The following is a 51,452-nucleotide window of genomic DNA, read 5'->3' on the forward strand; positions in this document are numbered from 1 at the left end:
GGACAGCAGGTCGACCGAGGCGATCGTCTGCGCGGCCTGCACGGGTGTGCGCAGCGCGGGCAGCAGGGCCCCCGTGCCGAGCGTGACGCGCTCCGTCACGGCGGCGAGCGCGGCGAGCGTGCTGAGGGCTTCGAGCCGCGGGGTGAGCAGCGAGTCGGTGACCCAGAGGGAGTCGAAGCCGGTCCGCTCGGCCCGTACGCCGAAGGCGACGGCCTCCCGCGGGTCCGTCCCGGCGTTCCACTGCGCGGCGGTGCTGGGCACGAAGACCCCGAGGCGGACGCGGTCGGTCCCCGCCCAGGGGCCGGATCCGGGGTCCGGGACCGGGACCGGGACGGTGAGCGCGGTGTGCTGATCGGTGAGTACGTGTGTCATACCGCCGATCGTCGGGAGCCGCGGGCATGCCCTCAATTCCCGGCAGGGAATGGCCGGTGCGACCCGGCCCGGCTAGAAAGGACCCGTGGACGCCCCTCGCAACACCCTCCCCCCGACGGCCCGGCCCCCCGGTGAGCCGCCGCGCGCCGCCCGCGCCGGGCGGCACCCCTCGGCCCGGACCGCCGGAGGCCCGGCCGCCGCGGGCGCCACCCCCGGACGCCCCTCCGCCGGTCTGACCTTCTCCGAGGCGCTGCGCGCCAGCCGCACCCGGCGGCGGCTGAGCCAGCTGGAGCTGGCGCTGCGCGCCGGGACCACCCAGCGGCACATCAGCTTCATCGAGAACGGCCGCTCCACGCCCGGCCGCGCCCTCGTCGCGCGCATCGCCGACTCGCTCGCGCTGCCGCTGCGGGAGCGCAACGGGCTGCTGCTGGCGGCCGGTTACGCGCCCGTCCACCCGCAGCGCGACCTCGCCGACCCCGCGCTGGCCCCGGCGCTGGAGGCGCTCGACCACATCCTGACCGGCCATCTGCCCTACCCGGCGATCGTCGTCGACCGTTACGGGGACCTGGTCGGCGCGAATTCCGCCTTCGGTGTGATGACGGAGGGCTCGGACCCCGGACTGCTCGGCCCGCGGGCCAACATCCTGCGGCTGGCGCTGCACCCGGCGGGCATGGCCCCGCGCATCCGCAACTTCCCGCAGTGGGCCCGGCACGTCATCGAGGCGCTGCGCGAGGAGCAGCGGCGCAACCCCGACGACCGGCTCGCGGCGCTGTACGACGAGCTGGCGGGGTACGTGCCCGCGCCCGGCGAGGGCGCCGACGCCGCGCTGGGCTTCACCGTGCCCATGGAGCTGGACTCCGTCTCGCGCGGTCCGCTGCGCCTGATGACGACCGTCGCCGTCTTCGCCACCGCGGCCGACGTCACGATCGCGGAGCTGAAACTGGAGGCCTTCCTGCCGGCCGACCGCGCCACCGCCGACGCCTTGCGGCAGGATTCCTGACACAGCCGAGCACCAACCCGAGCAGCAATCTGAGCACGAGCCCGAACCCGAAGGCCGAGGAACCGCATGAGCCTGCGCCACCACGAGATCGCCGAGTCCCGGCACCGCATCCTGAACCCCTTCACCGAGGAGAAGCTGATGCTGCTCGGTGACATCTGCGGGCTCGGCAAGGGGCAGCGGCACCTCGATCTGGCCTGCGGCAAGGGCGAGATGCTGGTCCGGTGGGCGGAGCGGTACGGCACGACCGGCACCGGCGTCGACCTCAGCGAGGTCTTCCTGGCCGCGGCGCGCGAGCGGGCCGCGGAACTCGGGGTCGGCGACGCGGTGGAGTTCGTCCGCGGCGACGCGGGCGCGTACGAGGCGGAGCCCGGGGCGTACGACGTCGTGTCGTGCGTCGGCGCGACCTGGATCGGCGGCGGCCTGACCGGCACGATCGAGCTGCTGCGCCCGGCGCTGCGGCCCGGCGGGCTGATGCTGATCGGCGAGCCGTACTGGAACGAGCCCGCGCCCGAGGGCGCCCTGGAGGCGAACGGGGTGGCGGCCGACGACTTCACGTCACTGGTCGGCACGCTGGACCGGTTCGAGGCGGCGGGCACGGAACTGCTGGAGATGGTGCTCGCCGACGGCGACAGCTGGGACCGTTACGCCGCCGGGCAGTGGTTCGCGATCTCCGACTGGCTGCGCGACCACCCGGCCGACCACCGCGACGCCGCCGACATGCGCGCCTTCCTCGCCCACGCCCGCCGTACCCACCTGGAGTGGAACCGCCGCTATCTGGGCTGGGGCGTCTTCGTGCTGCGCGCGGCGGGCTGAGTCCGGCACCGCACGGCCCGCACGGCCCGCCGCGGCGAGTTGTGGGGATGTCGAAAAGCTGACGCATGTTCATCTTCCGGGCTGGGATAACCGGCGGTAACCTCCGCGCACCGGCTTCCGGAAGGAGCAGACATGCCGCTACGGACCCCACGACGGATCGGCAGAATCGGCGTGCTCAGAACGGCCGCCGCGAGCGCCCTCCTCGCGCTCGCGGCGACCCTTGTGGCCCCCACGTCACCGGCCGCGCACGCCGCCGACACCAACGACTACTGCGCGGGCCAGTGCGCCGACATCCTGCCGCCCGGCGAGAACGGCAACGCCACCCTTGCCGACATCCTCGCCAACAAGGCGCTCGGCACCCGCCCCGCGCACACCGCCGACCAGCTCGGCCCCTACGCCGCGCTCGCCGACGGCTACCCCACCCTCACCGACGCGACGATCACCAAGTTCTTCAACGACGCCTCCTTCGGCGTCCCCGCGGGCCAGGTGGCCTCGGTCAGCAGCCCGCGCTCCGACGTCACCATCACCCGCGACAAGGCCACCGGCGTCCCGCACATCAAGGGCACCACGCGGTCCGGCACCGAGTTCGGCGCCGGGTACGCGGCCGCGCAGGACCGGCTGTGGCTCATGGACCTCTTCCGGCACGTCGGACGCGGCGAGCTGTCGTCCTTCGCCGGCGGGGCCGCCGCCAACCGCGGCCTGGAGCAGGAGTTCTGGCGCCAGGCCCCGTACACCGAAGCCGACCTCCAGGCGCAGGTCGACTGGCTCGCCAACAACTCCGGCACGCGCGGCCAGCAGGCACTCGCCGACGCGCAGGCCTACGTGGACGGCATCAACGCCTACATCACCGCCTCGAAGAACGGCCGTTACTTCCCCGGCGAGTACGTGCTGACCGGCCACGTCGACGCCATCACCAACGCCGGCACCATCGAGCCCTTCCAGCTCACCGACCTGATCGCGCTCGCCTCCGTGGTCGGCGCGCTGTTCGGCACCGGGGGCGGCGGCGAGGTGCAGTCGGCGCTGTCGCTGCTGGCCGCGCAGCAGAAGTACGGCGTCGCGCAGGGCACGAACGTCTGGGAGTCCTTCCGCGAGCGGGACGACCCCGAGGCGACCTCCACCGTCCACGACGGCACCAGCTTCCCGTACGCGGGCAAGCCCGCCACCGCGCAGGGCGAGGCGCTGCCCGACCCCGGCTCCGTCACCGCCGAACCGCTCGTCTACGACGCGACCGGCGGCGCCACCCTGGCCACCACCAAGAGTCCGGGGGTGCTGCCCGGCAACCTGTTCTCCACCAAGAAGGGCATGTCCAACGCCCTCGTGGTGAGCGGCGCGCACACCGCCAGCGGCCACCCGGTCGCCGTCTTCGGCCCGCAGACCGGCTACTTCGCGCCACAGCTGCTGATGCTCCAGGAGCTCCAGGGCCCCGGCATCAGCGCCCGCGGCGCCTCCTTCGCGGGCCTGGGCATGTACGTCGAGCTGGGCCGCGGCCAGGACTACGCCTGGAGCGCGACCTCGGCGTCCCAGGACGTCACCGACACCTACGCCGTCGAGCTGTGCCAGGACGCCACGCACTACCTCTTCCACGGCCAGTGCACCGCCATGGAGAAGCTGGAGCGCACCAACTCCTGGAAGCCCACGCTCGCCGACTCCACGGCGGCGGGCTCCTACCGCATGCAGATCTGGCGCACCGCCTACGGCCCGGTCGAATACCGCGCCACGGTGGGCGGCAAGGCGGTCGCCTACACCCAGCTGCGCAGCTCCTACCGGCACGAGGCCGACTCGATCATCGGCTTCCAGGAGCTGAACGACCCCGGGTTCGTCCACGACCCGGCGTCCTTCCAGGCCGCCGCGCAGGACATCAACTACACCTTCAACTGGTTCTACGCCGACTCGCAGCACACCGCCTACTACAACAGCGGCACCAACCCGGTACGGGCGGCCGGTGTGGACGCGTCCTTCCCGGTGTGGGCGCAGGCCGCCTACGACTGGCGCGGCTGGGACCCGGCGGTCAACACCGCCTCCTACACCCCGCCCGCCCAGCACCCGCAGTCCGTCGACCAGGACTACTACATCTCCTGGAACAACAAGCAGGCCCCGGGATACACCTCCGCGGGCTTCGGCAACGGCTCGGTGCACCGCGCCGACCTGCTGGCGGACCGCGTCAAGGTGCTCGTCCAGCACGGCGGGGTGACCAGGTCCGCGCTGGCCAAGGCGATGGACGACGCGGCGCTCACCGACCTGCGCGGCGAGGACGTGCTGCCCGACCTGCTCCAGGTCGTCAACAGCGCGCCCGTCACCGACCCGCAGGAGGCCGCGGCCGTGCAGCAGCTGACGGCCTGGCAGGCGGCGGGCACCAAGCGGCACGAGACCTCGCCGGGCTCGCACACGTACGCGAACGCGGACGCGATACGGGTCATGGACGCGTGGTGGCCGCTGCTCGTGCAGGGCGAGTTCCAGCCCGGCCTCGGCGGCGACCTCTACACGGCGCTCACCGACGACCTCACCGTCGACGAGTCGCCCTCCGCCGGGCACGGGCCGACGGGCTCGCACGCCGGAAGCTCCTTCCAGTACGGCTGGTGGAGCTATGTCGACAAGGATCTGCGCAAGGTGCTGGGGCAGCCGGTCGCCGGACCGCTGGCACAGACCTACTGCGGCGGCGGGCAGCTCGCCGCCTGCCGCGACATGCTGCTGAACACGCTCAAGCAGGCCGCCGCGGTGCCGGCCACCACCGTCTACCCGGGCGACGACGGCGGTTGCTCGGCGGGCGACCAGTGGTGCGCGGACTCCATCGTCCAGCGGCCGCTCGGCGGTGTCACCGACGACCGCATCAGCTGGCAGAACCGCCCGACCTACCAGCAGGTCGTGGAATTCCCCGCACACCGCTGAACCGCGCCTGAACCGTGCCTGAACTGCGCCTGACCCGCGACCGAGTCGCGGTCGAAGCGCGGCTGAACCGGTGGGCCGGCCTTCCGGGGCCGGCCCACCCCGCGTGCCCCGGCTACGCGATGAGCGCGCCCGCCCGCAGTATCAGACGGGCCAGGTCAGGATGGCAGATGTCGCTGTGGGCGCCGGACGGCGGGCCGCCGTGGCAGACCGTCGCCGAGGCGTCGACGCCCACGCAGCCCGCGGGCGGGAAGCCCTTGCCGAGAGCGGCGGCCAGGGCCAGCGCGGGGGCGGCCGGCAGGCCGTGGAAGCCGTCGTGGCCCAGGGCGCCCCAGCGGTTGTCGCCCAGCAGGGAGCGGTCGTCGCCGGAGAGCCGGGAGACCAGCGGGTAGAGGACGCCCAGCGCGGTGTCATGGCGGGAGTACCCGGCCACGACCGGCCCGTGCACGCGGTGCTGCATCCCGTCGAGCGCGCCGCCGGGGGAGAAGGCGGAGTGCGAGAAGGCCCCCTGGAGCAGGGTGACCGACGCGACGTTGTGCGCCGCGGGCGGCAGACCGGCCAGGGCGAAGGAGACCAGCCGGGCGCCGAAGCTGTGCCCGACCAGATGCACCCTCGTCCACGGCGCACGCTCCGCCAACTGCCCCAGGAACGGGCCGAGACCCGCCTTGCCGACCTTGCCCGCGCGGCCCTTCATCGTGAAGTACGCCGCCTGGCGCAGCAGTTCGCGCGCCCCCGCCCAGATCCTGCCGCCCAGCCCGCCGAGCAGCGCCTCCGCGTCGCCCTCCGCGTCATCCGCCCCGCCCACCGTCGCGGCCACCGTCGCGGCCAGCGCGTCGGCCAGTTCGCGGCACACCGCCTCCGGCTTGGCGGTGAGGAACGCGGGCAGCACGGCCCCCGTCCCCTCCTCCGCGCCTGCGGCGCTGTCCTGCGCCAGGGCGGCGGACGCGGGCCCCGCGCCGGTCAGCTTCCGCACCAGACCGGCGAACTCCTCCAGCGCCTCCGGCCCGTCCGGCCGCTCCCGCAGCAGCTCCGCGATCCGGTCGGCCTCCGCGTCGTGGCCGGGCAGCACCCGCTTGAGGACGGCGATGTCCGCGAGGCCGGTGTCGCCGCCGGGCCCCGCCACCGCACCGGTGTGCGGGAAGTCGGCGATCGGCTCGTCCGAGAAGCGCATGGACGGCCAGTGCACCCCCACGTACCCCGGGCGTACGGCGGGGAAGGCGGCCAGCAGCCCGGGGAAGGGTGCGTAGAAGCGGTCGTAGAGGCGGCAGGCGCTGGACAGGTCGTTGTTCCAGCCGTGGGAGAAGAGCACCAGGTCGGTGTGCCCGGCGGCCTGCGTAAGGAGCGCGTCGCGCTGCTCCGGGTCGGGATCGCCGTCGGTGTCGAAGGTCAGATCCCAGTACGGCCGCACGCTTTTCACGGTCATGGCTCCCCCTCGCCTGTCCCAGATCAGGGAAAGATCCGAGATTGTCCGCTCTGTTCCCATCATCCCCACCTCCGGTCACCGCGTCCATCCCTCGGTCGGGTGAAACCCGGTCAATTTGCCGTTCCCGCGCAGGTCGTGGGCCCGCGGCGGCGCCGGGTGGGGTACGGCGGCCGGGGTCCGGGCGTCCGCTCCTGCTCTCCCGTCGCCCCCGTCGCCCTCCCGTCCGGCCCTTCCGTATTCGGTGACCGACCGCTTAGTATGCGAACGGGGGAGAGGCCGGACGTCGAGTCGAGGGAGACACGATGGTGGTGGAAGCACTGCGCGGAGCGCGGGTGGTCGTCACGGGCGCGGGCGGCGGCATCGGCGCCGCGCTGGCGCGCGCCTTCGCGGCCGAGGGCGCGCGCGTGGCCGTCAACGACCTCGACGCGGCCGCCGCCCGCAAGGTCGCCGACGAGATCGGCGCCGCCGTCGTCGCCGGGGACGCCTCCGGGATCGTGCCCGCCGCCCGCACCGCGCTCGGCGGCGGCATCGACGTCTTCTGCGCCAACGCCGGTGTCGCGACCGGCGGCGGCCCCGAGGCCGACGACGCCGCCTGGGAGCTGGCCTGGGACGTCAACGTCATGAGCCATGTCCGCGCCGCCCGCGCCCTGCTGCCCGAGTGGCTGGAGCGCGGCGGCGGGCGCTTCGTGTCGACCGTGTCGGCCGCCGGGCTGCTCACGATGGTCGGCGCGGCGCCGTACTCGGTGACCAAGCACGGCGCCCTGGCCTTCGCCGAGTGGCTCTCGCTCACCTACCGCCACCGCGGTGTCCGGGTGCACGCGGTCTGCCCGCAGGGCGTGCGCACCGCGATGCTGGACGCCGCGGGACCGGCCGGCGAGCTGGTGCTCGCACCCACCGCGATCGAGCCCGAGGACGTGGCCAGGGCGGTGCTGGCCGGGATCGCCGAGGAGCGGTTCCTGATCCTGCCGCACCCCGAGGTCGCCGGCTACTACGCGGCCCGCGCCGCCGAACCGGAACGCTGGCTCGGCGGGATGAACAAGCTCCAGCGCGCCTACGAGCAGGCGGCGGCGGGCCGCACCGGGAAGGGGCAGGACGCATGACCGGATACGCCGACCAGCCGTGGCTGCGGTTCTTCACCGAGGAGCAGCGCGAGGACCGCGACGTCCCGCCCTCCGTGCTGCACGGCTTCCTCGCCCGCGCCGCCGAGCACCCCGAGCGCCGCGCGCTCGCGTACTTCGACGGCGCCCTGACCTACGGGGAGCTGGACGACCTCTCCGACGGCCTGGCCCGCCACCTGGCCGACCGCGGCTTCGCCCCCGGCGACCGGCTCGCCGTCATGCTGCAGAACGTGCCGCAGTTCGTCGTGGCGCTGCTCGCGGTGTGGAAGGCGGGCGGCGCGGCGATCCCCGTCAACCCGATGTACAAGCGCGCGGAACTGGAGCACATCCTCACCGACGCGGGCGCCGCCGCCCTGGTCTGCTCCGAGCGCGCCTGGGCGGAATACGTGCGCGAGACGGTCGCGACGACGTCCGTGCGCATCGCGCTCACCGCGTGCGAGCGCGATCTGCAGACGCGGGACGACCCGCGTGTGATCACCGCGCCGCGGATGCCCGCCGACGACGCCCGGGACGTGCTCGCCGCCGCCCGCGCCGCCACCGGGCCGCGCCCGCACCTGCCCCTTCCGACCGCCGGTGACACCGCCCTGATCAGCTACACCTCGGGCACCAGCGGCCGCCCCAAGGGCGCGCTGAACACCCACGGCAACATCTCCTTCAACGCCCACCGCCAGGTGCGCGTCCAGGCGCTGCCCGCCGATTCCGCGGTCTTCGCCCTGGCCCCGCTCTTCCACATCACCGGCATGGTGTGCGAGCTGTCCGCGGCGCTGACCGGCGGCCACACCCTGGTGCTGGCCCACCGCTTCGAGCCCGGAGTCGTCCTCGACGCCTTCCGCGAGCACCGCCCCGCCTACACCGTCGGCCCCGCGACCGCCTACATGGCGCTGCTGGCCCGCCCCGACGCCACCCCCGAGGACTTCGCGTCCTTCCGGCTCATCTCCTCCGGCGGCGCCCCGCTGCCGCCCGCCGTCGTCGAGGCCTTCCGCGCGCGGGCCGGCGGCCTGTACCTGGCCAACGGCTACGGCCTGACCGAGTGCGCCGCGCCCTGCGCCAGCGTCCCGCCCGGTTACGAGGCGCCGGTGGACGCCGCGTCCGGCACCCTCGCGGTCGGCGTGCCCGGACCCGGCACCATGGTGCGGATCATCGACGACGAGGGCGCCGAGGTGCCCTTCGGCGAGACGGGCGAGATCGTGGTCAGCGGCCCCATGGTCGTCCCCGGCTACTGGAACCGGCCCGAGGCCTCGCGCGCCGCCCTCCCCGGCGGCGAACTGCGCACCGGAGACATCGGCTTCATGGACGCCGAGGGCTGGCTCTACGTCGTGGACCGCAAGAAGGACATGATCAACGCCTCCGGCTTCAAGGTGTGGCCGCGCGAGGTCGAGGACGTCCTCTACACGCACCCTGCGGTGCGCGAGGCCGCGGTCGTCGGCGTCCCCGACTCCTACCGCGGGGAGAGCGTGAAGGCGTACGTGAGCCTGCGCCCCGGCACCACGGCCGAGCCGTCCGACCTCGTGGCCTACTGCCGCGAGCGGCTGGCCGCGTACAAGTACCCGCGCGAGGTGGAAGTGCTGCCCGAACTGCCCAAGACCGCCACCGGCAAGATCCTGCGCCGCGAGCTGAAGGCCGCGGCCGGATGACGCGATGACGGCCGGATAAGGTCCATAGCGGCCGCAACGGCTGAACGGGGAGCACGAGGAAGGGGCAGGCGGATGGCACGCGGGACGACGGGGGAAGGCGGCGGCACGGGGCGCACCGAGGGCGGCGGCCAGGCCGCGGCGGTGCCCGAGCGGCTGCTCGCCGAGGCCACCCGGCTCTTCGCCGAACGCGGCTACGACCGCACCTCCGTGCAGGAGATCGTCGAGGCCGCGGGCGTCACCAAGGGCGCGCTCTACCACTACTTCGGCTCCAAGGACGACCTGCTGCACGAGATCTACGCCCGCGTGCTGCGGCTCCAGACCGAGCGGCTCGACGCCATCGCCTCCCGCGGCACCCCGGTGCCCGAGCGGCTTGCGGAGGCCGCGGCCGACGTCGTCGTCACCAGCATCCAGAACCTGGACGACACCAAGATCTTCTTCCGGTCGATGCACCAGCTCAGCCCGGAGAAGCAGAAGGCGGTACGCGCCGAGCGCCGCCGCTACCACGAGCGTTTCCGCTCGCTCGTCGAAGAGGGCCAGCGCGACGGCCACTTCCGGCCCGACCTGCGGCCGGACCTCGTCGTCGACTTCTTCTTCGGCTCCGTGCACCACCTCGGCACCTGGTACCACGCGGACGGACCGCTGTCCGCGCAGCAGGTGGCCGGCGAATTCTCCGACCTGCTGCTGCACTCGGTGCGGCGGCCCTGACCCTGACGGGAGCACCCGCGTGAAGGCATGGCGCGTCCACAGCAACGGCGAACCGCGCGAGGTGATGCGCCTCGACGACGTCCCGGAGCCCGAGCCCGGCCCCGGCGAGGTGCTGCTGCGGGTGCGCGCCGCAGGGGTCAACTTCCCCGACGCGCTGCTGTGCCGGGGCGAGTACCAGATCCGCCCGCCGCTGCCCTTCACCCCCGGCGTCGAGCTGTGCGGCGAGATCGCCGCGCTCGGCCCCGGCGTCACGGGCCTCGCCGAGGGCGACCGCGTCATCAGCACCGCCGCCCTGCCCGGCGGCGCCTTCGCCGCATACGCCGTCGTGCCCGCCGCGGGCGTGCTGCCCGCACCGGAGGCGCTGGACGACCCGGCCGCCGCGGTGCTGCACATCGGCTACCAGACCGGCTGGTTCGGCCTGCACCGCCGCGCCGCCCTGCGCCCCGGCGAGACCCTGCTCGTGCACGCCGCGGCCGGCGGCGTCGGCAGCGCCGCCGTCCAGCTCGGCAAGGCCGCGGGCGCGTACGTCATCGGTGTCGTCGGCGGCGAGGAGAAGGCGTCGGCCGCCCGCACGCTCGGCGCCGACCTGGTGGTCGACCGGCACACCGAGGACTTCGTCGCCGCCGTCAAGGAGGCCACCGGCGGCCGCGGCGCCGACGTCGTCTACGACCCGGTCGGCGGCGACGCCTACACCCGCTCCACCAAATGCGTCGCCTTCGAGGGCCGCATCGTGGTGGTCGGCTTCGCCGGCGGCACCGTCCAGACTCCCGCCCTCAGCCACGCCCTGGTCAAGAACTACTCGATCCTGGGCCTCCACTGGGGCCTCTACGCCACCCGCGACCCGGAGTCCGTCCGCGCCGCCCACACCGAGCTGACCGCCCTGGCCGCAGCAGGCACGGTCCGCCCCCTCGTCGCCTCCCGCCCGCTGTCCGACGCCCCGTCCGCCGTCCAGTCGGTCGCGGACGGCCGCACGGTGGGCCGGCTGGCCCTGGTGCCGTAGCCGCGCGTGCGGGCCCCGGTGTCGGCCGGGGCCCGCACGGACCGCGTCAGGAGCTGTGGCGGGCCAGTTCGCGACGGGCGAGGGAGCGGCGGTGGACCTCGTCGGGCCCGTCGGCGAGGCGGAGGCTGCGGGCGCCGGACCAGAGGCGGGCGAGCGGGGAGTCCTGGGAGACCCCGGCGGCGCCGTGGGCCTGGATCGCGCGGTCGACGATGCGCTGGACGGTGGCCGGGGTGGCGATCTTGATGGCCTGGATCTCGGTGTGGGCGCCCTTGTTGCCGACGGTGTCCATCAGCCAGGCGGTCTTGAGGACCAGCAGCCGGAGCTGCTCGATCTCAACGCGCGAGTCGGCGATCCACTCCTGCACCACACCCTGCGCGGCCAGCGGCTTGCCGAAGGCGACCCGGGCGGCGGCGCGGCGGCACATCAGCTCCAGCGCGCGCTCGGCCATGCCGATCAGCCGCATGCAGTGGTGGATGCGCCCGGGGCCCAGACGGGCCTGGGCGATGGCGAAGCCGCCGCCCTCCTCGCCGACGAGGTTCGCGGCGGGCACCCGTACGTCGTGGAAGACGACCTCGGCGTGGCCGCCGTGGTCGGCGTCGTCGTAGCCGAACAGCCGCATGCCGCGGCGTACCTCCACGCCGGGGGTGTCGCGCGGGACGAGGATCTGGCTCTGCTGGCGGTGCCGTTCGGCGGCCGGGTCGGTCTTGCCCATGACGATGAGGACGGCGCAGTCCGGGTTCATCGCCCCGGAGATGTACCACTTGCGGCCGTTGATGACGTAGCTGTCGCCGTCCCGTTCGATGCGGGTCTCGATGTTGGTCGCGTCGGACGAGGCGACGTCCGGCTCGGTCATGGCGAAGGCGGAGCGGATGTCGCCGGACAGCAGCGGCTCCAGCCACTCCTTGCGCTGCTCGGGGGTGCCGAACTCGGCGAGCACCTCCATGTTGCCGGTGTCCGGCGCGGCGCAGTTGAGGGCGGCGGGGGCCAGGAAGGGGCTGCGGCCGGTGAGTTCGGCCAGCGGCGCGTACTGCAGGTTGGTCAGACCCGCGCCCAGCTCGCCGGGCAGGAAGAGATTCCACAGCCCCTGCCGCCTGGCCTCGGCCTTCAGCTCCGCCACGACCGGCGGCACGGTCCAGTGCGCGTCCGGCCCGGCCTGCTCGTGCTGGGCGGCGAAGACGGTCTCGGCCGGGTACACGTGCTCGTCGAGAAAGGCGCCGAGCTTCGCGCGCAGCTCCTCGGTGCGGGCGTCGAAGGCGAAGTCCATCGTGCTCAGTCCTCCTGGTGCGGGGCGGTGGTCTGCGTCGCGGCGCGGGGACGGCGGCGGACGGTGCGCAGCCCCCGGTCGATGAAGAGCGGGACGACGGCGCCTATGCGGTCGAATCCGGCGCCGAGGGTCTGGCCGAGGGTCCAGCGGTAGTGGATGCCTTCGAGGATCACGGCGAGCTTGAAGTACGCGAACGCGGTGTACCAGTCGACGTCCGCCACGTCCCGTCCGGAGCGGCGGGCGTAGCGCTCCACGACCTCGGCGGCGTCCGGGTGGCCGGGGGCGCCGGAGGCGGTGGGGACGGGGAAGCCGGGGATGTCGTGCTGCTCGCCGTACATCACCAGCAGCCCGAGGTCGGTGAGCGGGTCGCCGAGGGTGGACATCTCCCAGTCCAGGACGGCGGTGAGGCGGTCGTCGGCGTCGAACAGGACGTTGTCGAGGCGGTAGTCGCCGTGCACGACGGCGGGCGCGGGGGAGGCGGGCAGGGCCCGGCCGAGCGCGGCGTGCAGCTCGTCGATGCCGGCCAGCTCGCGGCTGCGCGAGGCGTCCAGCTGCTTGCCCCAGCGGCGCAGCTGCCGGTCGAGGAAGCCCTCGGGCCGCCCGAAGCCGGCCAGGCCCACCGCGCCGGGCTCCACCGCGTGCAGATCGACCAGGGTGTCGACGAGGGTGAGGGCGACGGCCCTGGTGCGCTCGGGGCCGAGCGCGGTCAGCTGGTCCTCGGTGCGGTAGGGGGTGCCGGGGACGAAGCCCATGACGTAGAAGGGCGCGCCGACGACCTCGGTGTCCTCGCACAGCAGCACCGTGCCGGGCACCGGGACCGGGGTCGGGGCGAGCGCGCTGATCACCCGGTGCTCGCGGGCCATGTCGTGCGCCGTGGCCAGGACGTGGCCGAGCGGCGGGCGCCGGACGACCCAGGTGCCGGCGCCGTCGGTGACCCGGTAGGTGAGGTTGGAGCGGCCGCCCTGCACCAGCTCGGCCCGCAGCTCCCCGGTCACGAGGCCGGGGCGGTGCTCGTCGAGGTGGCGGCGCAGCCGTTCGAGGTCCAGTCCCGGGGGGTGCTCGGTGTCGGTCATACGGGTCATGGGCCGATCGTACCGACTGGTCGGTATGGGGTCCAGTTCCCCGCGACGACGGGCGTGCGGCCGGTCCGCGGTACGGACTCGCGTCCGGCCCGTACGCCGCGTTGACGACCTGCGCGGGCCCGCATAAGCTCCGGACCTATGGGTGAACGTGATTCATATATACAGACAGCAGGCCTCGCCGGCCCCTCCACCGCGTTCACGATCGCCGAGGTGCGCCTGACCCCCATCCTCATCGCCGATCCGCCGCTGCTCAACACCCACGGCGTCCACCAGCCCCACACGCCCCGGCTCGTCGTCGAGATCGTCACCGCCGACGGTACGTCCGGCGTCGGCGAGACCTACGGCGACACCCGCTACCTGGACCTCGCCGCCCCGCTCGCCGCCGCCCTCCCGGGCCACCGGATCACCGATCTGAACGGCCTGTTCACGCTCGCCGAGCGGGTCTGCGGCGACGTCACCGGTACCTCCGAATCCGTCGCCGCGGGCGGCCTGCGCGGCGTCCAGACCGCCGACAAACTGCGCCTGTCGGTCATCTCCGGCTTCGAGGTCGCCTGCCTCGACGCGCTCGGCAAGACCCTCGGCCTGCCCGTGCACGCCCTGCTCGGCGGCAAGGTCCGCGACACCGTCGACTACAGCGCCTACCTCTTCTACAAGCTCGACGGCCACCCCCAGGGCCAGGGCGAGCCCGACGACTGGGGCGCCGCCCTCGACCCGGCCGGAGTCGTCGCCCAGGCCCGCCGCTTCGCCGACACCCACGGCTTCGGCTCCTTCAAGCTCAAGGGCGGCGTCTTCCCGCCCGAGCAGGAGATCGCCGCGATCCGCGCCCTGGCCGAGGCCTTCCCCGGCAAGCCGCTGCGGCTGGACCCCAACGGCGCCTGGTCGGCCGAGACCTCGCTGCACGTCGCCCGCGAACTGGCCGACGTGCTGGAGTACCTGGAGGACCCGGCCGGCAGCACCGCCGAGATGGCCGAGGTCGCGGCGGGCACGGACGTGCCGCTCGCCACCAACATGTGCGTGACGACCTTCCCGGAGATCAAGGAGGCCTTCGCGCGCGACGCCGTCCAGGTGGTGCTGTCCGACCACCACTACTGGGGCGGCCTGCGCAACACCCAGCAGCTCGCCGCGGTCTGCCGCACCTTCGGCGTCGGCCTGTCCATGCACTCCAACACCCACCTGGGCATCAGCCTCGCCGCCATGACGCACGTCGCGGCCACCGTGCCCAACCTCGACTACGCGTGCGACTCGCACTACCCCTGGCAGACCGAGGACGTCATCACCGAGCGCCATGTCTTCACCGGCGGCGCCCTGACCGTCTCCGACCGGCCCGGCCTCGGCGTCGAACTGGACCGCGACGCCCTCAAGACGCTGCACCAGAGGTGGCTGGACGACGACGGCACGATGCGCGACCGCGACGACGTCGCCGCGATGCGCAAGGCCGACCCCGCGTGGCGCGCCCCGAGCGTGCCGCGCTGGTGACGCCGCAGCCCGCCGCCGTACGCCGTAAACGCTGCCGGGCTGCCGGACGGCCGGACGGCCGGACGGCCGGACGGGGGCGTACGGCCGCGGGTCAGCGCGGCAGCACGGCCAGCGCGCGCTCGGCGATCTCCGCGGGCCCGCCGTCCAGCGGTACGGCGGCCCCGGGCTCGTCCGCGTCCAGCGGCTCCAGCGCCTCGAACTGCGAGCCGAGCAGCCCCGCGGGCATGAAATGCTCCGTGCGCGCCGCCAGCCGGGCGCCGATCAGCTCCGGCGTGCCGTCCAGGTGCAGGAAGAAGACCCCGGCCCCGGCGGCCCGCAGCCGGTCCCGGTAGCGGCGCCGCAGCGCCGAGCAGCTCACGACGCCGCCGCGGTCGCCGCGCCCGGCGATCCACCCGGCTATCGCGTCCAGCCACGGCGCCCGGTCGGTGTCGTCCAGCGGCTGCCCGGCCGCCATCTTGGCGATGTTCCCCGCCGGGTGGAAGTCGTCGGCCTCCGCGTACTCCACGCCCAGCCGCTCCGCGAGCAGCCCCCCGACGGTCGACTTCCCGGAGCCCGACACGCCCATCACCACGACCACCGCGCGCGCCGCCGGTCCAGCCGCCATCGCCCGTGCCTCCCTCGGTCACCGATCCGCCCGCGCAGCCGTACCGTCCGCGCGGCCCCGGCCCGGCGGCGTACCGCCCGCCCGGCCACCCACGGATACTACGCACCCTCCCGGGCAGGGCTCACCACACCACCGCGGCGCCGAAGACGGCGAGGGCGAGCATGCAGACCGCGACCGCGAGGGCGGCGGCATGCGGGAGCAGACGCGGGCGGGGGGCGCCCAGCTGCTGGATGCGGTGGTGGGCGAGCCACAGGAAGGCCAGGAAGACCAGGGCCGCCAGCCCGACGGCGAGGGTGACGTACGCCGCGTCGCCGTGCAGCGCCTGGCGCCCGGCCAGGACCGCGACGACCGCGCAGCTCAGCGTGGTGCGCCGCCACGCCAGGCGGGTGCGCTCCGGCTGGAGCCCGGGGTCGCGGTCGGTCTCGACCGGCAGCCGCCGGGACGTCATCCGGCCCAGCCCGCGACCACCACACCGACCATGACCAGCGCGATCACCCCTATCAGCACCGCCAGCGCGGCGGGGAAGCGGGAGACCGGCAGGTTGGCGCCGCGCCGCATGGCCCGCTCGCACCGCACCCAGTGGTTGACCGCCCGCAGCGTGCAGGCGACACCCCCGGCGAGCAGTGCGAGGGCGAAGGTCACCCGGGCCCAGTGCGTCAGGTGGTCGGTGAGGAACTGGTCGACGGCGAAACCGCCGCCGATGAGCGCGAGCGCGGTGCGGATCCAGGCCAGGAAGGTCCGCTCGTTGGCGAGCGAGAAGCGGTAGTCCGGGGTCTCGCCCTCCTCCTGGACCCGGGCCGGCGCGAACCACAGCCGGACCGCGTCACGCGCGCCGCCCAGCCGGTCGAATACGCTCACCCGTCCACACTAAGCGGTGCCGCCCCGGCCCACCCGCGGGCCCCGCCCCCGGCCGCCCGCCACCGCCCTCACCTGCGACGACGCTGTATCGCCGCGTACACCAGCACGATCAGGGCGACGACCAGGACGACGGAGACCACGACGACGGCGGTGTGGTCGCCGCCGCCCGAATCCCGGCGCGGGGCGATGTCGGCGAGCAGGACGGCGGCGGTGCTGGTCGTGGTCATGCGGTGCCTCCGGCGGCAGCGGTGGTCGGGGTGGGAACGGTGGGGGCGGCTTTCGGGCCCATGCCGAGGACGAGCATCAGCAGGACCGGGAATTCCAGGTAGGCGTGATAGCTGGCGAGCGCCGCGTAGACCGAGGTGCCCTGGTCGTAGTCGCTCACGAACAGCGCGGCGAGCGCGGCGCCCGCGCCCAGGCCCAGCGCCCACGCCCGGCGGGCGTTCAGCACCGGCACCCGCCGTTCGAAGGCCGCGGTCGCGTCGGGCGCGTAACGCGGCATGAACCACACCCACACCAGGTAGTGCATGAGCGCCATGAACGCGAAAACGGTGATGAAGCGCAGCTCGGCGCCGCTGTGCAGCCACGCGGGCGGGGTGTACGTCGCCGACAGCCGCCGGGTCCAGCCCGAACCCGCGCCCATCAGCGGATCGAACGCGCCCGCCAGGATCAGCACCGGGATCACCAGCACCCAGCAGGCCTGCACCGCCCGGAAGAGCCGGCGGCCCCGGCCCATGCCGCGCGACCACTCCCACAAGAAGAGCAGCGGCACCACGTTGTGCAGATGCGTGAGCACCACGAAGTGGTAGGCGGGGAAGCTCAGCGAGGCCGTCGTCGCCGCCGCGATCACCGCGCCCGCCGCCGCCAGCACCCACGGGCGGTGCCGCAGCGCGTGCCCGCACGCCACCGCGAGCAGCCCGTACGCCAGCAGGATCTCGCCGTCCCGGGTCGCCGCCGAGGCGGGCAGCACCCGGCACAGCACGATGCCGGTGATCAGCGCGGCCAGCAGCCGCAGGAAGGCGCCGTGCAGCACCTGCTCGAAACGGCCCGCCATGTAGCGCAGCTCCAGCACGTTGTGCAGGATGCCCAGGCTCGCCAGCCCCACCACCGCGGTGCCCGCGGGCATCCGCAGCGACACCGCCAGCACCGCCACCGTCAGCAGCGCGAACCCGGCGACCGGCCCGACGCCCACCGCGCCCTCGCCCCGCGCCCCGCCGCCGCGGATCAGACTCCGGGCGCGCGGACCGCCCGCCGCGACCCCCGCTCCGACCGCACTGGCCATGGCTTCCCTCCCCGTGACACGATCCCGCCGTGTCCTATCCCGCGGCCCTCGCCCTCACCGTGGCGACCGAGGTGCCCGTCTGGACGGCCGCGCTGACCGCCGCGTCCCGGACCCCGCCAGGACGTACGGCGGCCGCCGCCGTGATCGTCAACTGTGTGACGCACCCGCTCCTGTGGTGGTTCCTCCGCCAGGTGCCGCTCGCCGCCTACTGGCCCGCCCTCGCCGCCGCCGAGGCCGCGGTGGTGCTGGCCGAGGGGTGGATGACGGCACGTCTGCTGCGGCTGCGCGGCCCCGCACCGTACGCGGCCTCGACCGCGGCCAACGCGGTGTCGGTGCTCGCGGGCCTGCTGCTGCTCTGAGAGCCCCCGGGGATCAGCCCTGCTCTTGCTGCTCCGCGCGCCAGGCCAGCAGCCGGTGGTAGGCCTCCAGGCCGTCCGGCACCCACGGCCACTCCGCCAGCCGCCGGTCCAGCTCCTCCCGCGTCAGGAAGCCGTGCCAGGCGACCTCCTCCGGCTGCGGCGCCACCGGCAGGTCGCAGCGCACCTGGTAGACGGCCGACCACCAGCGGTGGTCGCCCTCCTCGTACAGGAACCGGAAAAGCGGCTCGGGCCGCGGCAGCCCGCTGACCCCCAGCTCCTCCTCGGCCTCGCGGAGCGCGGCCTCGTCGTAGGACTCGCCCGTGCCCAGCACACCGCCCACGAACAGGTCGTACATCGACGGGAAGACGAGCTTGCCCGCGGTACGCCGGTGGACGAAGACCCGCCCTTCGGCGTCCGTCACGAGCACGAACGCGGCGCGGTGGCGCAGACCACGGGCGTACGCGTCGGCGCGCCGCGCCCGGCCCACGACCACGTCGTGCTCGTCGACGATGTCGATGACCTCGTCCGCGGAGAGCCCGCCCGCCGCCCCGTCCCGCTGAATGCCTTCGCTCATACGGCGATTCAACCACCCGCTCGCGCGCCCCGGCGGGCGGCCCGGTGCATGATCGACACATGAGCAACCTCGATGCGAAGCCCGCCGCCACCGTCTGCGGCGGCCGTCAGGACGTCTCCGCCGCCCCCGTCCACGAACTGCTCACCGCCCGCACCGTGCCGCTCGGCGAGAGCACGCAGGTGCGCAGGCTGCTGCCGAACCTCGGCCGGCGCATGGTCGGCGCCTGGTGCTTCGTCGACCACTACGGCCCCGACGACATCGCCCAGGAACCCGGCATGCAGGTGCCGCCGCACCCCCACACCGGCCTCCAGACCGTCAGCTGGCTGCACGAGGGCGAGGTGCTGCACCGCGACAGCCTCGGCAGCAAGCAGACGGTACGCCCGCGCGAGCTGGGCCTGATGACCTCCGGCCGCGGCATCTCGCACTCCGAGGAGTCCCCCCGCGACCACGCCCGCTACCTGCACGGGGCGCAGCTGTGGGTCGCCCTGCCCGGCACCGCCCTGGACATCCCGCCCGCCTTCGAGCACCACCCGCAGCTGCCCACCGTCACCGGCGGCGGCCTGCACGCCACCGTCATCCTCGGCGACCTCGACGGCACCGCCTCACCCGGCACCACCCACACCCCCCTGGTCGGCGCCGACCTCACCCTCCCCGAGGGCACCCGCGCCCGCCTCCCCCTCCAGCCCGACTTCGAGTACGCGGTCCTGGCCATGTCCGGCTCCGCCGACGTCGACGGCGTCCGCGTCACCCCCGGCTCGATGCTCTACCTCGGCGCCGGCCGCACCGAACTCCCGCTCCACGCCGACACCGACAGCTCCCTGATGCTGCTGGGCGGCGAGCCCTTCGCCGAACGCATCGTCATGTTCTGGAACTTCGTCGGCCGCTCCCACGACGACATCGCCCACGCCGCCGCCGACTGGACGGCCGGCACCCGCTTCGGCGAGGTCCACGGCTACGCGGGCCCCCGCCTGGAGTCCCCGGCCCTGCCGCCGACCCCGCTGAAGGCGCGGGGGCGGGTGCGCTGAGCTGGGCATTTCCCCGAGGTGCTCCGCCGCGGCGGGCACCGCGGTCCCGGGAGGGCACGCGGAAGCCGTGGCGGGGCCGCCGCGGCCCCGGTCCGGAGGACCACGACGATTCCCCTGTGGCAGTCCAGGACTGATGCTGACCCGATGCTGAGTTTACTGACGTGTCATCAGGTAGCTCTCGGCTGCGGATGTGCGCGCACATCTCGTCTTCGGCCGGACCGGCGTCCGGAACGACCATGAGTTCACGCGAACGGGCGAATTTTCGCCCTGGGCGGGCCCTGGCGAGGGGCGTTGGCCGGGCGCCCGGCTCGTCACAGCTGGGCCCATCGCCCCGGCGCCGCTCGTGGAGGCTTCGCCAGGCGACCACCTGCGTCGACGCCGGGGGCGACAGCGGGCGTCACTTCAGGTGGCCTATTTGCTCGCCGTCTCCGGGTGCGCTGCGTCGGCCGTGCTTCGCACAGTCAGATCGGTGTTCTGATCTCCCTCTGGGGGCGTTGCTTCCCTGTCCTGAGGTAAGTTCGCGCCAGCGTAACGTTTGGACTGCCTGATCGCGGCGAAGTTCGCGCCGAGCCGTGAGGGCTGGTGGCCTGTCGCTTCGGAACCTCAAGTGCACACGCGACACGCGGTTCGCCCCGAAGGGTAATGTCGGATATTGACCCACTTGACCCCCGCGTGCTCCAGTCAGCAAGACCCCACCGGGCAGGACCACGCTGGTCAAGTACCGTGGCCGCCGCCCTCCGGGTCGGCGGAGGATCGCAACACCACCCCGGCCGCGCCGTGCCGGGTGTCCCGCATTGGTCTCTGCCCTGCGGGGCGGCGGCTTGCAACGCCGCTGTGGTTCTGAAGATCGCGGATCTTCCCCAACGTGGCCGCCGCCCGGCTGTGTGCCGCGCGTGTGGATAGGGCCACCTTCAACGCCCACATCTCGAGAGCGGTGGCCAGCCCTACCGACTCCAAAAGATTCAGAAGGCGCGCGCCAGCGCAAGAAATGGGGCTCATCGGCTGGCAGTCCGCACATTCGACACCTGACCCGCAGGCCGGAGATGATCGGCGCATGACGGCGCTGGACGGCACTCTCAAAACGATCACAGACTGGTTTGACCAGGTCACATATACTCAGGGCTTTTTTCTTCCGTGAGGAGGCGAATGCTCCGTCGGCGAATAACTACGCACTCTACGTGGTCCTTTTCGTGTCCTACTTGGGGGTGGCGCTCTTCGATTTCATGCGGCAAGCTGTGCGCCACTCGCAATGACGGGTCGGCGAAGCGTACGAGCCGGCCTGCGCCTTGCAGCTCTTGGCTGCACCCCTGGGGATGGTCTACGCGGCATACAAGATGACCGTTGTGACTTCTTTGCTCTTCGGGCTACGTCTGGTGAGCCGGGAAGGGTCGGGGTGTTCGTCTCTCGTGGCTGCGCCCTGCGTGTTCAGCGTGACCGCGCCCGCATGCGCTGTGCTTCTCGTCGGAGTCGGGGTCACTCTCCCGGCCGTCCTCTACCCGATCCAGCAGTTCAAGCGGCGACGATTCGGTCGCTTGTCTCCCTGGAGCCCCTGTGGAGGGACTTGGCGGACGCCCTGCCGCACATCGTCCTTCGGGCCGACGAGGATGATGACGACATGAACCTCGATCCGGGCTTCCGTCTCCACCGACGTGTCATCGAGATCAGCGACGGTCTCCTCGAGCTGCGTCCCTATCGTTCAAAGACGGTGTTGGAGACCGCTCGGCGGCGCGTCTATGCACACACCACGCTGGGTGCCGGCTTCGTTGAAGCGGCGCTCACGCGAGCAGCGTTGGCTGCCCTCCGCTCGGGGCGGAAGCCCTGCGACGCCGTCGTTGCGGAATTGACCCCGCGCGGTGGAGACCTTCGAGCTGAGGCGGACTGGTTGGTGACGGTCGCCCACGCCTACGCCGACGGCGCCGCGCTGGACGCCGCTCCGGCAGACGAACGCCCCGACGTTGTTGGAGTGTGACGTTGTGACCTCATCTACTTCGGGGAAGCCGGTGCACGCCGTGGTCGGCCTCGCTGAGGAGGCCGTGCCGCCCTGCCCCGTGCGACGGGTGACCTCGGGGGCCGGGCACGTCAGTTACCTGGTCTCCGGATACGCCGAGGCCCGGCAGGCGCTGGCCGATCCGTGCCTGTCGAAGGACACCGCTGCCTTCTTCGCGGACAAGCGATCGACGCGTCGCCTGCACCCGGCTATTGCGCAGAGCATGCTGGCGACGGATCCACCGCAGCACGCCCGTCTGCGCGGGCTCGTCACCTAGGAGTTCACCGCTGGGACGGTTTCCCGACTGGACGGTTTCATCGCCCGCACCGTGGAGGCGCTGCTGGATCAGTGGCCCGCCGTAGGACGGGTCGACGCCGTCGCGGGGCTCGCCGTACCGTTGCCAGTCGCCGTCATCTGTGAGCTGCTCGGTGTTCCGGAGCCCGAACGGGCGGACGTTCGGAGCTGGTCCGCGGACCTCTTCGCCGACGGGCGGCCGGACCGTATCGACGCTGCCTCGCACGACTTGGCCGGATACATGACGGACCTGATCGCGTCGAGACGCCGGCGGCCGGGCGAGGCGCTTCTGGACCGACTCATCGCGGCCCGCGACGGCGAGGACCGGCTCTCGGAGGACGAGCTCGTGTCTCTTGCCTGTCTGCTACTTGTCGCCGGCCACGAGACGACCACCAACTTCCTCGGCACGGCCCTCTTGACCCTCTTGCAGCATCCGAAAGACCTCGCGCGGTTGCGTGCCAATACTGGCGAACTGCCCAGCGTCCTGGACGAGCTGCTCCGCCACGACTCCCCGGTGAGCACGGCCACCTTTCGGTACGCCGAGCAGCCCCTGACACTCGGTGGCACGGACATCCCTGCGGGCGCGCCCGTGCACGTGGCGATCGGTGCCGCCAACCGTGACCCCGCCCGCTATCCGGAACCGGCGAGCTTCCAGATGGACCGCGACGCCGCAGGCCATCTGGCCTTCGGCCACGGAATCCACCGCTGCCTCGGCGCCCCGCTTGCCAAGGCTGAGGCCCGCATAGCCCTTGATGCAGTCCTGACCCGCTTTCCCGGCCTCCGCCTTGCGGTTCCCCCGGATGAGCTGACATGGCGCCGCACCCGACTGGTCCGAGGCCTTGAATCGCTTCCTCTCTTGACCGGGTGAGCCAGCACCGTCGGTAGGGCCGTGTGCATGCGGTTCCGGAGGCCGGCGGCGTCGGCAGCACTGGCACCTGCATCACCCCGGTCGCAGTGGACGTGACGCTTGCGGACGTCGCGCTGCACCAGCTGAGCATGACGCTCGCCGTCCGCCCTCTCGATGGACAGCGCTCCAGCTACTGAACTTGATTGGGTGATGTCAGTGCCGTTCGCCTGACGGTCGGCGCCGGTAGCCCTGGGGTGTGAGGTACGTACAGGGCGGCGGGCTGACGTACGCCGAGAGAGAAGGGTGTGTCCAGTTGACGGCCCTGTCTCACATCCGATGGTGACGGAGCGTAAGGAGAGACGGCGCCCAGCCGCAGAGAGTGCAGTTAGTGCTCTGACCTCGGTGTTTGAGGGGGTGCATGGCTCCGCGATAAAACGCCGACCTGGTTATGTCATGCTCAAATCGGCCGCCTGCGTAGCGGCCGCCGATTCCGGGGGACGACTACCCCGGCGCACGGACCTGCGACTTCGCGACCGTTGGGCCTACCCCATCGTCATGATCACCATCCGTCACCACCGGATGTGAGACAGGGTCGATCATTGAACACTCCCGGACAGACCCGTCCAGGTGAGGGGGATGGGCAGGGCCCGGTGATGCGGCATGCTTCGGACGCGACCGAGTGATCGGATTGCGCGCCATGCGGGGGCATTCCACGGAGGTTCGAACATTCGGCGTGGTCCAGGAACGTGGGGCGGAAGGGTCGCTGGTCAGCGGGAGAGGTCTGGTGATCGTCGACACTCTTCGACTGCGACCCCGAGACTCGGCTGTTGCCGTCAGCAAGTAGACGAGATGACCGCGGGGCCGGGTAGGAGAAGCCCCTCACCCTCCGGAGCCTCACGGATCGTAGTAGGAATCCCGGAGGCACAGAGGGTGAGGGGGTGTGAAAAGCGGGTCAGGTGTGCGTGTTACTTGCTACCAGCCGTGGCCGATCTGGATGCGGGTGCTGAAGGCGGTGGCGGTGCGGGGGTAGAGCCAGAGGTCTCCGTTGGTGTCGCGGGCGATGACGTCGGGGTTGGTGTCGCTGTTGAAGTCGTTGATGCCGGCGATGGTGTAGCCGTTCCAGCCGGTGCCGATCTGGGTGGGGTTGCTGACGTCGTTGCTGCCGTTGCCGTGGTAGTTCCAGAGCAGGCCGGCGCTGTCGCGGGCGATGACGTCGGGGTTGGTGTCCTTGTCGATGTCGGCGACGCCGATGACGGTGACACTGTTCCAGCCGGTGCCCAGTTGGACGCGGGCGCCGAAACCGGTGCCGCTGCCGGTTCCGGGGTAGAGGTAAAGGACACCACTGGAGTCCCTGCCGATGATGTCGGCCTTGCCATCCTTGTTGAAGTCGCGGATGCCGGCGAAGGCGTAGCCGGACCACCCGCTGACGAAGGCGATAGTGGGCGTGAGGAGGTCGTGACCGGCGTCGCCAGGGTAAAGGCGGAGGACGCCGCTGGGGGACAGGGCGATGATGTCGGCGAAGCCGTCGCCGTTGAAGTCGGCGATTCCGGCGAAGGTCTGGCCGGTGAAGCCGGTGCCGATGTAGAGGGAGTCGGCGGCGAACTTGCCCGTGCCGGTGCCGGGGTAGAACCACAGGTCGCCGGTGGGGTCGGCGGCGATGATGTCGGCTTTGCCATCGCCGTCGTAGTCGGCGACGTCCGCGAAGGTGTACGGGGCGGTGGGCAGCGGCAGGTTGGCCATGGTGGCGACCTGGTCGGTGGTCAGGACGGTGCCGTTGCGGGTCTGGACGTCGGAGATGCTGCCGCTGAAGTAGGAGGCGCGGGCGCCGGCGTTGAGGTTGTTGCCGAGCTGGAGGTTGCCGGTGAAGCCGGTGACGGCGGTGTGGGTGCCGTGGGCGACGAGCCGGTCGTCGACGTAGAGGTTGGTGGCTTTGGTGGTGGGGTCGTAGGTGGCGGTGAGGTGGGCCCACTGGCCGATGACGGCTGTGCCGCCGGCGATGCAGTCGTAGGCGCGGGTGGTGTCGGTGATGGCCATGCAGAAGGACCACTCGCGGTTGGACTGTGAGTAGAGCAGGAAGCCGGAGTTCTTGGTGCCGTCCTGGGAGGCGATGACGCCGCCGACCGCGGCGGGTTTGGCCCACAGGGAGACCGAGAACGGGGCGGACATCGACAGCGCGGCGCTGCTGCTCATCGATCCGGTGCCGTCCAGGGTCAGGACGTTGCCGAGGGAGTCGTCGGTGTCCCAGGTGGCTCCGGTGGTGGAGCCGGTGAGGGTGAGGTTGCCGCTGGTGTCGGTGGCGGTGGTGGCGGCGGCGCCGTCCTCACCGTCGTCGAGTGGCCAGGCGTGGTCGGGGCTGGAGATCTTCTGCCCGGTCTGGGCGGTCAGGGCGGTGCCGTTGAAGAGGTAGGCGGTGACGTTGCCGCTGGCGTCGACCTTGCGCAGGTCGGGGGTGCCGTTGCCGTCGAGGTCGGCGGCCTGGAGGACTGGGGCCGCGGTACTGGTCCAGCCGCTGGTGGCGAGCTGGACGGGGGCGGCGGGGTTGCCGTTGGCGAGGTTCAGCAGGTCGTCGGGGCTGTAGTAGTACAGGGCTCCGCTGGTCGTGTCGCGGGCGAACAATTCGGGCAGGCCGTCGGTGTTGAGGGCGGTGGTGAGGGTCCAGTTGGTCCAGTCGCCGTTGCCGGTGGGGTTGGTGTCGGACAGCAACAACGCGCCGTCGGCGCCGGAGAACAGCCCGGCCCCGGGTACGGAGCCTTCGTCGAGGAGGCTTCCGTCGGTGATCAGCAGGAGGTCCGGGTATTTGGCGGGGATGTCGACTCCGGTCAGGGCAGCGAAGATGCTCCCACCGCTGGCTACCGAGGTGGCGTACCCGCCACCGGTGAGCTGGAAGGCCGTGGAGTCGACGTTCGTCTGGCTGCCGCTGGTCGGCGACAGGGGCGAGCCGTCTCCGTTGCCGTAAAGGATGGAGGCGTTGCCGGTGGTGGGGTTGTAGTCGAGGACGTCGTTGAAGCCCCTGCCGTTTGCGAAGTGGCCGGTGATGGCCTGGGTGCCGTTCCAGTCTGCGGGCGAGCCGGCGGTGTTTACGCCGGTGCCCTGGGCACCGATGTCGGTGGCGCCCGTGGAAATCTGGCCGGTGTCGGCGGCGTGGGCGAGCCAGTAGCCGCTGGGCAGTCCTGCCTGCTTGCCGACCGCTGTGAGGTCGGGGTGGCTGTCGCCGGTCAGGTCGCCGTCGGTGGCGGTTGCGGCCGGGGCGGCGAAGACGAAGCAGTTGGCGGTGTCGCCGATGTTGCCGCCGGCCGAGACCGCGGTGACGGTGAGGACGTTGGTGCCGCGCGTGGGTGTGACGCTGATGGTGGTGCCCGCGGTCGTCTTGGGGGCGGCGCCGTTGAGCTGGTAGAGGTAGTGGTCGGGCGTCGTGCCGCTGCTGTTGGGGACCAGGGTGAAGGACGCGGGAGTGCCGACCTGGTAGGCGACCGCGGACTCGTTGCAGTCGGTGCCGGCGGTGTCGTTGATGACGGGGGCGCCGGGCCGGGTCGGGTCGAAGGTGAACACGCAGACCGTGGACCTGGCTGATGCGTAGAGGCCGTCGGAGGCTGTCACGCTCCAGGCGACCCGCGTGGGGCTGGTCGTACCGAGCCAACTGTGCAGGTTGGCCCTCGTGAGCGTGTAGACGGCCTTGGTGCCGCTGGTGGCGCCGACGGTCTTGGTGGTGACGGGGGTTCCGTCGGCGGCCTTGGTGACGGTGAAGGTGGCGTTGACGCTGCCGCCGTCGGCGTCGCGGACACCGGCGTAGAGGGTGACGTCGCCGTCACCCATGACGCCGCCGGTGCAGTTGCGGGCCGGGGAGGTCGTCAGCGAGGTGGGGACATCCGGCTTGTGGTCGTACGTGACGGTCATCTTCATGGTGGAAGGGTCGAACTTCTTCCACTGGTCCCTGTCGCTGCTGTCACCGGCCTGGAGGCCGAAGGTGACCGAGGAGGCGGGGGTGTCGGCGATGGCCTGCATGGTGCTGTGGATGTCCCAGCCGACCGACGCGGCCGGGCAGTTGGACGACCAGCCGTGCGCGACTGTCTGGGTGTTGACCTTGGTCTTCCACGCCGGTGGGTTGTCCCAGGTGGTGGACGAGGAGATCGGGCCGGTCGTCCACAGTTCCACCGGCTCGGCGGTGCAGGATGCGGAGTGGATCTCGGTGGCGTAGAAGTGCGTTTGGGTCGTGTCGATCGTGGCGCCGTAGATCTTGCTGCTGACGCTCATCCGCACGTAGGCGTTGGCCTTGTAGTACGGGGAGTCCCACCCGTTGTAGCCGACCCGCAGGCCCTCGGAGTCCTTGGTGTTCCAGAAACTGGACGAGTGGTAATAGGAGTTGGTGTAGGTGTAGCCCTGCGACGAGCCACCGGCGGCGTAGGGCGGGTCGATGTACAGCGGGTAGACCGTTGACGTCCCGGTCAGCAGATCGGCGTCCGGGGTCAACGCAATTGTCCCCGCGGTGGTGCCGGGTCCTGCGCCGTCGGTGTAGACGGCCTGGACCGGTGCCACGTGTGCACCCGCGCCCGGCGCGGCGGTGCTGGAGGTTTCGGGGTCACCCGAGCCGCCCTCGTCGGCTGTGGACGTTGCCGCCCGTGACTGTGCGGCGCCGCCGGCCGTGCCGGTGGCGGAGTCCCACATGGTGGGGGCGGGCGCGGAGAAGACGGTCCGGCCGATGGCGTCCTTGGCGGTGAAGTTACCTGCCGTGTCGGTGGCCGGAGTGACGTTCTTGGTCTGGGTGGTGAACGTCAGCTTCGCGAGCGCCGGATTGGCGGCGGCCGTGGCGTTCTTGACGACCAGGGACTCGGAGAAGCCACCCTGCTTGTCCACGGTGACGGCAAGGTCGACACCGGGCAGGACGTCGGCGTAGGTGGCGCCGCTCCCGGACAGGGTCGGTACGGGCAGGTCACCGATCGAGGTCGGCAGCGTCAGCGAGAGGCTGCTCCCCCCGTCCTTCATGACCGCCAGGGCGCCCGACCCGCCGCCGGACAGCGACAGGTCGATCGTCGACAGCACCGGTGCCACGGTTCCGTCCGACCGGCGCGCCAAGGTGGCGTCCAGCGACTTCCACGCCCCACCCGTGTACTTGCGGACCGGCACGGCGTTCTGCGTGAGGGTGAATGTGCCGTCCGGGTTCGCCGACTCCACCTCGGTGGACGTGGTGGCCGACTCCACACTCACCGTCTGCCCGGTGGCGACGGCTTTCGCCGAGGCGTCAGCTTCGCCGGTGGTCGTCTTGGGCGCGTCGTTGGCAGCTGCCGTCTTTGCGGCGGGAGCCGCGTGTGCTGGTACGGCCGCGACGGTCAGTGACAGCGCGCCGAGCGCTGCCGTCACCAAGGTGGCCACGGCGCGGCGGGTCCGAGCGGGTCTCACGGAAAAACTACCCCCACATTCAGCATTGGGGCCCGGCTAAATCAGGTCGTTGAGCCGGGCAACTACTGGCCGAGCATCTCCCGGACCTGGGTTTCTCGTCGACCGTATGCCGTACACCGGGCGAATCATGCATGGGGGAAATGGTGGGCATGTGACCAGATTTTCCACACTTCCTTCACGAGTACTTTACAAAAAAATTGCATTCTGATGTCCGGTATATCGGACATGAAGGTCTCGGCATGATCCACGTCGGCGTGCGATAGTCATCGCCGCTTTACCGGCCTGTCGTGTGCCGGGGGGGTGTCATGCCTGCTCGCAGGCGGGTTCGAGAGATGGGGCCGGTGTCGTCGATGGCTCGGGTTGCGTGGTTCGGCCGCGGAGTTCACCCTCTGCAATCACGAGGCAGGTGGGTGGGCGTCGTTGCGGCGCTCGCGGTCACCGTGTCCCTGGCGAGTGCGAGCCCGGCGGTGTCGGCTGCTACGCACGTCGGTCCGCCGCCGATCCATCAGACCAAGCCGGTCTCGGGTGTGACGATCCTGAAGCCGAAGAAGGTCAAGGTCACCGACGACACAAAGCGGGCGTACCACGTCTCGCCCGCGAAGTGGCCGGCGGCGGCTTCGGCGACTGCCGCGCTGGCCGTACCTTCAGGCAAGGCCACTTCGGGGGCGAAGGCCGCTGCGCCGGGAACACCGGTGTGGGCGCGAGCCGTCGCGCCGAAGAAGGGCGCGTACCAGGGCCCGGGTGGCGTCAACGTGAAAGTGCTGCCGCACAGTGACGCGACGAAGCTCGGCGTCAACGGCGTCGTCTTCACAGTCGGTTCGACCGGTGGCGGAGCCGGGGACGTCCAGGTCGGCCTCGACACGGGCGCGTTCGCGCAAGCCTACGGCGGCGACTACGCCGGCCGGCTGCGCCTGGTGAAGCTTCCGGCCTGTGCCATCATGACGCCGGAGGCAGCAGCGTGCCGAACGCAGACGCCACTGGCGACGACGCACGACGGTACGGCCGGTGTGGCGACGACGCTGAACCTGACCGCTGAGCCGGCGGCCGCGACCGCACCGACGGCGACGGTGCTTGCGGCGACGACGTCGACGGACAGCGGCGCGGGCACGTACGCGGCGACCTCACTCAAGCCGTCCGGCTCATGGTCGGGAGGCGGTTCATCCGGGTCCTTCTCGTACGACTACCCGATTGATCTGCCGGGCTCCTCCAGCCAATTGCAGCCCTCTGCGAACCTCGGATACGACTCCGGCACGGTGGACGGCCAGACGGCCTCGACGCAGGCCCAGGCATCCTGGGCCGGTGACGGCTGGGACACCCCGGACTCCTTCATCGAACAGACGTTCACATCCTGCGCCGACAGCCCCGAGGGCACCGCGTCACCGGTCGTGACGGACGACGACTGCTACGCGGGCCCGCTGCTGACGTTGTCCCTGAACGGCTCTTCGGCCTCGCTGGTCAAGGACGACAAAACCGGGGACTGGAAGCCCGCGAGTGACAACGGTGAGGTGGTCAAGCACGTCACCGGTTCGGGCAATGGCACGGGCACGTACAACACCGACTACTGGACCGTCACCGAACGCAACGGTGACACTTACCAATTCGGCCGCAACCAGCTACCGGGCTGGTCGTCGGGCAAGGCGACGACGAACTCGGTCGACACGGTGCCGGTGTATTCGGCGCACTCCGGTGACCCGTGCTACGACTCGGCCGGGTTCACATCGTCAGTGTGCACGATGGCCTACCGGTGGCACCTGGACTACGTCACCGACACGCACGGTGACGCGATGGCGTACTACTACCACCAGGACACCAACTACTACGGCGAGGACAAAGGCGCGCACGACGTCTCCTACGTCCGCGACTCCTACCTGACCCGCATCGACTACGGCTTCCGCGACGGAGGCGCCTACGGCACCGTCCCGGACCAGGTCGTCTACGGCACAGCCTCCCGCTGCACCCTCGATACGTGCGACGCGCTGTCGTCCACCACCGCGGCTAAGCAGTACCCGGATGTGCCCTTCGACCTGGTGTGCGCCCAGGGCAAGGACTGCGAGCAGCAGTCCCCGTCGTTCTTCTCCACCGTCCGCCTCGCGACGATCACAACGAAGCAGTACTCGGTCGCGGGGGCTGACTACCTCCCGGTGGACACCTACACCCTGCACGAAACCGAGCCCGCAACCGGAGACGGGAACTCGCCGACGCTGTGGCTGGACTCGATCACCCACACCGGCAACCACGCCTCCCCCGGCGGCCCGGCGACCGCGATCTCCCTGCCGGACGTGAAGTTCACCGGCATCGACCTGCAGAACCGCGTCGACACTTCGTCCTTCCCCGGCCTGTACCGTCACCGGATCGCGTCGATCACCAACGAGATGGGCGGCATCACCCAGGTCACCTACGGCCTGCCGAACGAATGCACGGCTGCATACGTCGCGAGTGCTTCGGTATCGGGCAACACCAAGTCCTGCTACCCGGTGTCCTGGACACCGAAGGACTACACCGCGCCGATCACCGACTGGTTCGAGAAGTACGCCGTCACCAAGGTCCTCCAGACCGACACCACCGGCGGCGCGGTCGCGCAGGAGACGGACTACGCGTACACCGGCGGCGCCGCCTGGCACCACGACGACAGCGAGGTCGTGAAGCCCAAATACCGCACCTGGGGCGACTTCCGCGGCTACGGCACCGTCACCACCCGCACCGGAGACGGCGCCAACGACCCGCAGACCAAGTCCGTCATCACGTACTACCGGGGTATGGACGGTGACTGGCTGTCGGCGTCTTCGACTCGTTCGGTATCGGTCGCCGACTCGCAGGGTGGCCAGCACAGCGACACCGACGAACTCGCGGGCAAGACGCTGGAGACCACCCAGTACCTCGGTGACGGTGGAGGGGTCGACAACTCCACCGTCACCTCGTACTGGATCTCCCCGGCCACTGCGACCCGCGCACGTACCGGTATTCCGGACTTGTCTGCGCATGCGGTGCAACCTGTGGAGACCTGGTCCCGACAGGCTCTCACCGACGGCGGCACCACGAAGTGGCGGTACACCGAGACCGACACCACCTACGACGCGCAGCCCGGCGACGTGTACTTCGCCTTTCCGACGCACGTCTACAACCACACCGTTCCTGTGCAGGCGGCGTACGACCAGTGCACCTCCACCACGTACGCCCCGGCCAACACCGCGAGGAACCTCGTCGGCCTGATCTCCCTCCAGGAGACGGACACAGTCGCCTGTTCCGGCTTCACCGAGAACAGCGTCGCGAGTGTCCCGAAGACCCTGAACAGTCTCGGAGCACCGGCCTCCGTCAGCCGCCCGGACCAGGTGGTCTCCGCGGTCCAGAACTTCTACGACGACCCGACCTTCGCGACGACCTTCCCGCAGACCACCGCGCCCACCACCGGTGAGGCCACGATGGTCCGCCACGCCTCCGGCTACGCAGCCGGGGCCTTCACTTGGGTCACCGGCAGCCGCAGTACGTTTGACGTCTACGGCCGTGCGACGACCGCCTACGACAGCAACGGCAACAGAACCAGCACCGTTTACACGCTCGACAGCGCCGGCCTGACGACCGCAGTGAAGTCCACCAACGCCAAGAACCAGAGCGCGTCTACCGCCCTTGACCCCGCCCGTGACCTGACGCTGAGCACCATCGACGTCAACGGCCTGGTCAGCACACTCCAGTACGACACGCTCGGACGTACGACGGCAGTCTGGCAGCACAACCGCCCTACGAGCGCGCCCGCCAACTCGCTGTACACGTACACCGTCTCGCAGTTGGACGTGTCCGGTGTGACGACCCAGACACTCAACGAGTCGCTGGGCTACGCCACCTCCGTCATGCTCTCTGATTCACTGGGCCGTGAACGGCAGACCCAGACCACGACCCCGAGGGGCGGGCGACTGGTCACCGAGTCGATCTTCGACTCGCACGGCTGGGCCCGCAAGACGAACACCGAGTGGTGGGACTCCAACCACACACCAGGGCTGAACATGGCCTCGGTGGAGGACTCGGAGATCCCGAACCAGGACGTTTTCACTTTCGACGGCCTGGGCCGGACGGTGGTGGACGAGTCGTGGGAGGGAAATGCCAAGAGGCAGACCACTACGACCGTGTACAACGGTGACACCACCACAGTGATTCCGCCGGACGGTGGCACGGTGCAGTCGACTACGACCGACCCGCTCGGCCGCACCGTTTCCCTTGCCTCCTACAGCACCCCACCGACACTGTCGAAGCCCGCAAACACGTTCACCGGGGTGTGGTCGGTGAGCGGCGGCGCGTCCAACGCGATCACCTACGGCTATGACGGCCACGCCAAGCAGAACACAGTCGAGAGCGGCGGCAGCACCTGGTCTACCACGTTCGACCTGCTCGGGCGCGCCGTCAGCAAGACGGACCCGGACGCCGGTCAGAGCAGCATGCACTACGACGACAACGCCAACGTCACCCAGACCACCGACGCGCGCGGCAAGAGCGTGTCCTTCGTCTACGACGCGCTGAACCGCCGGACCGCCGAGTACGCAGCCCCGCTGGACGGGCAGGCCCCGGCGAACCAGGTCGCCTCGTGGATCTACGACAACGACAACGCCGTCTCCGGCGTCACCGACGCGGTCGGGCAACTGACCACCGAGACCTCCTACAGCGGCGGTTCCGCGTATGTCACGCAGCAGGCCGGTTTCAACGCCTTCGGCGAGTCACTGGGCACCTCGATCACCATCCCAGCGACCGAGGGCACAGCCCTGGGTCGCACCTGGACTTTCAAGCACACCTACACTCCCAACACCGGTCTGCTCAAGAACGACATCTACCCGTCGGCAGGGGGACTTCCTCCCCAGACCGTTGTCCACGGATATGCCGGCGAACTGGACCTGCTCAGCTCCGTCGCCGACAACCTGGCCACCAGCTACGCCCAGACCGTCACCTACTCCGCGTGGGGACAGGTGCTCCAGGACACGGTCAACAGCGCCACAACCCCCGCCTACCTGACCAACATCTACGACCCGCACACCGGCGCGCTCACCGACCAACTGCTCTCCCGGGACAAGGCCGTCGACAACCAGTCGGCCAAGCTGGACGAAGAGGCCTACACCTACGACCCAGCTGGCAACATCACCCGGCAGACCAGCACCCGCCTGGGCAACACCACAGCCACCGAGACCCAGTGCTACACCTACGACCACCTCGACCGCCTCACCCAGGCCTGGACCGCCACCGACTCCTGCGCCGCCCAGCCCACTCCTACCGACCACGCGCAGGTCGGCGACCAGCTCACGGGCGGCACGGCGTACTGGACCAGTTGGACCTTCGACATCCTCGGCCAGCGCACGAATCCGGACGGCCAGGTCGACCACGCCACCACCGCCGGCGGCACCGACACCAGCACCTCCTACGCCTACGACGGGAACGGCAAGGGTCAGCCGCACACCCTGACCAGCACCCAGACATCCGGAGGCGCCGCCACCTCGTACACCTACGACGCCGACGGCAACATGCTCACCCGCACCACCCCGGCCACGGGCACCCAGAACCTGACCTGGGACGACACCGGCCGCCTCACCCAGATCACCACCCCCACCGCGGGCACCACCTCCTACGTCTACGACGCCGACGGCAACGTCCTGCTCCAGAAGGACCCCGGCAGCACCGTCCTCTACCTGCCCGGCCAGCAGATCACCCTCAACACCACCACCGGCACGGCCACAGGAGCCCGGTACATCCCGCTCCCCGGCGGCGGCACCGCCGTCCGTACCGGCACCGGCACCAACTACGGCTTCGAGTTCGGCGACCAGCACGGCACCAACGGCATCTACCTCGACAACACCGCCCAGAACCCCACCTGGCGCCAGTTCACCCCCTACGGCGACACCCGCGGCCCCGAGGTCAGCTGGACCGACAACCGCGGCTTCCTCAACGCCCCTGACAACCAGACCACCGGCCTCACCCAACTTGGCGCACGCCAGTACGACCCCACCCTCGGCCGCTTCATCAGCCTCGACCCCCTCTTCGAAGCCACCGACGACCAACTCCTCAACGGCTACACCTACACCCGCGACAACCCCATCAACCAAGCCGACCCCACAGGCCTCCGCCCCCTCGGCGAATGCGACGGGGCCTGCAATACCGGGGCTTCGAACGTCTCCACACAAAAAGAAGTCGAGCGGCGACAGCAGTACGACGCGACGCACAATAAAGAATGGGTAAATAACCATTCCATCTCGGCCAAGTCCGGGGACGACGCCCAGAGGACGTACACGCTCTTCAGCCCGGCTCAGGGCAAGCCGGACGGAGGTTACTGGTTCCCCAAGAGCGCCGCGTTCGGGCACCTGGAAACCGTCTGCTTCGGCCGTACCGCCTGCCATGAGGCCAGCATTTATCTCTTGCATCACAAGGATGGTGCCGCTGAGGCTCGGCGGATTGCTGCGACCTACTGCGTGGACAACTACGACCAGTGTGAAATTGACGCTGAAAAGTGGGATGCCACGCAGAACATGTACAACTCAATCCCGCTGCTCTGGGCCGGGGCCGAGCTCCCCGAACTAGAAGAAGTCCAGACCGAGGCCGAGGCGTCAAAAGCCCGGGAGGAGATATCCGGCTGCAAAAACAGCTTCGCGCCGGACACCCTCGTGCTCATGGCCGACGGCTCCACCAAGCCGATCAGCGATATCGACACAGGCGACAAGGTCGACGCAGGCAACCCGGCCACAGGCAAGCACGACGGCTCCCACGACGTCACCGCCACGATCGTCAACCACGACAGCAATCTCCTCGACCTCCAGGTGGAGACCTCCCCCGGTCACGTCTCAACGCTTCACACCACCGCCGAACACCCCTTCTGGGACGAAACCACCCACGCATGGGTCCCGGCCGCCGACCTCGTCCCCGGGCAGAAGCTGAGCACCGCGTCCAACGAAACCGTCACCGTCACCGCGGTCCGTGTCCTCCCCGGCCCGGCGAGGGACATGTACAACCTCACGGTCGGGGACGCCCACACGTACTATGTGCTGGCGGGTCAGACGCCGGTCTTGGTTCACAACAGCAACGGCTGCGTGAACTGGGCCTCCAACAGCGTTAAAACGTGGGGTCATACATTCAAGACTCATGGCGCCGGAGCGAAGAACACGAAGGCTCTGACCGATCGAGCTCGTAGCACCGGGAATCAGCAAGGCCAGTGGCTGGACAATGACGCCGCTGCAGAGTTCTTGAAGGGACTCCATGTCGAAGGAGCCGGGCCCAGGTCGGTGCGCATTCCGGACGGGTTGGGGCAGGTGATTATGCCGGATGGGAGTATCGTCCAAGCGCGGGCCGCTACCATCGTCCCGAGTCCAAATGGGTTGTACAAGACGGGATTCCCGATCATTGGTCCGAACTAGGAGGCTGGAGAGATGAGCTTCTCTGTGTCGTTCAATCCGGCCGTGCCGTCTGGTGCTGCGGCTCTCGCTTCAGCGGGTCTGGAGCCGGATGACGATTACGAAACCCTGGTCATGGAGGCGTGTAGCGTCCTCTCTGACGCTGGAGGCAGCACATTCCACATTGGCGGCTTCGGGAGTGATGAGTGGCCGCTCGATGTCGCGTATGACTTGTCTGCCTTCATGGAGCAGCTGCCGTCGCTTCTGGTGGGTGTGCGCGACCGTCGCGAAGTCGAGGTTGACCTCTACTCGCAAGGTATCGAGAGGACTTTGACTTTCCGTGCAAGCGGGGATCTCGTGGTAATTCACTGCGATTCGCGGACCAATTGGGTTCCGAGCCCAGAGTGCGAGAGCATTGCGCGGAGTGAGCTAGTCGCGATGCTCTCGAAATTGGCCGAAGACTTCGCCAGAGGGTTGAAGGCGATCAATTCCGAACTGTCGGAGGTCGCGCCGTTCGAACGTTGGCTGGAGGGTGAGGTGTAGCCTCGCTGCCCGATCCCGCGACCCTCGCGCTGGATAGCAGCAGCAAAGTTGAAGCCCCGTCAGGTGTGTCCTGGCGGGGCTTCTGCATGGGGTGACGACAGTAGTTGACGGCAACGTCAGCGGACGGTGGCTCCGCACAGCGGCGGGTCGCCGTCGTCGTCGCGGGTCGACTCGTCGTTGACGGGACGATCAAGAGCGGTGCTGAGGGTGTCGATGGCGTCTCGCTGGAGGCGGAGCCGGACGTGTGCGTAGACGGTGGCGGTGACGCCGATGTGGGCGTGGCCGAGGAGTTCCTTGATCACGACGAGCTCGACGCCCTGTTCCAGGAGCAGAGTGGCCGTGGAGTGTCTGAGGTCGTGGAAGCGGATGCGGCGGAGGCCGGCCTTGCGCAGGAGCGTGGTGAAGGCGCGGGTGAGGTTGGTCGGGTCGATCGCTCTGCCCTGCGCGGTGGCGAACACGTGCCCGCTGTCCTGCCACGTGGTGCCTACGGCTTCCCGTTCGCGCTGCTGCTGCTCGTGGTGGTGCTTTAGCGAGTTGAGGCAGCGGGTGGGGAGGGCGATGCGGCGTTCAGAGGCCCGGGTTTTGGTGGGCAACGTGGTGAGTCCGCCGGTGCTGGTGCGCTGCAATGTGCGGCGGACGGCAGCGGTGCCCCGATCGAGGTCGAGATCTTCCCAGCGCAAACCGAGGAGTTCGCCCTTGCGGAGTCCGGTGTGAAGGGCGAGTTCGAACAGGGAATGGAGCCGGTGGCCCTGGGCCGTGGTGAGGAGTCGACGGGCTTCGTCGGCGGTGAGGGGTTCGAAGCGTCGGGGCCGTGGGGTGCCGGTGCGGACGTTGCGGGCGACGTTGCGCGGGATCTCCTCTTCGCGGACGGCATGCTCCAAGGCGGACTTGAGCACGGAGTGGATGTAGGTCAGGGTCAGCGGAGAGAGCTGCTTGGAGCAGCATGATCCGGTGGCGCAGCAACGGGGCTCATCACGCCGGGCATCGATGCCGCGTGCGCAGCACTGGCAGGTGGTGCGGAGCTGGTTGAGCCAGGTGCGGATGTCCTTGGCGGTGAGCTTGGCGAGCTTCTTCTTGCCCAGGCCGGGGATCAGGTACCGGTCGACGCAGGCGGCGTATCGCGTGTGGGTGTTCTCGCGTAGCTGGTGGACAGCGACGTTCTCCAGCCAGTACGTCAGGTACGCGGCCACGCTGCCCTGCGCGGAGGGCACGGGGAGGCCGCGGTTGCTGGCGGCGATCTTCTCGGTGAGCTTGGCCAGTGCTTCCTTGCGGGTGCTGCCGTAGACGCGGACGCGCTTGCGAGCGTTACCGGGGGCGAGGACGTATCCAGCGGCCTCCCAGCGGCTGTCCTTGCGCTGGTAAACGGTCCCGTCGCCGTTCGCACGGCTGCGGCGGGAGGCGGGGGTGTCGCGGGGCGTGGTCATCAGGCGGCGGCTTCCTGTTCGAGGCGGGTGTGGATGAAGTCGGCCAGTGCGTGGACGGGGATGCGGCGGGCGCGGCCGAGGGTGATCGAGGCGAGCTGGCGGGTGCGGAGCAGGTCGTAGACGGCGGAGCGGCCGAGTTGGAGGCGGGCCATAACCTGGGGCACCGTCAGCAGCTCTTCCGGCGTACTTCCCCGCCGGGCCGGGGCGGGTTCCTGCGCGTTCATCCGCAGCCTCCTTCCGCGATGAACCGGCGTTCCAGTTCCCGGCGGTGCCAGACGGCGGCTGCGAGGAGCGCGGCGCCGGGGCTGTAGCCCGAGCCGAGGTAGTCCCAGCGGCCGAGGACGAGTGTGGTGTCCGGGTCGTGCTCGGGCAGGCCGGCATGGACGCGGGCCTGTTCGGTACGCCAGGCGCGGCGGGCGTCGCGCAGCGCGCCGAGGGTGGTGGAGTAGGAGCGGGACTTGGTGGAGAAGTGGCCGCGGAAGCCGAGCATGTGAGCCCACTTCCACAGCTTCAGATTGGCGAACTCCGGCAAGATGCCCAGCTTCCAGCAGGTGCAGACCATCTGCCGCACATGGGGTGCGACGGCGAGTCGGGGCAGCGGCAGGGCCTGTCCGGTTCCGTCGCAGGCGGTGCAGGGGAGCGGGGTGCCGTGGGGCAGGAGGGTGGCTCCGCGTCCCTGGCAGGGGCGGCAGAACAGGGCGCGGTCGAGGGTGCCGGAGGCGTCGGCGGACTTGGTGGCGTACTTGGCGACGTAGACGGCGACCGCCTGGTCGGTGAGTTCGGTTTCGGTGCCGTAGGCGGCGATCTCGCGCACGTCGAGCTGCTGGCCCCAGGTGAGTTCGCGCTCCCCGATCGCGTCCGAGGTGACGGAGATGCGGGCGCGCGGTGCGGCGGCGCGGATGGCGTCGGTGAGCACGGCGACGGTGGCGTACGAGGGCGGGGGCTGGGTGCTGCCGTCGGGGCCGTCGAGGCGGATCACGGCGTGGAAGTGGACCAGGCCACGCTTCTGGTACTCGGCAACCTTGGCGAAGGACACCCGCAAAACCGTGCGGGCGGCCTTCTGGGTGAGGCCGAGCCGGACGGCGAGCTCGCGGCGCAGGTAGGTGGTGAAGCGGGCCCACAAGGCTCCGGCGTGGGCGTTGAAGAGGACTGCACCCGCGTAGTCGTACGTCGCCGGATTGAGCGGTGTGCCGAGCAGTGGGTCCGTGGGCTCGTGGCGGATTCCGCAGCGGCAGGGCCGGGCGTCGAGGCGGTTGTGGACGGGGCCGAAGGAGGGGGCGGTGAGGGTGGCGAAGACGCGGGGGTGGGTGCGGACGGCGTCGGGGACGGTCTTGCCGCCGGAGAGGCCGGCGCGGATGAGGTGGTAGGTGTCGGCGGCGTAGATGCGGGAGCAGGCCGGGCAGCGTGAGGCGCGGCGGTTGCCGCATGTGGTCAGCAGGCTGCCGGTGGGCTCGTCGGAGGCGGAGTAGGTGCGCAGAACCTCACCGGTCGTGGTGTCGACGGTGGTGCTCTGGCCGGTCAGGCGTACGGGTTCGGTGCATCCTCCGAGGCGTTCGATCTGCTGCTGTGCGCGGTTGAAGTCGGGGTGGTTGACGAGGTTGAGCAGGTCCCGCACGGCGGGGCTTGCCACGTGGCGCAGGTCCAGGGTGACCATTCGGGGCGTGTCCCTTCTGTCGGGGTGGGCCCCGAGCGGCAACCAGCCACGACGGAAGGCGTGTTGGTGCTGCTCGGGGCATGACGAACAAGGCCGATCGGGTGGGCGTGGGGTTCGGGGAGGGGTGATGCGGCCCGGTGGTCGGGTGGCTCAGAGCTGAGCGAGGGCGGCGGTGGCCACCGGCAGGGCGACGCCCATGCGGGTTGCGAGCTGGGCGGCGGTGACCGGTGTTCCGTGCTCGGCGTGGTGGGTGTCCGCGATGCGCCGGGCCGCACTCAGCAGCGCGGCGGGCAGGGCCGGGCGAGGGCCGGTGGCAGGGGTTTTGGCGACGGCCGGGGCGGAGCCGGGCGCCTCCATCACGGCGGGTGCTTCGGCCGGAGGTTGCGCAGGTGTCGCGGTGGGGACCGGTTCAGGGGCCGGGGGCGCGGTCTCGGGAGCGGGCGCGGTAGTGGGCACCGGCTCGGCGATGGGCGCGGGGGCTGGGGTGGTTGTGGTGGCGTCCTCCTGGTGTGCGGCGGTGTGGAAGTGGGCGAGGAAGGCGGGTCCGACGTGGCCCCAGCCCAGGAGCAGGAGCGGGGCGACGGTGTCGAGGCAGGCCCGTCCGTAGCGTCCGGTCAGCAGGGGTTCGGCGGTGTTCAGTGCGAGGGTGAGCAGCCCGCACAGGTGGAGCAGCCGGGTGCCGGCCTTCAGCTCCGTCTTGGGTACGCCGCGCAGGGCCAGGAACCGGAGCGCGACCAGGAGGCCGACGACGGACAGGTCCACCATGGGGGCGATCAGCGGGGCGATGGGGCGGGGGACGCCGAGCCGCAGGGCGAGCGCCCAGACGTTGCCGAAGGAGAAGACGAAGGCCAGGGCCGCGATGACCGCCATGACCACGGTCACGGTGTGCCGGGTGAACCGTTCCTCCGCCATGCGCGGGGCCTCCTCTCGGGGCGTGGGGATCGGGGCGTTCAGGGCTTGGCCAGGGGGACGGCCGGGCCGTCCGGTCCTTCGTCGTCGCCGGGGTTGGTGTGGCCGGTGGTGTCGAGGAGGGCGTCCAGGCACAGGGCGGGGTCGGCGGTCAGGTGGGAGGTGGCTTCCGCGATACGGGCGGCGTCGGCGTCGGAGACGTACGGGGTGCGGATGCGGGTGAAGCCGGGACGGCCCTGCATCGCCATCACCGCGACACCGACATAGGCGGGGTCCTGCAAGGTGACCGGGCTGGCGTCCGGCCAGTTGCGGATGTCGTCGCCCAGCGCGGCCACCGCGGCTTCCACCGTCTTCTGCGCGAAGGACAGCCCCACCGGGCACACGTCGCGGATGAAGGTCGGGATGGCGTCGCCGGTGGTCTTCTGGCTGATCAGGATGGTCAGGATGCCGACGCTGCGGCCCTTCTTGACTAGGTCCTCCACCAGCCGGGCGTTCTCCGCCGTCAGCGCGGCCAAACGTTTCGTCTCAGGATCGCCGCCCTTGTACTCGCGGAAGAACGTGTGCGCCTCGTCGATGAGCACCACCGTGAGCGGCCACAGCCGCGAGGGGCCGACGTGCCACATGTTCTTCACGCCCAGCACGCCCCGGATCACCGACGACCGCCGCCGACGCAGCGCCACCAGGCGCTTGAACAGTGCGTTGGCCTCGTCCAGGTCGTCGCCGCAGAACGCGAACATCCGCTTGACCAGGTCCGCGTAGTCGCCCTCTTCGGCCCCCGACACCTTCCCGTCGAAGCCCACGAACTGCACGGCCGCCGACGGCGCGAGGTCACAGACGAACTTGTTGATCCCCGAGGTCTTGCCCGCGCCGGGTGTGCCGGCCACCGTCACCCCGGGCACGTTCGCCAGAGACACGCACACCGGCACCGCGTACTCGTCCACCCCCAACTCCCAGCGCGCCACGTCCTCCGGCGGTCCGCCGGTGGGCCGGTGCCTGGTCGGCGTGGTCAACGGGTCGGAGCGCACGCCCCGGATCACCACCCGACCAGGCCCGTCCGGCAGGACGGAGACCCGCGTGCACCGCCAGGCATCCGCCAGAAAGCGTGCCGCCTTCTGGTACTCCTCCATTCCGACCCGCGGCAGCGTCCTGGCCCGCACGATCACCCCGAACCGGTCCGGCTTCACCTTGATCCTGGGAGTCAGCACCCGGGGTGCGGGGGCGGGGCTGTCCTTCTGGGCGGTGAGCTGCGAGAGCAGGCCCGGCGTCTTATCGGTGACCGTCAGTCCGGCCATCCGCGCCAGGCGCACCCAGCCCCAGCGGACCCGGACCGCCTGCCGCATGCTGACCCGCGTGCCCCGGTCGGCTCGCACGTAGCGCACGACGCCCCAGCACAGCCAGGAGCCCGCCAGCACGGCCACGACCAGCAGTACCTGCGGTGCGTGATCGGTCAGGTTCTCCACGTCACTCCCCCTCGGTCTCGGATATCAGGCGGAGCATGTCGGCCAGGTCCAGCCCGGCCGCTTCCGCCGGGGTCAGGCCGAGCCGGGCGAGCAGCGCACCACATGCGGAGAATGTCGCCTTGCCCTCGGTGCCGGGCAGGGGCCGCAGCACATGCAGCTCACGCTGCGGCCCCCGGTTGTCGGGGCCGCTCACTGCGCGGCCTCCGCCGTGACCAGCTCCAGGCGGGCGGCCCGGTAGGCGACGCCGTCGGAGAGCTGACCGTTGAAGATCCGCGCCCACGGGGTCGCGAACAGCTCCACCGGCCGGACCATCACGCCCGGCTTGAGCCCGGCCGCGACGCCCGTCTCCGGGACGGTGATCTTCAGGACCTCGGCGCGGCCGTCCTCCATGAGCATCACGGTCACCGTGTACAGCGATGCGCCCGTTTCCCGGTCGGTGGCGACCTCCCCGGTCTGCTGGTCCTTGATCTTCAGCACCGGCTCGGTGCCCGCGATGCACACCGCTGACGGCAGCAGAGCAACACGGATTCGAGACATGGCCATGCCATCACATCCTCATCATTCGAGATGGAGCCGCTTGATCGACTCGACGATGACCATAGCGCTACGGCGATACGGATGCAACGCACGCGTAGGTGGGACGGTCGTTGAGGCCGGTGGTGTGGGCGTGTGCAGCAGGCGCTACGGACGCTACGGTTGGCCCATGACCCTGCCCCTGGACGACGACCCGCGGCCCCCCTACCTCCAGGCCGCCGAAGTGCTGCGGGCCGCCATCCTGAGCGGCGAGCTTCAGCCCGGTGAGCGTCTGCCGTCGGCGCGCGATCTCCAAGAGCGGTTCGGTGTCGCCAGCTCCACCGTCCAAAACGCCCTGCGCGTCCTGAGGCAGGAAGGGCTCGTCTACTCCGTCCTCGGCCGGGGCAGCTACGTCAGCCTGCCCCTCGACCAACAGGACACCGAAGAAAAGGACGGCGACGAAGGCGCGGCAGGAGACGGTCCCTTCCCTCCTGGGTGGCGTTCGGCCCGTGCAGAGGACAACCGCCCCCCCTTCGTCCGGACCGCGGACACCCTGCGCGAAGAGATCAAGGAAGGACTCTTCCCCCCGGGCAGCAAGCTGCCCTCCGCTCGTGAGTTGCAAGAGCGGTTCACCATCGCCAACTCCACTGCGCAGAACGCCCTTCGTCTTCTCAAGAGCGAGGGGCTGATCTACGCCGTCAAGGGACGCGGTGTCTTCGTCCGCACCGCCCCGACACCCGGTAAGAACTACAGCTCCAAGGTCGTCCAGCACCTCCAGCGCGAGGAGGTCGAACGCCAGGCCCGTAGGACCGCCGGCGAATTCGCGCACCTCTCCGACGCCGAGCTCAAAGCGCTTGCCAACCAAATCCATGACGAGCTCAACCAGACCCGCACGGCCTACCAAGCAGCGGTCGAGAAAGGCCGGAAGATCACCCGCGAACTGGCCCGCCGTGGCCAACTCGCGCCACCGCTCCACGACGATCCCGCAGCCGCCCGCAAGGAACTCGAAGACAGACTCGCCGACGCGAAGAAGCGCCGCCAGCAGGGCCCCTGACGGACAGGCTGACCGCTCGGCCAGTGGGTGAGCTGTTCAGAGTTTCTTTACTTGATCAAGGGCGTCCCGCTGACGCGGGCCGCCGCGCGCCGGCGGTCGGTGACCGCCGCCCGCTCCTGTCTACCGCCCCGCTGGCGACGGCCGCCGACCGCTCGGCGCGCAGAGCCGGGAGCATAGGCGGACTGCCAACCGAGAGCCCCGCTGTCCGACCACTCGGCAGCAGACCGGCCGGGCACCCGAGAGGCCGTCCGGCAAGCTAGTACCGTGCGGCGTCGGTATCCCGGCGGTGCTGCCGTCCGGAACGCCGGCCGTGGTGCCTGGCTGGGGCCGTGACGATGGAGATAACTGGGCTGATGCCGGTGCGGGGTTGAGCGAGACACACGTGACGGGTGATCGGGCGGCGCGCCCGCCGTCGTGGCTGACTTTCTAGGGCTGAGGCCAGAACCGCACGGTCATGCACGGCGCGCACGTGAAGGCCCGTCCCTGCCGAGGCTGACGAGGACGGGGGAGCCTCAATCAGTTGCGCCCGGCAGGGACGGGAGTCGGGTGGGTCAGCGCGGTGCGGTGCCCGGGTGAGCGGGGCAGGTCAGGTCTGCCGCCAGGCCCGCCAGGGCCGGGTGATGATCTCCCGGTAGGTGTGGTGGGACGGGTTCTGGCCGCAGTGCCGCAGCACCCAGTCCTGCGGTTCGGCGAAGTCTTCGCTTGTCGGGGACGTGTCACCGTCCACGGCGCACTGCATCGCGTACAGGACCGGCTCGGCGTCCGGCTCGCGGTCAGGCTGGAGAGTCCAGCTCTCGTAACGGAGGACCGAGCGAGGGGTCACCGTCCCCACCTCCGGTTGGCCACGGCCACCTTGGCACTCAACTCCTCGGCCGTGGTCGGCGGACGCACGTCCTCGGGCGGCACGTCCCACTCCCGGCCACCGCGCGGTGGCCGAAGCTGCACGTACGGCCCGACATGTCCCATCACCACGCCCACCTCGCCGTTCCGCCGGTCGACCACCAGGGCGCCGGCATCGGGCGAGACGGTGTGCCCGTCGGCATCAGGGGTCGGGGCTGTCATCGTGACCACCCCGGCGAGGCGGTGCGTGACCGGGCGTCCAGTCGCGGGGCGGGAACACGTGGGGTGGCGCTCATTCGCACGGTGACGCTCCTCGGTGGCGTTGATGCGTGCCCCTGGGCCTGTTGGTGCCGCAGGGGCGGCATCGATCCTCACGTCGGTCACCGGGACGAAGGAACCTCCGCCAAACCCCACTTCGGGACGTCCTGCACCGTGTAGAACGTCCCTGGTGCCGTCCTGAGACGAGGGGGAGACTCGTGCCGAACGAGAGACTACGAGCCGTCATGGCGGCGGGAGGCTGGACGTACGCCGCACTCGCTCAGCAGGTTGAGGTCGACCCCAAGTCGGTCGAGCGCTGGGTGAACCTCGGGCGTATCCCACGTCGTGCCACCGCCCTTCAGGCGGCCAAGGCCCTGGGAGAAGACGTGCACGCACTCTGGCCGGCCCTGCGCCAAGCCCGTCCCGCCCGCGCCATCAGCCCCGAACTAGTGGCGCTCTACGAGCAGCGGGCCGACATCCCCGTCTCGGCGTTCACCGACCTGATGGCCCAGGCCCGGGAACGGATCGACATCCTCGTCTACGCGGCCGTCTTCCTCCACGAGGCGTACCCGCGGCTGAACGAACTCCTCACCGAGCGCGCCGCCGAAGGCTGCACCGTCCGCGTCGCGATCGGGGACCCCGACAGCGACAATGTCCAAGCCCGTGGTCAGGAGGAGCGGTTCGGCCACGGCATCGAATCCCGCTGTCGCCTCGCCCTCATGCACTACAGGCCACTCGCCGGCACCCCCGGCATCGAAGTCCGCACCCACGAAACCACGCTCTACAACTCCCTCTACCGCGCCGACGACCAGCAACTCGTCAACGCCCACGTCTGGGGCGTCAACGCCTACGCCGCCCCCGTATGGCATCTTCGCCGACACGAGACAGGCGGCATGTTCGATACCTACGCCGAGAGCTTCGACGCGGTGTGGGCGACGGCAACCCCCGTACGAGAGGAAGGCTGACCGTGGCCCGCACCGAGTACTACGACGACCCGAACGCGCCCAAGCCGAACAGCATGGTCGTCGCCGCCTCCGCCGTCGTCACCGACGACCACGGCCGCATCCTCCTCCAGCGCCGCCGCGACAACGACCTATGGGCCCTGCCCGGCGGAGGCATGGACCTCACCGACTCCCTGCCAGGCACGGCCGTCCGCGAAGTCAAGGAAGAGACCGGCCTCGACGTCGAGATCACCGGCCTGGTCGGCACCTACACCGACCCGAAACACATCATCGCATACACCGACGGCGAGGTCCGCCGCCAGTTCAACGTCTGCTTCACCGCCCGCATCACCGGCGGCCAACTGGGGATCTCCGACGAATCCACCGAACTCCGGTTCGTGCCGCCCGAAGAGATCGAGCAGCTGCCGATGCACCACACCCAACGACTCAGGCTCCAGCACTTCCTGGAACACCGCGAGAAGCCGTACCTGGGCTGAACCGCCTGACGGCAGTAGCGACGGCAACAACCCCGCACAACCACGGACATCCACGCACGTCACCGGACCAGCAAACCGTACTTGACCTGCGAAAAAGCAGGTCGAAGGCTTCGCGTAGCACACGTACTATGTACTGGCGGGCGAGACGCCGATTCTCGTTCACAATGCGTCGTGCGGTGAGGTCGTAGAGAATTTCGGTAGCATAAATTCTGCTAGAAATGCTGCACGGAGCTCTGCTGGCCTTGGGGATGATGCGGTGCCGTTTGTGCAAGAGATCGGTCCGCACAAGGGGCGTGTGACAGGAATGCAGAGCCCGGATGGAATGAGGGGGTGGCGCATCGACTATGACCCCAAGGACCCCAAGAAGGGGTTCCACATCAACTGGTGGGTAAGGGATAGTGGAAAGCGGTCGGCAGGCGGTTGGAGGTCTGGTGCTAACGTGGTCACCGGAGGCACCGAAGATGACTATCTGGCACTGCTCAGCCATTTCCCGCATACGTAATCGAATGGACGGAATGCGGTGAGAACTCAGGCACCACACATCCAGGAATGGATGGGCGTACACGAATCCTTGCTGGTGGACCGCGCGGTCTCGACGGAGTTTGAGTGCTATCTGGAGAGCCGACCCTGGAATCCGAGTCGGCTCGACTGGAGCCTCATTGAACACGTAGAGTTCGAAATGATTGAGGGTTGGGAGGCTGGCGTTGTGGATTTTTCCTACGCGACGCCACTTGGTCGGCATTCTCACCTAATGTTCATGTATAGCGGATCTGAACCATCTCTCATTACGCGGATGAGTGACGGGCTACGAGATGTCGATTTGATCTATTCGGCCAGTGCGGGCGCGCGATATTTCTGTGGAGTCGATATGGCTTCGGGAATCCCTGTGCCTATCTTCGAGGATTTCGCGGAGTTCGACGGATTTTCCACAGTCTCTTTCCGAATGTGAAAGTTGACGCACCTGGCAAGTGCCTCAATGAGCTTCTTGAGCGTTGCCGCTCCAGAGTGAGGACGGCCTTGGCGATTGACGTCATGGGGTTGGGGCTGCACCGCGATCGGCGGAAGATCCGCCAGGACTTCAGCCGTGCGATGCCGCGTTCGACGGGTGCCCGTGCTGCGGCCAGGGCGCGGTTGAGGGTCTTCTCGGTGGGGGTGAGTTCCTGCAGGGGCCTGCGTTTGATGCCGGCGGTCAGCCAGGGGCCGGCGCCCTGGTAGGCGAGGTCGGCCAGGATGGACACCCCTTGGCGTTTGCAGATACGGATGATCCGGTGGGTGCGGGCCGCGGTCAGGTCTTGGGCTCGACCCGGCAGTGCGGGTGAGATCCGCAGCAGCCGGCCTTCCGGGTCGGTGATGACCTGGACGTTCACGCCGTGTCGGCGGTGCCTGGCCGAGTAGTCGGCCCGTCCGTCGCCGACCCGGTCGCACTCCGCGAGGGTGCCGTCGAGCAGGACGAACTCGGGATCTGTCTCGCGCAGGACCTTCAGCAGGCCCGGCGCCCGTTCGGCGAGCAGAGCGATGACCGTGCGGGCGTAGGTGTGGGCGGTGGACTCGCTGATCCCGAACCCGACAGCGATCTTCGCCAGGGTGATGTGTTCGCGCAGATAGATCAGCGCCACCATCGCGCGCTGCGACGGGCGGAGCTTGCATCGCCGGTCACCCTCGTGGGTGACGATCAGCATGGTCACCCACTCCACGAGCGCATGAGGCAGGTCGCGTGCGGCAGGGCAGACAACCAACGAGGCCCCCGGGCAGCGTGATTGAGACGTCAGACATCTCGATCAACCGCCCGGGGGCCTCGCCCGTTGCGGCTCACGGCCATCACCCGATTGGTGGCCACCTCGAAGAAGCTCAGTGAGGTAGGGCCCCTTCTCAGTCTAGGGCGGAGCTGTCCGCCGCCATCCACCGTGCGACGATTGCGAGCGCGTGGGATGCGGCCCCGCCGCGCGAGGCGGCGTGCTTCTTCGCGCGCTGAGGCTCAGAGGTCGTTGAAGTAGACATGGTTGGTCTCATCCACTTGGTTCGGCCCCCGCCAGATGTCGACGTAGATGTCCGTGTTTTCCGGAAGGTCCGCTCCCGGCACGGTGGCGTTGACCTCGATGCAGTGGTTCACGCCACCCCCGGCGGTCAACACGTAATGCCCCGAGCTCCAGAAGACAAGTGCTCGGGGAGTGGCCCCGTCGGCTGCCGTGTCGCAGAGGCGGACGGTGTCGCCATGCTCGTGGATGTAGATCGTGCCGCCATGAGCGGAGTCTGAGGTGGTCCAGATGTGGTCCCAGCTGTCGGCGTTGGGTTGCGCAGATGCGGCCGAGGCCGACGTGGCGCTGGCGAGTGTCCCTCCGGCGAGTAGCACCGTACCAACGAGAGCTGCGAGCTTCCTCCGCATGCTTGATCCTCCCCCTGCTCGCCCGGAATTTCCGGCGAGCCACCGCCCGCTCCGGCGCGGGCGGACACAACAGGCAGCCGGGGCGTTGCCCATCCCGATCCAAAGGTGCGGAACTCCCCCTCCGCGCCTCTGCGACTGCCTGCGACAACAACCACTATGAGATGCGGCCAGGAGGGTCACAGCCCCGAAACCGGTCACGGTGCCCACAACGCCCTGGCGTGCGCCTTCACCAAACGACACAACCGGCCTGACATCGCACTTCGCCTCCCGCCCCCCCTGCCGCGGCCCCACATCATGCCCTGGGCCACTACGGCGCCGCCTGCCTCTACCCCGGCCCGTGACCAGGGCGGGACGCACAGGGCGACATCTGGGCCCGCCGTATCCGGAACGGCTCAAATGCCTCAGTTGGCGCAATTACGCCACTCTCGCCACACCTGCTCACGCAGAACCGCCCGCCCGGCAGCGCGACGTGGGTGAGTAATCGGCACGGCATGACGTCGGCAGCAGCCTCGCGCGTTGCACGAGGATCAACTGCCGCTGCCCCCGGCGGCAGGTCACCTGGCCAACACGCGGCGGGCACAGGGCTCGCATTGAACGTTTTCAGCGTGGCACCTGATCGGGTGACGGGGTGGTGTGGGGCCGCGGAGTGCGCAACGGCCAGGGCTCCCGTGGCGTTGAGTGAGGTGTTCGACGTCTCAGCTCAGCAGGGCAGGAGCCCTGTTGGTTCCGTATCCTGCTGCACTCGACCTGCCTCATGACCTGGTCGAGTGGGTCACCATGCTCATCGTCACCCGTGAGGGTGACCGGCGGTGCAAACTGCCGCCGCACCGCCGCACCGCCGCACCGCCGCACCGCCGCACCGCCGCACCGCCGCACCGCCGCACCGCCGCACCGCCGCACCGCCGCACCGCCGCACCGCCGTGCGCTGGTCGCACTCGTGTACCTGCGTCGCCACGACACGCTTGCCCGTATCGCCGCGGCCTTCGGGATATCCGTCGGCACCGCCCACACCTGCGTCACCGCGGTCACCGGTCTGCTCGCCGAGCGAGCGCCGGGCCTGCTGAAGACGCTGCGCGAGCACGACCCGGACTTCGTCCTGCTGGACGGCACGCTCGCAGAGTGCGACCGCGTCGGCGACGGCAGGGCCGACTACTCCTCGAAGCACAAGCGGCACGGGGTGAACGTGCAGGTCGTCACCGACCCGACCGGCGAGATCTTGTGGCTGTCGCCGGCGCTGCCGGGCCGGACCCACGACCTGACGGCCGCCCGGACCCACAAGATCCTCCGAATCTGCGGCCGCCAGGGCGTCCCGATCCTCGCCGACATGGCCTACATCGGTGCCGGGGACTGGGTCACCACCGCCAAACTCCGGCCGCCGGGCGGTGAACTCACCCTCACCGAGCGGACCAAGAACCGGGCTCTTTCCGCGGCCCGGGGCACCTGTCGAACGAGGCATGGGCCGGCTGAAGTCCTGGCGGATCTTCCGCCGATCACGCATCAGCCCCAACCGCATGAGCGTCATCACCAAAGCCGTCCTCACCCTGGAGAGACAACGCTGAAAACGCTCAATGTCGGATATTGACCCACTTGACCCCCGCGTGCTCCAGTCAGCAAGACCCCACCGGGCAGGACTACGCTGGTCAAGTACCGTGGCCGCCGCCCTCCGGGTCGGCGGAGGATCGCAACACCACCCCGGCCGCGCCGTGCCGGGTGTCCCGCATTGGTCTCTGCCCTGCGGGGCGGCGGCTTGCAACGCCGCTGTGGTTCTGAAGATCGCGGATCTTCCCCAACGTGGCCGCCGCCCGGCTGTGTGCCGCGCGTGTGGATAGGGCCACCTTCAACGCCCACATCTCGAGAGCGGTGGCCAGCCCTACCGACTCCAAAAGATTCAGAAGGCGCGCGCCAGCGCAAGAAATGGGGCTCATCGGCTGGCAGTCCGCACATTCGACACCTGACCCGCAGGCCGGAGATGATCGGCGCATGACGGCGCTGGACGGAACTCTCAAAACGATCACAGACTGGTTTGACCAGGTCGCATACTCAGGGCTGATTCTTCCCAGCGGGTGGTTCGGCCGGCCCTACGACAACCAACATTGGCTGACTTGGGCACGCGCGCGCCGCAGCAGGCTGCTGCTTGAACTCGATGAGCAGCTGCTGCTCGTCCTGACCGCGCCAGGCTTGCCAGAGGCGAAGGGCGCAAACCTGACCGTGACGTTCGCGCAGTTGGTGTTCGACTGGCAGGGCTACGGCGACCTCGAGCCGCACGCCGAGGTCTTCCACAGCGCCGAAATCCATTTCGTCGGCCCACCGATGCCGACAACATGATGACCGTGACGGGCAGGTGCCGGAGGAGCGGTCGTCCCGGGCAATCCTAATCTTCCCCACATCCGACTGAGGCCGACGACTCCGTAGGGAGCATCAACCTCTGCCATGCTCGCCCGACGGGCAGGAGCCTTTGCCTTTCTAGCTCTTCGCAAGTTCTGGCCAGGCTGATTCTCGGGCCCCCGAAGCAATTCCATGTGCTCTTTCTGCGGTGCACCGGCGATTCGCAAGGGGTCTCTAGAACGAGCGGTGTAACTGGGGTTGTTGGAGTTACGGGCGTGCTGCTGAGCCACTCCTGCTGGCAATGAACTCAGTCGTCGCAAGTCAGGGCGTCGTTGGCTAAGACGGTGTCTCGATTGGAGACCGCTCGTTGTTCGGGGCATGGACTCGTTGTGCGCCTGGTGCCGGACGGGCTGTGGGAGATCTTCCAGAACGTGGCGCCGGAGCCGCCGGTGCGCGCTCAAGGCGGGGGCCGCCGGAGGTGTGATGATCGCGCGGTTTTGGCTGCGATCATCTTCGTGGCTACTTCGGGCTGTACCTGGCGGCAGGTGCCACCGGTCTTCGGGGCTTCCTGGCAGACGGTTCACCGTCGCTTTACAGACTGGTCCGCGGCCCGGGTCTGGGCCAAGCTGCACCGCGTAGTCCTCGATCGGCTCGGCGCGAACGGCGAGCTGGACTGGTCGCGGTGCGCGATCGACTCGGCCAGCGTCCGAGCGGTCAAAGGGGGCCCCTGACCGGACCGAATCCGACTGATCGCGGCAAGCTCGGATCGAAGATGCATGTCATCTGTGACCGCAACGGGCTGCCGATCTCGGTGGGTGTCTCCGGCGCAAACCTCCACGACAGCCAGGCCCTGATCCCACTGATGCGCGGCATCCCACCCATCCGCTCTCGGTACGGACCCCGGTGCCGCCGCCCGGCCAAACTCCACGCGGACAAAGGCTACGACTTCGACCACCTGCGCGGATGGCTGCGCCGACGGCAGATCGTCCCACGCATAGCCCGCCGTGGCATCGAATCGTCCGGCCGCCTGGGCCGGCACCGCTGGGTGGTCGAACGCACGATGTCCTGGCTGAACGGCTGCCGCCGCCTGCACCGACGCTACGAACGCAAGGCCGAGCACTTCCTCGCCTTCGTGGGCTTGGCCAGTGTCCTGATCTGCTATCGACGCCTCAACCGATCAAGACATCCTTGGGGCCCTCACACCACGGCTAGTGCTCTGACCGGGAAGGTTCGCCGAGGCGATCACTGTGCGGATAGCGAGGTCCCCCATAGGATCTTGGGCTCAGGCACGGACAGGAGGCC

The 51,452-nt window shown here is 70.1% G+C and carries 38 protein-coding genes and 4 pseudogenes (1 of these 42 cut by a window edge); 20 read left to right on the forward strand and 22 right to left on the reverse strand.

Translation table 11 applies throughout. The features are described from left to right. On the reverse strand, positions 1 to 372 hold the beginning of the coding sequence (locus ACWERV_RS17775) for an LLM class flavin-dependent oxidoreductase (RefSeq protein ID WP_452933780.1). It extends 750 nt beyond the left edge of the window; the window shows 372 of its 1,122 coding nt (coding positions 1-372); the start codon lies at positions 370 to 372; the stop codon falls past the left edge of the window. A 232-nt stretch (positions 373 to 604) separates the two neighbouring features. On the opposite strand from ACWERV_RS17775, the gene ACWERV_RS17780 reads away from it, so the two are divergent. The 3 genes from ACWERV_RS17780 to ACWERV_RS17790 all read left to right on the forward strand — a co-directional run bounded on the left by ACWERV_RS17780 (position 605) and on the right by ACWERV_RS17790 (position 5,071). After that, entirely contained in the window at positions 605 to 1,372 is a 768-nt protein-coding gene (locus ACWERV_RS17780) for an MmyB family transcriptional regulator (protein WP_398189119.1), read from the forward strand. 66 nt (positions 1,373 to 1,438) lie between these two features. Next, entirely contained in the window at positions 1,439 to 2,185 is a 747-nt protein-coding gene (locus tag ACWERV_RS17785) for an SAM-dependent methyltransferase (RefSeq protein WP_452933783.1), read from the forward strand. 132 nt (positions 2,186 to 2,317) lie between these two features. Further along, positions 2,318 to 5,071, forward strand: a complete 2,754-nt coding sequence (locus ACWERV_RS17790) for a penicillin acylase family protein (RefSeq protein ID WP_452933786.1) — start codon at positions 2,318 to 2,320, stop codon at positions 5,069 to 5,071. A gap of 112 nt (positions 5,072 to 5,183) precedes the next feature. On the opposite strand, the gene ACWERV_RS17795 is transcribed toward ACWERV_RS17790, so the two are convergent. Beyond that, on the reverse strand, positions 5,184 to 6,491 hold the full coding sequence (locus ACWERV_RS17795) for a serine-threonine protein kinase (RefSeq protein WP_452933789.1): 1,308 nt from the start codon (positions 6,489 to 6,491) through the stop codon (positions 5,184 to 5,186). Positions 6,492 to 6,793: 302 nt separating this feature from the next. Here ACWERV_RS17795 and ACWERV_RS17800 point away from each other — a divergent pair, with 302 nt between their 5' ends. The 4 genes from ACWERV_RS17800 (at position 6,794) to ACWERV_RS17815 (ending at position 10,948) form a co-directional block, all read left to right on the forward strand. Next, on the forward strand, positions 6,794 to 7,591 hold the full coding sequence (locus tag ACWERV_RS17800; protein WP_452933792.1) for an SDR family oxidoreductase: 798 nt from the start codon (positions 6,794 to 6,796) through the stop codon (positions 7,589 to 7,591). After that, positions 7,588 to 9,243, forward strand: coding sequence for an AMP-binding protein (locus ACWERV_RS17805; RefSeq protein WP_452933795.1), 1,656 nt, complete (start codon positions 7,588 to 7,590; stop codon positions 9,241 to 9,243). The genes ACWERV_RS17800 and ACWERV_RS17805 overlap by 4 nt, the downstream gene beginning before the upstream one ends. A gap of 72 nt (positions 9,244 to 9,315) precedes the next feature. Further along, positions 9,316 to 9,948 (forward strand): TetR/AcrR family transcriptional regulator, encoded by a 633-nt coding sequence (locus ACWERV_RS17810; protein WP_452933798.1) that lies wholly within the window; start codon positions 9,316 to 9,318, stop codon positions 9,946 to 9,948. A gap of 19 nt (positions 9,949 to 9,967) precedes the next feature. Continuing rightward, complete coding sequence (locus tag ACWERV_RS17815) at positions 9,968 to 10,948, forward strand: NADPH:quinone oxidoreductase family protein (RefSeq protein WP_452933800.1); 981 nt, start codon at positions 9,968 to 9,970, stop codon at positions 10,946 to 10,948. Positions 10,949 to 10,994: 46 nt separating this feature from the next. On the opposite strand, the gene ACWERV_RS17820 is transcribed toward ACWERV_RS17815, so the two are convergent. Both ACWERV_RS17820 and ACWERV_RS17825 read right to left on the reverse strand, forming a co-directional pair. Next, positions 10,995 to 12,212: an acyl-CoA dehydrogenase family protein gene (locus tag ACWERV_RS17820; RefSeq protein WP_452933803.1), complete on the reverse strand. Its 1,218-nt coding sequence runs from the start codon at positions 12,210 to 12,212 to the stop codon at positions 10,995 to 10,997. Between the two features lie 5 nt (positions 12,213 to 12,217). Beyond that, a complete protein-coding gene (locus tag ACWERV_RS17825; protein WP_452933867.1) occupies positions 12,218 to 13,285 on the reverse strand; it encodes a phosphotransferase family protein in 1,068 nt (355 codons plus the stop codon). 147 nt (positions 13,286 to 13,432) lie between these two features. On the opposite strand from ACWERV_RS17825, the gene ACWERV_RS17830 reads away from it, so the two are divergent. Then, the gene (locus ACWERV_RS17830) at positions 13,433 to 14,770 is read left to right on the forward strand and encodes a glucarate dehydratase family protein (protein WP_452933806.1); all 1,338 of its coding nucleotides are present in this window, start codon (positions 13,433 to 13,435) and stop codon (positions 14,768 to 14,770) included. A 91-nt stretch (positions 14,771 to 14,861) separates the two neighbouring features. Here the strand turns inward: ACWERV_RS17830 and ACWERV_RS17835 are convergent, their stop codons facing one another. The 5 genes from ACWERV_RS17835 to ACWERV_RS17855 all read right to left on the reverse strand — a co-directional run bounded on the left by ACWERV_RS17835 (position 14,862) and on the right by ACWERV_RS17855 (position 17,514). Beyond that, positions 14,862 to 15,374: a gluconokinase gene (locus tag ACWERV_RS17835; RefSeq protein ID WP_452933809.1), complete on the reverse strand. Its 513-nt coding sequence runs from the start codon at positions 15,372 to 15,374 to the stop codon at positions 14,862 to 14,864. Between the two features lie 121 nt (positions 15,375 to 15,495). After that, positions 15,496 to 15,822 (reverse strand): DUF202 domain-containing protein, encoded by a 327-nt coding sequence (locus ACWERV_RS17840; RefSeq protein WP_452933810.1) that lies wholly within the window; start codon positions 15,820 to 15,822, stop codon positions 15,496 to 15,498. Beyond that, positions 15,819 to 16,214, reverse strand: coding sequence for a YidH family protein (locus ACWERV_RS17845; protein ID WP_398189125.1), 396 nt, complete (start codon positions 16,212 to 16,214; stop codon positions 15,819 to 15,821). Before ACWERV_RS17845 ends, ACWERV_RS17840 begins: the two co-directional genes overlap by 4 nt. Positions 16,215 to 16,300: 86 nt before the next feature. Then, on the reverse strand, positions 16,301 to 16,459 hold the full coding sequence (locus tag ACWERV_RS17850) for a hypothetical protein (RefSeq protein ID WP_398188853.1): 159 nt from the start codon (positions 16,457 to 16,459) through the stop codon (positions 16,301 to 16,303). After that, positions 16,456 to 17,514, reverse strand: coding sequence for a hypothetical protein (locus tag ACWERV_RS17855; RefSeq protein ID WP_452933813.1), 1,059 nt, complete (start codon positions 17,512 to 17,514; stop codon positions 16,456 to 16,458). Before ACWERV_RS17855 ends, ACWERV_RS17850 begins: the two co-directional genes overlap by 4 nt. A 29-nt stretch (positions 17,515 to 17,543) precedes the next feature. Between ACWERV_RS17855 and ACWERV_RS17860 the strand changes: the two genes are divergently transcribed. Continuing rightward, positions 17,544 to 17,873, forward strand: coding sequence for a hypothetical protein (locus ACWERV_RS17860; RefSeq protein ID WP_452933816.1), 330 nt, complete (start codon positions 17,544 to 17,546; stop codon positions 17,871 to 17,873). Between the two features lie 13 nt (positions 17,874 to 17,886). Here ACWERV_RS17860 and ACWERV_RS17865 read toward each other — a convergent pair whose 3' ends face one another. Then, entirely contained in the window at positions 17,887 to 18,447 is a 561-nt protein-coding gene (locus ACWERV_RS17865) for an NUDIX domain-containing protein (protein ID WP_452933818.1), read from the reverse strand. 59 nt (positions 18,448 to 18,506) lie between these two features. Here ACWERV_RS17865 and ACWERV_RS17870 point away from each other — a divergent pair, with 59 nt between their 5' ends. From ACWERV_RS17870 to ACWERV_RS17880, 3 genes and pseudogenes are all read left to right on the forward strand, one after another. Continuing rightward, positions 18,507 to 19,472, forward strand: a complete 966-nt coding sequence (locus ACWERV_RS17870) for a pirin family protein (RefSeq protein WP_452933821.1) — start codon at positions 18,507 to 18,509, stop codon at positions 19,470 to 19,472. 1,444 nt (positions 19,473 to 20,916) lie between these two features. Beyond that, positions 20,917 to 21,441, forward strand: a complete 525-nt coding sequence (locus ACWERV_RS17875; RefSeq protein ID WP_452933870.1) for an MAB_1171c family putative transporter — start codon at positions 20,917 to 20,919, stop codon at positions 21,439 to 21,441. Between the two features lie 31 nt (positions 21,442 to 21,472). Next, positions 21,473 to 22,621: pseudogene (locus tag ACWERV_RS17880) on the forward strand (cytochrome P450 family protein). A 951-nt stretch (positions 22,622 to 23,572) separates the two neighbouring features. Here ACWERV_RS17880 and ACWERV_RS17885 read toward each other — a convergent pair. Beyond that, positions 23,573 to 27,967, reverse strand: coding sequence for an FG-GAP-like repeat-containing protein (locus tag ACWERV_RS17885; protein ID WP_452933823.1), 4,395 nt, complete (start codon positions 27,965 to 27,967; stop codon positions 23,573 to 23,575). Between the two features lie 437 nt (positions 27,968 to 28,404). Between ACWERV_RS17885 and ACWERV_RS17890 the strand changes: the two genes are divergently transcribed. After that, positions 28,405 to 35,373, forward strand: a complete 6,969-nt coding sequence (locus ACWERV_RS17890; protein ID WP_452933826.1) for a polymorphic toxin-type HINT domain-containing protein — start codon at positions 28,405 to 28,407, stop codon at positions 35,371 to 35,373. Positions 35,374 to 35,385: 12 nt separating this feature from the next. Next, positions 35,386 to 35,892: a hypothetical protein gene (locus tag ACWERV_RS17895; RefSeq protein ID WP_452933829.1), complete on the forward strand. Its 507-nt coding sequence runs from the start codon at positions 35,386 to 35,388 to the stop codon at positions 35,890 to 35,892. A gap of 116 nt (positions 35,893 to 36,008) precedes the next feature. Here ACWERV_RS17895 and ACWERV_RS17900 read toward each other — a convergent pair whose 3' ends face one another. The 7 genes from ACWERV_RS17900 to ACWERV_RS17930 all read right to left on the reverse strand — a co-directional run bounded on the left by ACWERV_RS17900 (position 36,009) and on the right by ACWERV_RS17930 (position 41,882). Further along, entirely contained in the window at positions 36,009 to 37,316 is a 1,308-nt protein-coding gene (locus tag ACWERV_RS17900; protein ID WP_452933832.1) for a tyrosine-type recombinase/integrase, read from the reverse strand. Next, positions 37,316 to 37,540, reverse strand: coding sequence for a helix-turn-helix domain-containing protein (locus ACWERV_RS17905; protein WP_452933834.1), 225 nt, complete (start codon positions 37,538 to 37,540; stop codon positions 37,316 to 37,318). Before ACWERV_RS17905 ends, ACWERV_RS17900 begins: the two co-directional genes overlap by 1 nt. Then, on the reverse strand, positions 37,537 to 38,970 hold the full coding sequence (locus ACWERV_RS17910) for a replication initiator (protein ID WP_452933837.1): 1,434 nt from the start codon (positions 38,968 to 38,970) through the stop codon (positions 37,537 to 37,539). The genes ACWERV_RS17905 and ACWERV_RS17910 overlap by 4 nt, the downstream gene beginning before the upstream one ends. Positions 38,971 to 39,120: 150 nt before the next feature. Further along, positions 39,121 to 39,882, reverse strand: coding sequence for a DUF2637 domain-containing protein (locus ACWERV_RS17915; RefSeq protein ID WP_452933839.1), 762 nt, complete (start codon positions 39,880 to 39,882; stop codon positions 39,121 to 39,123). Between the two features lie 38 nt (positions 39,883 to 39,920). Further along, positions 39,921 to 41,339, reverse strand: coding sequence for an FtsK/SpoIIIE domain-containing protein (locus ACWERV_RS17920; RefSeq protein ID WP_452933842.1), 1,419 nt, complete (start codon positions 41,337 to 41,339; stop codon positions 39,921 to 39,923). A 1-nt stretch (position 41,340) separates the two neighbouring features. After that, a complete protein-coding gene (locus ACWERV_RS17925) occupies positions 41,341 to 41,532 on the reverse strand; it encodes a hypothetical protein (protein ID WP_452933845.1) in 192 nt (63 codons plus the stop codon). Then, a complete protein-coding gene (locus ACWERV_RS17930; protein WP_452933848.1) occupies positions 41,529 to 41,882 on the reverse strand; it encodes an SCO3933 family regulatory protein in 354 nt (117 codons plus the stop codon). Before ACWERV_RS17930 ends, ACWERV_RS17925 begins: the two co-directional genes overlap by 4 nt. A 160-nt stretch (positions 41,883 to 42,042) precedes the next feature. Here ACWERV_RS17930 and ACWERV_RS17935 point away from each other — a divergent pair, with 160 nt between their 5' ends. Beyond that, a complete protein-coding gene (locus tag ACWERV_RS17935; RefSeq protein ID WP_452933851.1) occupies positions 42,043 to 42,906 on the forward strand; it encodes a GntR family transcriptional regulator in 864 nt (287 codons plus the stop codon). 586 nt (positions 42,907 to 43,492) lie between these two features. Here the strand turns inward: ACWERV_RS17935 and ACWERV_RS17940 are convergent. Further along, entirely contained in the window at positions 43,493 to 43,738 is a 246-nt protein-coding gene (locus tag ACWERV_RS17940) for a DUF7848 domain-containing protein (RefSeq protein WP_452933852.1), read from the reverse strand. After that, positions 43,726 to 43,968: a hypothetical protein gene (locus ACWERV_RS17945; RefSeq protein ID WP_452933855.1), complete on the reverse strand. Its 243-nt coding sequence runs from the start codon at positions 43,966 to 43,968 to the stop codon at positions 43,726 to 43,728. Before ACWERV_RS17945 ends, ACWERV_RS17940 begins: the two co-directional genes overlap by 13 nt. Positions 43,969 to 44,249: 281 nt before the next feature. Here ACWERV_RS17945 and ACWERV_RS17950 point away from each other — a divergent pair, with 281 nt between their 5' ends. Together ACWERV_RS17950 and ACWERV_RS17955 are read left to right on the forward strand one after the other, a co-directional pair. Then, positions 44,250 to 44,969, forward strand: a complete 720-nt coding sequence (locus tag ACWERV_RS17950; protein ID WP_452933873.1) for an XRE family transcriptional regulator — start codon at positions 44,250 to 44,252, stop codon at positions 44,967 to 44,969. Between the two features lie 2 nt (positions 44,970 to 44,971). Continuing rightward, complete coding sequence (locus ACWERV_RS17955; protein WP_452933858.1) at positions 44,972 to 45,442, forward strand: NUDIX domain-containing protein; 471 nt, start codon at positions 44,972 to 44,974, stop codon at positions 45,440 to 45,442. Between the two features lie 989 nt (positions 45,443 to 46,431). On the opposite strand, the pseudogene ACWERV_RS17960 reads toward ACWERV_RS17955, so the two are convergent. Both ACWERV_RS17960 and ACWERV_RS17965 read right to left on the reverse strand, forming a co-directional pair. Beyond that, a pseudogene (locus ACWERV_RS17960) lies at positions 46,432 to 47,178 on the reverse strand (transposase family protein); the annotation flags it as partial. Positions 47,179 to 47,417: 239 nt separating this feature from the next. Continuing rightward, positions 47,418 to 47,825: a hypothetical protein gene (locus ACWERV_RS17965; protein WP_398184823.1), complete on the reverse strand. Its 408-nt coding sequence runs from the start codon at positions 47,823 to 47,825 to the stop codon at positions 47,418 to 47,420. 720 nt (positions 47,826 to 48,545) lie between these two features. On the opposite strand from ACWERV_RS17965, the pseudogene ACWERV_RS17970 reads away from it, so the two are divergent. The 3 genes and pseudogenes from ACWERV_RS17970 to ACWERV_RS17980 form a co-directional block, all read left to right on the forward strand. Then, positions 48,546 to 49,384: pseudogene (locus ACWERV_RS17970) on the forward strand (transposase). A gap of 421 nt (positions 49,385 to 49,805) precedes the next feature. Continuing rightward, positions 49,806 to 50,150, forward strand: a complete 345-nt coding sequence (locus ACWERV_RS17975) for a hypothetical protein (RefSeq protein WP_452933861.1) — start codon at positions 49,806 to 49,808, stop codon at positions 50,148 to 50,150. 389 nt (positions 50,151 to 50,539) lie between these two features. Then, positions 50,540 to 51,327 (forward strand): annotated as a pseudogene (locus ACWERV_RS17980) (IS5 family transposase); the annotation flags it as partial. Between the last annotated feature and the right edge of the window lie 125 nt (positions 51,328 to 51,452).

Source organism: Streptomyces sp. NPDC004031 (assembly GCF_053604375.1).

What these genes read in the sequence shown, in the direction of transcription:
- ACWERV_RS17785 (WP_452933783.1), top strand. Translation starts at nt 1,439, where the DNA reads ATGAGCCTGCGCCACCACGAGATCGCCGAGTCCCGGCACCGCATCCTG.
- ACWERV_RS17790 (WP_452933786.1), top strand. Translation starts at nt 2,318, where the DNA reads ATGCCGCTACGGACCCCACGACGGATCGGCAGAATCGGCGTGCTCAGA.
- ACWERV_RS17795 (WP_452933789.1), bottom strand. Translation starts at nt 6,491, where the DNA reads ATGACCGTGAAAAGCGTGCGGCCGTACTGGGATCTGACCTTCGACACC.
- ACWERV_RS17800 (WP_452933792.1), top strand. Translation starts at nt 6,794, where the DNA reads ATGGTGGTGGAAGCACTGCGCGGAGCGCGGGTGGTCGTCACGGGCGCG.
- ACWERV_RS17805 (WP_452933795.1), top strand. Translation starts at nt 7,588, where the DNA reads ATGACCGGATACGCCGACCAGCCGTGGCTGCGGTTCTTCACCGAGGAG.
- ACWERV_RS17810 (WP_452933798.1), top strand. Translation starts at nt 9,316, where the DNA reads ATGGCACGCGGGACGACGGGGGAAGGCGGCGGCACGGGGCGCACCGAG.
- ACWERV_RS17820 (WP_452933803.1), bottom strand. Translation starts at nt 12,212, where the DNA reads ATGGACTTCGCCTTCGACGCCCGCACCGAGGAGCTGCGCGCGAAGCTC.
- ACWERV_RS17825 (WP_452933867.1), bottom strand. Translation starts at nt 13,285, where the DNA reads ATGACCGACACCGAGCACCCCCCGGGACTGGACCTCGAACGGCTGCGC.
- ACWERV_RS17830 (WP_452933806.1), top strand. Translation starts at nt 13,433, where the DNA reads ATGGGTGAACGTGATTCATATATACAGACAGCAGGCCTCGCCGGCCCC.
- ACWERV_RS17835 (WP_452933809.1), bottom strand. Translation starts at nt 15,374, where the DNA reads ATGGCGGCTGGACCGGCGGCGCGCGCGGTGGTCGTGGTGATGGGCGTG.
- ACWERV_RS17840 (WP_452933810.1), bottom strand. Translation starts at nt 15,822, where the DNA reads ATGACGTCCCGGCGGCTGCCGGTCGAGACCGACCGCGACCCCGGGCTC.
- ACWERV_RS17850 (WP_398188853.1), bottom strand. Translation starts at nt 16,459, where the DNA reads ATGACCACGACCAGCACCGCCGCCGTCCTGCTCGCCGACATCGCCCCG.
- ACWERV_RS17855 (WP_452933813.1), bottom strand. Translation starts at nt 17,514, where the DNA reads ATGGCCAGTGCGGTCGGAGCGGGGGTCGCGGCGGGCGGTCCGCGCGCC.
- ACWERV_RS17865 (WP_452933818.1), bottom strand. Translation starts at nt 18,447, where the DNA reads ATGAGCGAAGGCATTCAGCGGGACGGGGCGGCGGGCGGGCTCTCCGCG.
- ACWERV_RS17870 (WP_452933821.1), top strand. Translation starts at nt 18,507, where the DNA reads ATGAGCAACCTCGATGCGAAGCCCGCCGCCACCGTCTGCGGCGGCCGT.
- ACWERV_RS17875 (WP_452933870.1), top strand. Translation starts at nt 20,917, where the DNA reads ATGCGCTGTGCTTCTCGTCGGAGTCGGGGTCACTCTCCCGGCCGTCCT.
- ACWERV_RS17895 (WP_452933829.1), top strand. Translation starts at nt 35,386, where the DNA reads ATGAGCTTCTCTGTGTCGTTCAATCCGGCCGTGCCGTCTGGTGCTGCG.
- ACWERV_RS17900 (WP_452933832.1), bottom strand. Translation starts at nt 37,316, where the DNA reads ATGACCACGCCCCGCGACACCCCCGCCTCCCGCCGCAGCCGTGCGAAC.
- ACWERV_RS17905 (WP_452933834.1), bottom strand. Translation starts at nt 37,540, where the DNA reads ATGAACGCGCAGGAACCCGCCCCGGCCCGGCGGGGAAGTACGCCGGAA.
- ACWERV_RS17910 (WP_452933837.1), bottom strand. Translation starts at nt 38,970, where the DNA reads ATGGTCACCCTGGACCTGCGCCACGTGGCAAGCCCCGCCGTGCGGGAC.
- ACWERV_RS17915 (WP_452933839.1), bottom strand. Translation starts at nt 39,882, where the DNA reads ATGGCGGAGGAACGGTTCACCCGGCACACCGTGACCGTGGTCATGGCG.
- ACWERV_RS17930 (WP_452933848.1), bottom strand. Translation starts at nt 41,882, where the DNA reads ATGGCCATGTCTCGAATCCGTGTTGCTCTGCTGCCGTCAGCGGTGTGC.
- ACWERV_RS17935 (WP_452933851.1), top strand. Translation starts at nt 42,043, where the DNA reads ATGACCCTGCCCCTGGACGACGACCCGCGGCCCCCCTACCTCCAGGCC.
- ACWERV_RS17945 (WP_452933855.1), bottom strand. Translation starts at nt 43,968, where the DNA reads ATGACAGCCCCGACCCCTGATGCCGACGGGCACACCGTCTCGCCCGAT.
- ACWERV_RS17950 (WP_452933873.1), top strand. Translation starts at nt 44,250, where the DNA reads ATGGCGGCGGGAGGCTGGACGTACGCCGCACTCGCTCAGCAGGTTGAG.
- ACWERV_RS17965 (WP_398184823.1), bottom strand. Translation starts at nt 47,825, where the DNA reads ATGCGGAGGAAGCTCGCAGCTCTCGTTGGTACGGTGCTACTCGCCGGA.
- ACWERV_RS17975 (WP_452933861.1), top strand. Translation starts at nt 49,806, where the DNA reads ATGACGGCGCTGGACGGAACTCTCAAAACGATCACAGACTGGTTTGAC.